53 protein-coding genes and 1 tRNA gene are annotated in these 55396 nt (G+C 74.2%); 17 read left to right on the forward strand and 37 right to left on the reverse strand.

The features are described from left to right. Positions 1-231: 231 nt before the first annotated feature. Positions 232-879: a GNAT family N-acetyltransferase gene (locus tag IF06_RS0118480; protein WP_013286518.1), complete on the forward strand. Its 648-nt coding sequence runs from the start codon at positions 232-234 to the stop codon at positions 877-879. Between the two features lie 69 nt (positions 880-948). On the opposite strand, the gene IF06_RS0118485 is transcribed toward IF06_RS0118480, so the two are convergent. Beyond that, entirely contained in the window at positions 949-6723 is a 5775-nt protein-coding gene (locus IF06_RS0118485; protein WP_030272488.1) for a TIR domain-containing protein, read from the reverse strand. Between the two features lie 106 nt (positions 6724-6829). Between IF06_RS0118485 and IF06_RS0118490 the strand changes: the two genes are divergently transcribed. Together IF06_RS0118490 and IF06_RS0118495 are read left to right on the forward strand one after the other, a co-directional pair. Beyond that, positions 6830-8062, forward strand: coding sequence for an SLC13 family permease (locus tag IF06_RS0118490; RefSeq protein WP_030272491.1), 1233 nt, complete (start codon positions 6830-6832; stop codon positions 8060-8062). A 76-nt stretch (positions 8063-8138) separates the two neighbouring features. Then, positions 8139-9038, forward strand: a complete 900-nt coding sequence (locus IF06_RS0118495) for a GNAT family N-acetyltransferase (RefSeq protein ID WP_030272493.1) — start codon at positions 8139-8141, stop codon at positions 9036-9038. A gap of 17 nt (positions 9039-9055) precedes the next feature. Here the strand turns inward: IF06_RS0118495 and sigJ are convergent, their stop codons facing one another. Beyond that, positions 9056-9916 carry an RNA polymerase sigma factor SigJ gene (gene sigJ / locus IF06_RS0118500; protein WP_030272495.1) on the reverse strand — a complete coding sequence of 287 codons (861 nt, stop codon included), beginning with the start codon at positions 9914-9916 and terminating at the stop codon, positions 9056-9058. A 138-nt stretch (positions 9917-10054) separates the two neighbouring features. Here sigJ and IF06_RS0118505 point away from each other — a divergent pair, with 138 nt between their 5' ends. Continuing rightward, positions 10055-10831, forward strand: coding sequence for an SDR family oxidoreductase (locus IF06_RS0118505; protein WP_030272496.1), 777 nt, complete (start codon positions 10055-10057; stop codon positions 10829-10831). A gap of 16 nt (positions 10832-10847) precedes the next feature. Here the strand turns inward: IF06_RS0118505 and IF06_RS0118510 are convergent, their stop codons facing one another. From IF06_RS0118510 to IF06_RS0118550, 9 genes are all read right to left on the reverse strand, one after another. Then, complete coding sequence (locus IF06_RS0118510; protein ID WP_013286524.1) at positions 10848-11231, reverse strand: hypothetical protein; 384 nt, start codon at positions 11229-11231, stop codon at positions 10848-10850. Next, positions 11231-11674 carry a hypothetical protein gene (locus IF06_RS0118515; RefSeq protein WP_013286525.1) on the reverse strand — a complete coding sequence of 148 codons (444 nt, stop codon included), beginning with the start codon at positions 11672-11674 and terminating at the stop codon, positions 11231-11233. Before IF06_RS0118515 ends, IF06_RS0118510 begins: the two co-directional genes overlap by 1 nt. Then, complete coding sequence (locus IF06_RS0118520) at positions 11658-12701, reverse strand: hypothetical protein (protein WP_030272498.1); 1044 nt, start codon at positions 12699-12701, stop codon at positions 11658-11660. The genes IF06_RS0118515 and IF06_RS0118520 overlap by 17 nt, the downstream gene beginning before the upstream one ends. 127 nt (positions 12702-12828) lie before the next feature. Further along, entirely contained in the window at positions 12829-13230 is a 402-nt protein-coding gene (locus IF06_RS0118525) for a VOC family protein (protein WP_030272500.1), read from the reverse strand. Positions 13231-13254: 24 nt separating this feature from the next. Beyond that, entirely contained in the window at positions 13255-14157 is a 903-nt protein-coding gene (locus IF06_RS0118530; protein ID WP_013286528.1) for an inositol monophosphatase family protein, read from the reverse strand. 15 nt (positions 14158-14172) lie between these two features. Next, on the reverse strand, positions 14173-14826 hold the full coding sequence (locus IF06_RS0118535) for a hypothetical protein (protein WP_013286529.1): 654 nt from the start codon (positions 14824-14826) through the stop codon (positions 14173-14175). Next, the gene (locus IF06_RS0118540) at positions 14823-15824 is read right to left on the reverse strand and encodes a hypothetical protein (protein WP_013286530.1); all 1002 of its coding nucleotides are present in this window, start codon (positions 15822-15824) and stop codon (positions 14823-14825) included. The genes IF06_RS0118535 and IF06_RS0118540 overlap by 4 nt, the downstream gene beginning before the upstream one ends. A 55-nt stretch (positions 15825-15879) precedes the next feature. Beyond that, positions 15880-16656, reverse strand: a complete 777-nt coding sequence (locus IF06_RS0118545; RefSeq protein WP_013286531.1) for a methyltransferase domain-containing protein — start codon at positions 16654-16656, stop codon at positions 15880-15882. Between the two features lie 112 nt (positions 16657-16768). After that, on the reverse strand, positions 16769-17722 hold the full coding sequence (locus IF06_RS0118550) for a TolB family protein (protein ID WP_230649811.1): 954 nt from the start codon (positions 17720-17722) through the stop codon (positions 16769-16771). A 148-nt stretch (positions 17723-17870) separates the two neighbouring features. Here IF06_RS0118550 and IF06_RS0118555 point away from each other — a divergent pair, with 148 nt between their 5' ends. From IF06_RS0118555 to IF06_RS33970, 5 genes are all read left to right on the forward strand, one after another. Further along, entirely contained in the window at positions 17871-18464 is a 594-nt protein-coding gene (locus IF06_RS0118555) for an HD domain-containing protein (protein ID WP_013286533.1), read from the forward strand. Positions 18465-18546: 82 nt separating this feature from the next. Continuing rightward, positions 18547-19188 (forward strand): dihydrofolate reductase family protein, encoded by a 642-nt coding sequence (locus tag IF06_RS0118560; RefSeq protein WP_030272503.1) that lies wholly within the window; start codon positions 18547-18549, stop codon positions 19186-19188. A gap of 31 nt (positions 19189-19219) precedes the next feature. Further along, the gene (locus IF06_RS0118565) at positions 19220-19699 is read left to right on the forward strand and encodes a DUF2975 domain-containing protein (RefSeq protein WP_013476640.1); all 480 of its coding nucleotides are present in this window, start codon (positions 19220-19222) and stop codon (positions 19697-19699) included. Next, entirely contained in the window at positions 19699-19917 is a 219-nt protein-coding gene (locus tag IF06_RS0118570) for a helix-turn-helix domain-containing protein (protein ID WP_013286536.1), read from the forward strand. The genes IF06_RS0118565 and IF06_RS0118570 overlap by 1 nt, the downstream gene beginning before the upstream one ends. Next, complete coding sequence (locus tag IF06_RS33970) at positions 19914-20078, forward strand: hypothetical protein (protein ID WP_162881534.1); 165 nt, start codon at positions 19914-19916, stop codon at positions 20076-20078. The genes IF06_RS0118570 and IF06_RS33970 overlap by 4 nt, the downstream gene beginning before the upstream one ends. Positions 20079-20110: 32 nt before the next feature. On the opposite strand, the gene IF06_RS0118580 is transcribed toward IF06_RS33970, so the two are convergent. The 4 genes from IF06_RS0118580 to IF06_RS0118595 all read right to left on the reverse strand — a co-directional run bounded on the left by IF06_RS0118580 (position 20111) and on the right by IF06_RS0118595 (position 22931). After that, positions 20111-21310 (reverse strand): RtcB family protein, encoded by a 1200-nt coding sequence (locus IF06_RS0118580; protein ID WP_013286538.1) that lies wholly within the window; start codon positions 21308-21310, stop codon positions 20111-20113. 30 nt (positions 21311-21340) lie between these two features. Next, a tRNA-Glu gene (locus tag IF06_RS0118585) sits at positions 21341-21413 on the reverse strand. Positions 21414-21787: 374 nt separating this feature from the next. Further along, positions 21788-22462 carry an HAD family hydrolase gene (locus IF06_RS0118590; RefSeq protein WP_030272505.1) on the reverse strand — a complete coding sequence of 225 codons (675 nt, stop codon included), beginning with the start codon at positions 22460-22462 and terminating at the stop codon, positions 21788-21790. 76 nt (positions 22463-22538) lie between these two features. Continuing rightward, a complete protein-coding gene (locus tag IF06_RS0118595) occupies positions 22539-22931 on the reverse strand; it encodes a hypothetical protein (RefSeq protein WP_013286540.1) in 393 nt (130 codons plus the stop codon). A gap of 147 nt (positions 22932-23078) precedes the next feature. Here IF06_RS0118595 and IF06_RS0118600 point away from each other — a divergent pair, with 147 nt between their 5' ends. Further along, positions 23079-23852, forward strand: coding sequence for an alpha/beta hydrolase (locus tag IF06_RS0118600; protein ID WP_013286541.1), 774 nt, complete (start codon positions 23079-23081; stop codon positions 23850-23852). 24 nt (positions 23853-23876) lie between these two features. On the opposite strand, the gene IF06_RS0118605 is transcribed toward IF06_RS0118600, so the two are convergent. From IF06_RS0118605 to IF06_RS0118615, 3 genes are read right to left on the reverse strand one after another with little or no spacing between them, the layout of a single operon-like run. Continuing rightward, positions 23877-24383 (reverse strand): DinB family protein, encoded by a 507-nt coding sequence (locus IF06_RS0118605; protein ID WP_013286542.1) that lies wholly within the window; start codon positions 24381-24383, stop codon positions 23877-23879. Between the two features lie 44 nt (positions 24384-24427). After that, the gene (locus IF06_RS0118610) at positions 24428-25237 is read right to left on the reverse strand and encodes a M15 family metallopeptidase (RefSeq protein ID WP_013286543.1); all 810 of its coding nucleotides are present in this window, start codon (positions 25235-25237) and stop codon (positions 24428-24430) included. 60 nt (positions 25238-25297) lie between these two features. Next, entirely contained in the window at positions 25298-26263 is a 966-nt protein-coding gene (locus tag IF06_RS0118615; protein WP_013286544.1) for an acetylxylan esterase, read from the reverse strand. A 199-nt stretch (positions 26264-26462) separates the two neighbouring features. Here IF06_RS0118615 and IF06_RS0118620 point away from each other — a divergent pair, with 199 nt between their 5' ends. Beyond that, on the forward strand, positions 26463-27488 hold the full coding sequence (locus IF06_RS0118620; RefSeq protein WP_013286545.1) for a LacI family DNA-binding transcriptional regulator: 1026 nt from the start codon (positions 26463-26465) through the stop codon (positions 27486-27488). Positions 27489-27503: 15 nt separating this feature from the next. Here IF06_RS0118620 and IF06_RS0118625 read toward each other — a convergent pair whose 3' ends face one another. The 8 genes from IF06_RS0118625 to IF06_RS0118660 form a co-directional block, all read right to left on the reverse strand. Continuing rightward, positions 27504-28784, reverse strand: a complete 1281-nt coding sequence (locus tag IF06_RS0118625) for a D-alanyl-D-alanine carboxypeptidase family protein (RefSeq protein WP_013286546.1) — start codon at positions 28782-28784, stop codon at positions 27504-27506. A 100-nt stretch (positions 28785-28884) separates the two neighbouring features. Then, positions 28885-29607, reverse strand: a complete 723-nt coding sequence (locus IF06_RS0118630) for a polysaccharide deacetylase family protein (RefSeq protein WP_013286547.1) — start codon at positions 29605-29607, stop codon at positions 28885-28887. Further along, positions 29604-30764: an MGDG synthase family glycosyltransferase gene (locus IF06_RS0118635; RefSeq protein WP_030272510.1), complete on the reverse strand. Its 1161-nt coding sequence runs from the start codon at positions 30762-30764 to the stop codon at positions 29604-29606. The genes IF06_RS0118630 and IF06_RS0118635 overlap by 4 nt, the downstream gene beginning before the upstream one ends. A 62-nt stretch (positions 30765-30826) precedes the next feature. Further along, positions 30827-32113, reverse strand: a complete 1287-nt coding sequence (locus IF06_RS0118640; protein ID WP_030272512.1) for a D-alanyl-D-alanine carboxypeptidase family protein — start codon at positions 32111-32113, stop codon at positions 30827-30829. 101 nt (positions 32114-32214) lie between these two features. Next, positions 32215-32631 carry a protein-tyrosine phosphatase family protein gene (locus tag IF06_RS0118645; protein WP_030272514.1) on the reverse strand — a complete coding sequence of 139 codons (417 nt, stop codon included), beginning with the start codon at positions 32629-32631 and terminating at the stop codon, positions 32215-32217. 98 nt (positions 32632-32729) lie between these two features. Beyond that, a complete protein-coding gene (locus IF06_RS0118650; RefSeq protein WP_013286551.1) occupies positions 32730-33350 on the reverse strand; it encodes a hypothetical protein in 621 nt (206 codons plus the stop codon). A 13-nt stretch (positions 33351-33363) separates the two neighbouring features. Next, positions 33364-35148: a DUF4012 domain-containing protein gene (locus tag IF06_RS0118655; RefSeq protein WP_013286552.1), complete on the reverse strand. Its 1785-nt coding sequence runs from the start codon at positions 35146-35148 to the stop codon at positions 33364-33366. Between the two features lie 103 nt (positions 35149-35251). Beyond that, complete coding sequence (locus IF06_RS0118660) at positions 35252-36493, reverse strand: glycosyltransferase family 4 protein (protein ID WP_030272517.1); 1242 nt, start codon at positions 36491-36493, stop codon at positions 35252-35254. A gap of 144 nt (positions 36494-36637) precedes the next feature. On the opposite strand from IF06_RS0118660, the gene IF06_RS0118665 reads away from it, so the two are divergent. After that, complete coding sequence (locus IF06_RS0118665; protein ID WP_030272519.1) at positions 36638-37192, forward strand: low molecular weight phosphatase family protein; 555 nt, start codon at positions 36638-36640, stop codon at positions 37190-37192. Here the strand turns inward: IF06_RS0118665 and IF06_RS0118670 are convergent. Beyond that, positions 37173-38621: a polysaccharide biosynthesis tyrosine autokinase gene (locus IF06_RS0118670; protein WP_013286555.1), complete on the reverse strand. Its 1449-nt coding sequence runs from the start codon at positions 38619-38621 to the stop codon at positions 37173-37175. The genes IF06_RS0118665 and IF06_RS0118670 overlap by 20 nt on opposite strands. 185 nt (positions 38622-38806) lie before the next feature. Here IF06_RS0118670 and IF06_RS0118675 point away from each other — a divergent pair, with 185 nt between their 5' ends. Further along, positions 38807-40654 (forward strand): nucleoside-diphosphate sugar epimerase/dehydratase, encoded by a 1848-nt coding sequence (locus IF06_RS0118675; protein WP_013286556.1) that lies wholly within the window; start codon positions 38807-38809, stop codon positions 40652-40654. Positions 40655-40815: 161 nt separating this feature from the next. Then, on the forward strand, positions 40816-42117 hold the full coding sequence (gene nhaA, locus IF06_RS0118680; RefSeq protein ID WP_030272521.1) for a Na+/H+ antiporter NhaA: 1302 nt from the start codon (positions 40816-40818) through the stop codon (positions 42115-42117). A 60-nt stretch (positions 42118-42177) separates the two neighbouring features. On the opposite strand, the gene IF06_RS0118685 is transcribed toward nhaA, so the two are convergent. From IF06_RS0118685 to IF06_RS0118720, 8 genes are all read right to left on the reverse strand, one after another. Next, the gene (locus IF06_RS0118685) at positions 42178-42381 is read right to left on the reverse strand and encodes a hypothetical protein (protein WP_013286558.1); all 204 of its coding nucleotides are present in this window, start codon (positions 42379-42381) and stop codon (positions 42178-42180) included. 132 nt (positions 42382-42513) lie between these two features. Then, a complete protein-coding gene (locus IF06_RS0118690) occupies positions 42514-43101 on the reverse strand; it encodes a TMEM165/GDT1 family protein (protein WP_013286559.1) in 588 nt (195 codons plus the stop codon). 227 nt (positions 43102-43328) lie between these two features. Beyond that, entirely contained in the window at positions 43329-44294 is a 966-nt protein-coding gene (egtD, locus tag IF06_RS0118695) for an L-histidine N(alpha)-methyltransferase (RefSeq protein WP_013286560.1), read from the reverse strand. Beyond that, entirely contained in the window at positions 44291-45073 is a 783-nt protein-coding gene (gene egtC / locus IF06_RS0118700; protein ID WP_013286561.1) for an ergothioneine biosynthesis protein EgtC, read from the reverse strand. The genes egtD and egtC overlap by 4 nt, the downstream gene beginning before the upstream one ends. 9 nt (positions 45074-45082) lie before the next feature. After that, positions 45083-46390 (reverse strand): ergothioneine biosynthesis protein EgtB, encoded by a 1308-nt coding sequence (egtB, locus tag IF06_RS0118705; RefSeq protein WP_013286562.1) that lies wholly within the window; start codon positions 46388-46390, stop codon positions 45083-45085. Then, positions 46387-47622, reverse strand: a complete 1236-nt coding sequence (gene egtA / locus IF06_RS0118710; RefSeq protein ID WP_013286563.1) for an ergothioneine biosynthesis glutamate--cysteine ligase EgtA — start codon at positions 47620-47622, stop codon at positions 46387-46389. The genes egtB and egtA overlap by 4 nt, the downstream gene beginning before the upstream one ends. 156 nt (positions 47623-47778) lie before the next feature. Beyond that, positions 47779-48573: a hypothetical protein gene (locus IF06_RS0118715; protein WP_145755141.1), complete on the reverse strand. Its 795-nt coding sequence runs from the start codon at positions 48571-48573 to the stop codon at positions 47779-47781. Between the two features lie 19 nt (positions 48574-48592). After that, a complete protein-coding gene (locus IF06_RS0118720; RefSeq protein WP_013286565.1) occupies positions 48593-49228 on the reverse strand; it encodes an RNA polymerase sigma factor in 636 nt (211 codons plus the stop codon). 502 nt (positions 49229-49730) lie between these two features. Here IF06_RS0118720 and IF06_RS0118725 point away from each other — a divergent pair. Continuing rightward, positions 49731-51119 (forward strand): serine/threonine-protein kinase, encoded by a 1389-nt coding sequence (locus IF06_RS0118725; protein WP_013286566.1) that lies wholly within the window; start codon positions 49731-49733, stop codon positions 51117-51119. Between the two features lie 243 nt (positions 51120-51362). Here the strand turns inward: IF06_RS0118725 and IF06_RS0118730 are convergent, their stop codons facing one another. Then, positions 51363-52058, reverse strand: coding sequence for a DUF305 domain-containing protein (locus tag IF06_RS0118730; protein ID WP_013286567.1), 696 nt, complete (start codon positions 52056-52058; stop codon positions 51363-51365). A 138-nt stretch (positions 52059-52196) separates the two neighbouring features. On the opposite strand from IF06_RS0118730, the gene IF06_RS0118735 reads away from it, so the two are divergent. Together IF06_RS0118735 and IF06_RS0118740 are read left to right on the forward strand one after the other, a co-directional pair. Then, on the forward strand, positions 52197-53648 hold the full coding sequence (locus IF06_RS0118735; RefSeq protein ID WP_013286568.1) for an LVIVD repeat-containing protein: 1452 nt from the start codon (positions 52197-52199) through the stop codon (positions 53646-53648). A 79-nt stretch (positions 53649-53727) separates the two neighbouring features. Further along, positions 53728-54348, forward strand: a complete 621-nt coding sequence (locus IF06_RS0118740; protein WP_013286569.1) for an HD domain-containing protein — start codon at positions 53728-53730, stop codon at positions 54346-54348. A 24-nt stretch (positions 54349-54372) separates the two neighbouring features. On the opposite strand, the gene IF06_RS0118745 is transcribed toward IF06_RS0118740, so the two are convergent. Beyond that, on the reverse strand, positions 54373-55368 hold the full coding sequence (locus IF06_RS0118745) for a carcinine hydrolase/isopenicillin-N N-acyltransferase family protein (protein WP_013286570.1): 996 nt from the start codon (positions 55366-55368) through the stop codon (positions 54373-54375). Positions 55369-55396 lie beyond the last annotated feature (28 nt).

Raw genomic sequence — 55396 nt, forward strand, 5'->3', positions numbered from 1 at the left:
CCCCCGCCCTCCCTCCCCCTCTCCCCCGCGATCTTGCACTTTCGGCCCGAGCGGTGACGTGAATGTCCCATTCGCCCGGGCACAAACTGCAAGATCAGCGAGGGCTGCCGGCCCGGGGCTGCCCGCCCTGAGGGTCGCGGACGGCGTTGCGTTTCTCTGGGCGGTCTGGGATACCGTGAGGTCCGTTTCGCTCCCGCGAGACCAGGTCATCGCTCTACTGGAAGCGCGATCATGGATGAGTCGACCGGCGCGCTGACGTCGATGAGCGGGTTCACGCCGGAACCGATCCCCACCGCCCGGCTGGTCCTGCTGCCGCTGGGCGTCGAGCATGCCGAGGAGATGGCAGCCGTCCTCGCCGACCCGGCGCTGCACACCTTCATCGGCGGCGAACCCGCCACCCCGGCGGCGTTGCGGGCCCGCTACGAACGGCTTGTCGCCGGCTCGCCCGACCCGGCCGAGTCGTGGTGCAACTGGGTCATCCGGCTCCGGGACGGCGGCCGGCTGACCGGCTTCGTCCAGGCCACAGTCACCGAGGCACACGGGACGGTGACGGACGCCGCCACGGCGGGCGCGCGGGCGGTAGGACACCGGCACCTCGACGAGGCGACACCGGCCACCGCGGGACCGGTCGCGGAGATCGCCTGGGTGGTGGGAACACGGTGGCAGGGGCGCGGGATCGCCACCGAGGCCGCCCGTGGCATGGTCGGCTGGATGGGGCGGCGCGGTGTGCGTACCCTCGTGGCCCACATCCATCCCGACCACCGCGCGTCGGCCGCGGTGGCCACGGCCTGCGGCCTGGCCCCGACCGACGTGTGGCAAGACGGCGAGGTCCGCTGGACCGGACCTGCCGCCCTGTCTCCCCCGCCTGCCCGGAGTTGACCAAGGAGTTCGTGTCGGAGACGACGTCCGAGCCGGACACGAACTCCTTGATCACCGGGGCCGGGGGGGTCAGAAGGGGGCGTCTACTGAGAGGCGGCGGACCTGGGTCAGGTAGGGGTCCAGCTCGCCCACCTCGAAGCGGCACGTGCCGATGACGTGCCAGAACTGGCCGCCCGGGTCGCCGTCCAGCTTGTACCGGCCGTCCGGGCTGACCGCCGCCCACCCGTCCGGCAGGCCGATGAGCGTGGTCCGCAACTGGGCGTGCTCGGGGTCGGCCACGTCCCACAGCCGTACCGTGCCGTCGTCACCGGCGCTGGCGAGCAGGCTGCTGTCCGGGCTGAAGTGCACCGACCAGACGCGCCGGGTGTGCGCCGCAAGGGTGCCGTGCAGCCGGCCGGTGACCGGATCCCACAGCCGGATCACCAGGTCGTCGCCGGCGGTGGCGAGCAGGTTGCCGTCCGGGCTGAACGCGCAGGACCAGAGCCGGCCGTCGTGCTCGGTGAGCACCAGGCGCCGCTCGCCGGTGACCGCGTCCCAGACCACCGCCGTGCCGTCGTTACCGGCGCTGGCGAGCAGCGTGCCCTCGCTGTTGAAGCCGACCGAGTAGACCCGGTCGGTGTGGTGTTCGAGCGTGAGCCGGCAGGTGGCGGTGGCGGCGTCCCAGAGCCGTACCGCCTGGTCGTCGCAGCCGGTGGCGATGGTCTCGCCGTCGGGGCTGAACGCGACGGTGCGCACGCGCCCCCGGTGCGGGGTGAGCGTGGCGAAGTGCCGGCCGGTACGGCGGTACCACAGGCGTACCGTGTCGTCGTCGTTGGCGGTGGCGAGTGCGTCGCCGTCGGGGCTGAACGCGACCGCCCAGACGTGGTCGGTGTCCACGTTGAGTTCACGCTCGTCGGCGCCCGTGTCGGTGTTCCACAGGTGCACGCCGCCGTCGCCGCTGGGCGTGGCCACCAGCGGTTCCTCCGGGCAGAACACCACGGACAGCAGCCGGTCGGCCGGGCTGGCGAGCTGCCGCACCAGGCGGCCGGTGCGCGGCTCCCAGAGCCGGATCACGCCGTCGTTGCCGCAGGCGGCGAGCACCTCGCCGTCGTCGCGGAAGGACAGCGCGGTGACCTTGCGGCCGTGCCCGCGCAGCGTGTGCTGGAGCTGCCCGCTGCGGACGTCCCACAGCCGGGTGGTGCCGTCGTTGCTGCTGGTCGCCACCTGGTTCTGGTCCGGCCGCCAGACCACCGGCCACACCGAGCCGCGGTGCCGGGTCAGCTCGTGCCGCACCTGCCCGTCGTCGGTGTCCCAGAGCTGGATCGCGCCGTCGCTGGCGGCGGTGGCGAGCAGGCTGCCGTCGCCGTTGAACCGGACGCTGTAGATCGCGCCGCGCTGCCGGCCGAGCACCCGGACCGGCCGGCCCGTCTCGGTCTCCCACAGCCGCAGCGCGCCGTGCGTGTCGCCGGTGGCCATCAGCGTGCCGTCGGGGTGGATGTCGAGGGCGTACACGTCGGCCTCGTGGCCGCGCGGCGCGCGCAGCAGCTCGCCGTCGGTGGCCCGGCGGATCCAGATGCGGCCGTGCTGCCCGACGGCGGCCAGCAGCCGGCCGTCCGGTGAGTGCACGACCCGGTAGACCACCTCGGGCTCCTGCACCTCGAACGCCAGCTTGCCGGTGGGGATGTCCCAGCCGCGGACCGTGCCGGCGCTGTCGGCCACCACCACGCGCCGCCCGTCCGGGCTGAACGAGGTGCCCCAGATCGGCGCGGAGTGGCCGGGCCACTCGTGACGCAGCCGGGCGCCACGGGTGTCGTAGAGCCGCACCACGCCGGCCGCGTCGCCGACCACCAGGCGGCCGCGGCGGCCGTCGGTGAGCATCGGCCACACCCAGCCGGTGAAGACGTCCTCGATGACGTGCCGCACGTCGCCGTGGTCGGCGTCCCACAGCCGTACGGTGAGGTCGGCCGAGCCGGTGACGAGCTGGTGGGACGCGGCGTCGTAGCGGACCGCGTACACCCGGGACCGGTGTCCCTGGAGCGTGCGCACCGGCAGCCCGGTGGCGGTGTCGCAGAGCAGCACACCGCCGTCGTCGCTGCCGACGGCGAGCACCGCGCCGTCCGGGCTGTACGCCACCGGCACCGGCAGCCGGCCCACCTCGAAGCCGTATCCGACGCCCACGGCGGGCGGGGCCAGGCCCGGCGCGACCGGACGGCCCGGCGCGACGACGGCGCCGCGCAGTTCCGGGGCGCGCAGCAGCGCCGGGTCGGCGCTGACATCGATCAGCGCGGTGCGGTGCCAGCTGCTGCCGGCCACGCGCGCACCCCGCAGGTCGGTACGGAACAGGCGGGCGCCGGCCATCTCCGCGTCGCGCAGGTCGGCCCCGGCGAGGCGGGCCTGGTCCAGGCGGGCGCCGCGCAGCCGGGCGTGCTCCAGCCGCGCCTCGGTCAGGTTCGTGGCGACCAGCCGCGCGTCGGTCAGGTCGGCCCCGGTCAGGTCGGCCCCGGCGAGCTCGCGGTGCGACAGGTCCTCGCCGCGCAGCACCGCGCCGCGCAGATCGGCCCGGTCGGGCAGGCGCAGCCGGGCGGACAGCCGCAGCGCGTTGGCGCGCAGCGTCTCGCCCGCGGACTCGTCACCGAGCACCCGGGCGGTCCACGCGGTGCAGCGGGCCGGGTCGGCGAGGTCGCCGAGGAACTCCACCGCGAGCGCGGACAGCGACCGGACCGCCAGCGCGCCCGGCTCCTCGCCCCGGTTGATCTGCTCGGCCACCCCCTCGGCCACGAGCCACTCCATCACCGAGGTGTGGATGAACCCGAACAACCCGTCGTCGGTACGGACCAGCAGGCTGCCCGCGCCGACCGCGTGCGCAGCCTGCGGGCCGGACAGCCGCGAGTCGGCCCGCCCGGCGAGCTGACCGGTGGACTCGGCCAGCTCGGCCAGGCGCAGGTATGCCTCGCCGCTCTCCCAGAGCTGGAACGCCAGCCGGCTCACCGCCTGCCACAGCTCGGGCCGGCGCAGGCTGACCGGTGCGCCCGGGATGCCCTGGGTGCGGCGCTCCTCGAAGTCCAGCCAGGACTCCAGGATCTCCCGATACAGCGCGGCGGCGCTGAACGTGCCGCCCGCCCCGGCCACGGCGGCGAGCCGCCCCTCGTCCAGGTTGGCGATGAAGCCGAGCATGCGCGGGTTACGGGAGAGCCCCAGCAGGTCCTTGACGCCGGCGAGCAGGTCCATCCGCTCGCGGGCGGCCCGCTCGTCGCCGCCGTACCGGTTGCGCAGGAACGCCTCGATCTGCCCGGGGGTGAAGTCCTCCACGGCCAGCACGCGCCGGTGCGGCAGCAGGCCGACCCGCTCGCCGAGCGCGGTCAGCACCTGCGAGTTGGTCTTGAAGTGCTGGGTACGGCTGCTCACCACGATCTTCGCGTTGCCCTCGGCGGCCTGGAGCAGCGTCTCCAGGTGGTCGGCCGCCCGGTCGTACGTCACCCGGGCGACCAGCTCGTCGAACCCGTCGAACAGCAGCACGATGCGACCCTGGCGCAGCATGTAGCGGAACGCCTTGAGGTCGATCACCTGCTCGCCGTGGTTGGCCAGATGCGCGGCGACCAGGCCGTCCACGGAGTGCGCCTTGTCGAGCGCCCGCAGCTCCACCAGGATCGGGATCAGGTCGGGCGCGGCGGTGGGCAGCCGCCGGGCCACCTCCCGCAACGCGAACGTCTTGCCCCGGCCGAAGTCGCCGAGCACCAGCACGAACCGGCCGTCCGGCGCGGAGACGGTCTCCAGCAGCTCGTCCACCACGTCGTCGCGGACGCGCTGGTCGGCGCCGACGAGGTGGCGGTAGCGCTGCGGCACGTACTGCCCGGGTGGGTAGAGCCGGTCCGCCTGGAGCCGGGCGGTCTGCGCGGCGACGTACTCGCGCAGGTCGAGCAGGCCCTGGAACTCGGTCAGGTGCAGCACGCGTACGCCCCGCCGCTGTGCCTCCTCGGCGAGCCCGCGCGGCACCCGGTCGCCGTCGTAGACCAGCTCGGAGGCGATGTCCGGGTCGGTGGCGTGCACCCGCCGGGCGAAGACGTCCACATCGGCGGCGGTGGGGGTGCCCACGTGCGCGCCGACGCGTTGCTGACGGACCACCCCGTCGGAGCGGTAGCTGATGTAGAGGTGCGGCGGGTCGGTGCCGACGCGGCGCACCACCACCCGGTCGTAGCGGGCCTCGCAGACCTCGGCGAGCCGGTCCAGCAGCCGCTGCACCGGTGCGACCGGCGCGGCGGCCACCGCGGCGCCCTGGGTGGCCCCCTCGACGGCGACCGGACGGCGCGGGTCGGGTACCTGGGCCGGGCCGGACGCGCCGAAGGTGGCCTCGGCGTGCGGCCAGGACACGGCGGTCACCGCGCCGCCGTCCAGCCGGTCGTCGCGGCCGAGCACCCAGCGGGTCATCCCGTCCGCGCCCAGCCGCAGCACCTGCGCCCGGCCGTCGCGGGGCGCGGCGGCCAGCGGCACCACCGGGTCCACCCGGGCCGACGGCGCGGCGTCGGAGAGCAGCAGGTCGAGCATCGGGCCGACCAGCCGGTTGACCGAGCCCCGGTCGCGCAGCGACACCGGGTCCGGCGGCACCTCGTCGGCGTACGGGCTGCGCGCCCCCGGCGCGTGCGCCATCGCGCCCAGCCGCAGCCAGCCGGACTGCTGGTAGTGGCGCAGCCGCTGGGCGAACCAGCTGGACTGCGCCTCGCCGAGGAAGCCGTACCGGTCCTCCTCGCGGTGGGTGATGGCGATGGTGGAGTTCAGCCCGGCCACCACCACCCGCAGGTCGGGCACCGGGAACAGCGTCCAGGGCTGCTCGCTGTCGAAGATCCGGTCGTCGAGGCCCTGGTAGAGGTCGTCGAACAGGCGCGCGTAGTGCCGCCACTTCGGCCAGTACGGCGGCTGCGGGTCGACGTCGTCGGCCTCACAGGTGGCGAAGTACGCGCGGCAGGCGGCCATCGTCACGTCGCGCGGGCCGGGCACCACGACGAGCCGGTGCGGCTCCAGCCCGAGCAGCACCCGCAGGCCGGTGAGGAAGCTCAGCGCGTCGGAGAACTCGCGCGGGCTGCCCGACTCGGTGAGGTTGCCGGCGACGACGAGCAGGTCCGGCCGGGGCACGCCGTCGTTCATCAGCAGCGTGAGGTCGCCCATCAGGTGTTCCTGCACCTCGCCCGGGGTGACCGGCGCGCCGGGGGTGATCACGCCCCGGCCGAAGCGCGGCCCGGCGACCTGGAGCACGGTGACGGTGTCCCGGGCGGTCGGTGGCGCCGCCGCGGCGGGCGGGAACGGCGGCGGGTTGATCGGGGTACGCCGGGCGCGGCGGGGCGCGGGCGCTCCGGCGGCCGGTGCGGCGAGCACCCCGTGCGGGTCGGCCGGGTGGTGCGGGAACGCCGGCTGCCGCATCGGCTTGGCGCGCCCGTCGAGCGCCTCCCGGATGCGGTCGAGCACCCGGTTGCGGGCCTGCACCGGGTCGTCCACGCCGACCAGGTCCACATAGGTGATGGTGGCGAGCAGGCCGTCGATCGGGCAGTCCTCGACGCGTACCGTGACGAGCTTGTTGCCGGTGCCGTCCGGGTCGGCGCGCAGCGCGGCCTGCCACTCCAGCTTGCCGTACGTGGAGTGCAGGTAGCGTTCGGACAGCACCGCCACCACCACCTCGGCCTCGCGGACGCCACGGTCCATGAAGTCGATGAAGTTGGTGCCTGCCACGAAGTCCCACGCCTGCAACAACGTGCGATAGCCGGCCGCCTCGAACTCCCACGCCAGCCACGTGGCCCAGCGTTCGTCGGCCGGCGAGTAGCTGATGAAGAAATCGATGGGGCGGTCGGACCGGGTGGGGTGCGCGCCTACAACCACATGGTCATTATGGCCACCGACGGTCAACAGATCGACACCCTCGGCAGCTCGGATCGTCCCGCGTCGGCTCCTGCGCCCGCGCCGGCATGTGCGAGGATCATCCCTCGTGGAGACCCCCGGCGATCCGCCGAACGCCGTGCCTGACCGTTCCCGCTGGGGCCGCCTGCACGTGCTGGACTGGATCGCGATCGGGCTGGCCGTGCTCGGCGCGGTGTTCGTGCTCACCGGGCTGCTCCCCCGCGCCGACGCCGAGGCGACGATGCGGCGGATCATCCCCATCCTGATCTTCCTCGGCACGGTGGTGGTGCTGGCCGAGCTGACCGCCGTGGCCGGGGTGTTCGACGCGCTCGCGACCCGGGTGGCGGTGACCGCGCGGGGCAGTTTCCGGGCCCTGTTCTGGCTGTGCGTCGGCTTCGCCTCGGTGACCACGATCGCGCTCAACCTGGACACCACGGCGGTGCTGCTCACGCCGGTGATGATCGCGCTGGCCCGGGCGCTGAACGTGCCGCCGACGCCGCTGGCCATGACCACCGTGTGGCTGGCGAACACGGCGAGCCTGCTGCTGCCGGTGTCCAACCTGACGAACATCCTGGCCAGCGACCGGGTCGACCTGGACCCGGTGCCGTGGGCGGCCCGGATGTGGTGGCCGCAACTGGGCGCCGTCGCGGTGACCGCGCTGCTGCTGTGGTGGTGGTACTGGCGGCCGGCGCGCGCCGGGGCCGACCCGTTCGTCCCGCCGCCGCCGTACGTGCCGCCGGACCGGGTGCTCTACCGCACCGCGCTGGCGGCCTGCCTGCTGTTCGTCGCCGGGATCCTGGCCGGGGTGGAGATCGGCATCGCCTCCGGGGCGGCCGCCGCGATCCTGGTCGCCGGCTTCGCGGTCCGGGCCCGGCACCGGCTGCGTCCGGCGCTGGTGCCGTGGCGGCTGCTGGTGTTCGTGACCGGGCTGTTCCTCGTGGTGCAGACCATCGGCCGGCACGGCCTGGACACGGTGATGGGCACGCTCATCGGCACCGACCCGGGCGCGGAGGGGGCGCTGCGGGCGGGCGCGGTCGGCGCGCTGTTCAGCAACGCGGTGAACAACCTGCCCGCGTACCTGGCCGGCGAGGCGGTGATCGCGGCCGACCGGCACACCCAGTTGCTGGCGCTGCTGATCGGCACGAACGTGGGTCCGCTGGCCACGCCGTGGGCGTCGCTGGCGACACTGATCTGGTACGAGCGCTGCCGGGCCGCCGGGGTCGCCGTGCCGCTGGGCCGGTTCGTGGCCACCAGTGCCGCGCTCGCCGTGCTCGCCACGGCCGCCACCGTGACGGCGCTTCTTGTCGGTCCCGGCGCCTAGCATCGCGGCATCGCCCACCTTCGCCGGGGCGAAAAACCGGTACGGCCCGATCCCGGGCGGTGGCTACCGTGCCCGCATGACCGCCGCACCCACGCTGCACTTCTGCACCGACCCGGGCGAGTTCCTCGCCGCCGCCGGGGCGTACCTGGCCGCCGACCCGGTGGTCGGCACGGTCGTCGCCACCGTCGCGCAGCGGATGGCGGCCCGCCGCGCCGAGGGCGTCGCGCTGCCCGAGGACGACTGGTGGCTGGTGGTGCGGGACGCCTCCGGGGCGGTGGTGGGCGCCGCGATGCGTACCGCGCCGTTCCCGCCGCGACCGCCGTTCCTGCTGCCGATGCCGCAAGAGGCCGCGGTGGCGCTGGCCCGGGCGTGGCAGAGGCGCGGCGAGCGGATCCGCGCGGTGAACGGCGCGCTGCCCGCCGCGCGCGCCTGCGCCGACGAGGTGGCCCGCCTGAACGGCGGCCGGGTCGCTGTGGCCCAGCACACCCGGCTGCACGTGCTCGACCAACTGGCACCACCGGCTCCGGTGCCCGGCGCGCTGCGGGCCGCCGGGCCGGACGAGGTCGACTTGGTCGCCACCTGGTTCGGCGCGTTCACGGCCGACGCCGACGAGCAGGCGGGCCGCCCGCCCGGCACCAGCGCACACGAGACGCCCGACCGCGCCGAGTTGCTGCGCCGCATCCGGGACGGGCGGGTCTGGTTCTGGACCGACGAGTCGGGGGCTCCGGTGCACCTGACCGCCGCGAATCCGCCGTCGTTCGGCGTGGCCCGCGTCGGACCGGTCTACACGCCACCCGGGCAGCGCGGACGCGGCTGGGCCGGCAACGCGGTCGCCGAGGTGTGCCGGCTGCTCACCGCCGAGGGCGCGCGGGTGTGCCTGTTCACCGACCAGGCCAACCCGGTGTCGAACCGGCTCTACGCCCGGCTCGGATTCCGGCCGGTGGTCGACATGGCCAATCTGGTTCTGGTCGACTGACGGTCCGCGACTCCGGGTCAGCCGGCGAGGCCGAGCGCGGCCAGCCGGCGCGGGTCGGCGATCACGTCCACGGCGGCGATCCGTCCGCCGGTGACGGTGAACGCCATCACCGACAGCCGGCGGTCGCCGGCGGTCACCAGCACCCCGGCGGCGCCGTTGACGAGCACCGGCCGGGCGTGCGGGAACAGCCGGCCGAACGTGGTGGCCTGCGCCGCCACGGTCGTCGCGCCGGTGAGCACGACCGTGTGGCGGGCGCGGGCGGTCCCGGCGTCGGAGCGCAGCACCACGTCCGGGTGCAGCACCGCGATCAGCGCGTCGAGGTCACCGTCGCGGGCGGCGGCGAGGAAGGCGTCGACCACCGCCCGCTGCCGGGTCAGGTCGGGATCGGGCGTGGGCGCCTGTCCGCGTACCCGGCGGCGGGCCCGGCTGGCGAGCTGCCGGGCCGCCGCCGGTGAGCGGTCGACGAGCGGGCCGATCTCGTCGAACGGCACGCCGAACATGTCGTGCAGCACGAACGCGAGCCGCTCGGCCGGGGTCAGCGTGTCCAGCACCACGAGCAGCGCCAGCCCCACCGAGTCGGCGAGCACCGCGGCGTGCGCCGGATCGTCGGCGCCGGTGTCCACCACCGGATCGGGCAGGCGTACGTCCAGCGGGTCCTCCCGGCGGGCGGCGCGGGACCGCAGCGTGTTGAGGCTGACCCGGGCGACCACAGTGGTGAGCCAGGCGTCGAGGTTCTCCACGGTGTCCGCGTCGGTGCGGGACAGCCGCAGCCAGGTCTCCTGCACCGCGTCCTCGGCGTCGGTGAGCGACCCGAGCAGCCGGTACGCCACCGCGCGCAGCCGTGGCCGCTCCCGCTCGAACCGCTCCGCCAGGTCCATCACCTGAGCCTCCCCTCCCGCACATCGACTCGACCCGCGCCGGGTCACCGATGTGACCACAGGTGACAGCCGTCACACCTGTCACGTCGGCAGGCCGGCGCGGGTCGAGGTGGCAGCACCGACAACGGGAGGACGACGATGAACGCACCCATTCTGGTCACCGGCGGCACCGGCACGATCGGCCGGCACGTCGTGCCGCTGCTGCGCGCCGCCGGGCACCCGGTGCGCGTGCTCAGCCGGCGCGGCGGGCGGCCCGGCGACGGTGTCACCCACGTGGCCGCCGACCTGCTCAGCGGCGCGGACCTCGGCCCCGCCCTGCGCGGGGTGTCCACTGTGCTGCACCTGGCCGGCGGCGCGAAGGGCGACGACCGTGCCACCGCCCACCTGGCCCGCGCCGCGCACCGGGCCGCTGTGGCCCACCTGGTGCACATCTCGGTGACCGGCGCCGACCGGGTGCCGCTGGCCTGGATCCGGTCCAAGCTCGACGCCGAGCGCGCGGTGGTGGACTCCGGCGTCCCGTGGACGGTGCTGCGCGCCGCGCAGGTGCACGACCTGGTGTTCACCATGCTGACGGCGATGACGAGACTGCCGGTGGTGCCGGTTCCGGGTGGGCTGCGGTTGCAGCCGGTCGACGCGGCCGAGGTGGCGGCCCGGCTGGCCGAACTCACGCTCGGCGCACCGGCCGGGCTGGTGCCGGACCTGGCCGGGCCGGACACGTACGGCATCGGCGAGATGCTGACCGACTACCTGACCGCCGCCGGGAAGCGCCGGGCACGCCTGCCGGTATACATCCCCGGGCGGGCCGGCCGGGCGTACCGGGAAGGCGCGAACCTCGCCCGGCCGGGCGCCGCGAGAGGTGTGCGGACCTGGACCGATTTCCTGGCTGACCGAGTGCCGTCGCGGCCGGTCGCCTGAGCCGCCGGAGCGCCGCTCAGCGAAGGGTCAACCAGGCCGCCCCGGTGGCGGCGAGGATCACCGCGCCGAGCCCGGCCAGGCTCCAGCCGCCACGGTCGATGCGCCGGCGCACGGCCTGCCGGTCCGGGCGGAAGTCGTCGAACGGGCTCGACCGGAACCAGAAGCGGGCGTACAGCACCATCACCGCTCCGAACACCAGAGCGAAGCCTCCGGTCAGCGCCGCGCTGCCGAGCACCCACCCGTCGGTGAGCACGCCACGGATTCCCACCCGCCCGGCGACGACGGTTCGGACGACCTGCACGATCCCGTTGACCACGCCGAGCGCGACACCGACACGTCCGGCGACGAGCCAGATGCCGGCCTCGCGCCGACCGCCTGCCGCGTTCTCCGTCCGCGCCATCACAGGCCCCGTGGCTCGATGGGGAAGCGGCCGAGACGCAGGCGGCTTCGATCCTGCCTCACCTCGCTCCACCGCTCGTCGTGGCTCAGCAGCGGCAGCAGCTCGCGCAGCATGTTCACGGTGGCGACCATCAGCTTCTCGTCGCGGTAGATCTGGCTCAGCAGCGGCTTGACGACGCTTCGGCGGAAGGTCCCGGCGAACCACGCGACGACCACCGTGGCACCTGCCGCGACGCCCGCCCCGGTCCACCAGTCGGACGCCGACACGGCCGCGACCAGGCCCACGAGGACCAGTACGGCCAGGACGACCGCCCGCAGTGCCTCGTACCAGCGCAGCCGCTCCCGCGCCGCGTCCACCCGGGTCAGCAGGTGCTCCGCGCCACCGAGGAGCCGCTCGAACTCCGGGCCGGACAGGTCACCGCCCCGCTCAGGATCCCAGCCCACAGAACTCTCCCACGGTCGTCCGGAGGCTCCGCTGCACCGCGGCGAACTTCATGTCGTCGAACATCGCCTGTTTCTCACCGACTCCAGGGATGAAGCGGTAGTCCTGCCGGCGGCCGGCGACCGGCAGCACAGCCAGCCGGGGGCGATTGCGGTGGCCGAAGGCACGGATGAGAGTGACCAACTGTCGCTGAAAGTCCGATGTGGGCTCACCGTCGGCGCCCGGCAGGTAGTACTCCTCGACCTGGCCCAGTTGGTCGGTCCAGTAGAGGTCGGCCTTGGTGACCGCCAGGACGAACCAGAGGTCCTTGGCGGCCGGATTGTCGACCCAGCAGGGCAGCAGGTTCTGGCAGAACCGGGAGAAGTGCTCGAGTTCGACGTTCCGGTTCTGCGCCCAGAGCTGCTCGGACGGCGACGGGATCGCCGCCTCGACCTCGCGGGCGATCTGCTCGGCCCGGTCCCGCCGCTCCTCCTCGGTGGGCGTCGCGTCGAGGGATGCCTGCCACTGCTCCCAGAGCCGGGCCTCGACCTGCCGACGGAGTTCGTCCTCACGCCGTTGCCGCCGCTCCTCGAGGACGTTGACCTCGCGGGGATCCCACGGCTCGTCGTACCCGGCGGCGGCGACGTAGATGACGCCCGTCGGGTGGTTCGGCGGCTTGAGCATGGCGTCCCACTTGTCCACCTCGCCGGAGGAGTAGTCGCCGCCCGCGGTCTGGCCGGGGCTCACCACCAGCGTCACATGGGCCTGGCGCCGGCCGGACGCGAGCGCGAGGCGGTGCGGCACATGGTCCTCGTCCCGCCGCCGGATGTAGCCGTTGTCGCCGAGCAACGCCTGGTACAGCGCGCTTTTCCCGACCCCGCGCTGGCCCGCCACCAACACCGGGATGATGTCACTCGTGGGTCGTCGCGTGGTCTCGGCGATCGACACCCGCCCGCCACCCGAGTGGCCGGCGCCGGAGTTGTCGACAGCGGACACGACCCGCGACCAACGGTCCCGCACGTCCGTCCAGTACTCGTCCGGCTCACCCATGGCGCGGCCCGATCGGCCGGCCGGTTTCCGTCTGATGTGGACTGCTCAGCGAGAACACGCGAGGAGCCTAGCCACGGCGGCGTGGCATCGAATCGTATGAACAGGCGGCAACATCCGGCACGTACGGTCAGGCGCCCGTGACGGGGTGGAACTGCTCGCACATGACCTCGTAGCCGTCCGGGTCGAGCCCGTAGAAGATCCGCGCCCATCCCACGTCCTCCGGCTCCAGCGTCACCGGCAGCCCTTCGTCGCGCCACAGCGCGTACGTGGCGTCCAGGTCGGCGGTGGGCACGGTGAGGACGACACCGAGCCCCGGCGGCCCGGCCTTGACCTCGCGTTCCCGCTCCGCGTTGTGGTGCCCGTGGCGGTGCAGGTCGGACAGGATCAGCCAGGTGTGGCCGAACGTGAGGTAACGCAGGTTCGTCTGGTCGGTCTGCGGGATCTCCTTGAAGCCGAGTCGCAGGTAGAGCCGGTGGGAACGGTCCAGGTCACGGACCCGGAGCCCGAGCTTGAGTTGTCTGGCGGCCATCCCGCCGAGGCTAGCCGACCCGGCTCACCAGCCGACCGAGCCGAGGCCGACCGGGGTGAGGCGGCGTACCTGCGGCTCGATCCACTGTGCCGCGGTGACCAGTTTGACCAGCCGGTCGATGGTCTCCGGTGGCCCGGCCACGAAGCTGCGCCGGTCGGCGGGGCAGCCGTACCGGTCGTCGAACGTGCCGCCGTCGAGCGCGCGGACCGCCATGCCGGCCTCGACGGCGAGCAGCATCCCGGCCGGCAGGTCGACCGCCTCGGGACGGTAGCCGACGATGCCGTCGATGTCGCCGCGGGCCAGCATCACCCAGGACAGCAACGGCGCCCACAGTTGCAGCACCCGGCGGGCGCTGGTGTCCAGCACCACCTTCAACGCCCGGGCGGTGCTGTCGTCGCGGCGTACCTCGTGCCCCTGGGTCCAGGCCAGCACCGGCGCGGACGGCACCGGGCGCTGCGCGGCGCGCAGCGGCCGCGCGGCCGGGCCGGACGCGTGCACGAACGCGCCCCGGCCGCGCACCGCCGACCAGGTCCGGCCCGCGACCGGGTCGTGCACCACGCCGAGCACCGGCGAGCCGTTGTCGCACAGGGCGATGCCGACCACGTACGCGGGCAGCCCGATCGCCACGTTGTTGGTGCCGTCCAGCGGGTCGACGAGCCACGCCCACGCGGTGTCCGGGGCGTACTCGCCGCCCTCCTCGGCGATCACGCCGTGCTCCGGCCAGCGGGCCCGGATCCGGTCGACGATCAGCCGCTCGGCGGCCAGGTCGAGGTCGGTCACCAGGTCACCGGTGTCGTTCTTGGCCCGGGCGTGCACCTCCCCCCGGGTGCCCCGGCGCAGCAGGCGGCCCGCCGCCTGCGCTGCCTCCACCGCGAACCGGTGCGCGTCGCGCAGGTCGGGCCCGCCTCTGCTCGGCTCCACGTCCATGGCTCCTCCAGCCAGTCAGCCCCGTGCCACCAGTCGCGCGATCTCCCGCGCCATCCGCGCGGTCTCCGCCGCGTCGCAGCGGTCCCGGCGTACCCGGTGGCTGCGCCCGTCCACCGCGCCGAGGCTCAGGTCGCACGCGCCGGGAGTGGTCCGGCCGAGCGCCACTGTCACCGCCGGCTCACCGGCGTCGACCTCCGAGGTGTGGAAGCCGCCGGCGCGCAGCGCGTACGAGTCGCCTGCGGAGTGCGTCTCCACCGTCGCGGTCATCGCGGTGACCAGCCGGTCGGTGGCGGCCATCTCGTCCACCTCGCCGAGGCTGTGCACCTCGTAGATCCGCCAGGCCGGATCGGCCGGCGCGTCGTCGACCTCGATCAGCTCGTTGCGGACGGTCCCGTGCAGCACGTGGCTGAGCAGATCCCAGCTGTGCGAGTGCATGGTGGAGGTGGTCGGGCGCACCGGCGGCGGGTCGGCCGGCCAGGCGTGCACGCAGATGCCGTCCGGGCCGTCGCGTTCCACGGGCAGGCAGGTGAAGCCGAGCGGGTGCCGGACCGCGCGCAGCGGCCGCCGCCCGTCCGCGACGTCGCCGAGCACGTCCAGCACCCAGCCGCGCAGCATCTCCGGCCGGGTGCCCCGGTCGATCTCCCGTTCGAGGTCGGCGTAACTGGTCATGAGTAGGGGTTCCTCGCCTGGACGGCCTTGCCGATGATGCCGGCGACCTCACGGTCGCCGAAGGACCGGGGCAGCGTCAGGCCGAGGGCGGTGAACAACCGCCGTACCTGCTCGACCGACGGCTCGTCGTCGAGCTTGACCTGGGCCGCCGCCTCGATCGGCACGCGCCGGCTCTGCCGGCGGCTGTAGTCCAGCTCGATGTTGAAACGGTTGTAGTAGACCTCGCCGCGGTCGATGCGCAGCGCGGGCGTCTGCGGGTTCTCCTGCGTGATGACGACGCAGGAGGAGGAGAGGTCGTAGCGGAACGTGGTCATCTGCGCGGAGAGCCGGACGTCGATGGTGAGCAGGCCGGAGCGTTGCAGGTGCCAGCAGGCGGCCAGCACGGTCGCGTACGACTCCTTGCGGGTGCGGTCGACGGTCCACGGCTCGCCGGGCGCGTCCGGGTCGAGGCTGCGCCGGAACCGCGCGTACCGCTCGCAGACCTCCTCGTCGGTCGGGTCGATGATCTCGATCGCGACGGTGAGCGTGGCGTTGCGCCGCCGGGCGTGTTCCAGACAGTCCGGCAGCGTGACCGCGCGCAGGTAGGTGCCGGTGCCGCCCTTGAAGCTCCACTGGTCGGTGTGCCGCCGCGCCTCGGCGAGCGCCTGCCCGACCTCGCTGCCGTGCAGCACGCGCACCATGGAGACGCTGTCGATGGCCTCGCGGGCCCGGTTCAGCGCGCCCTCCGGCCCGGTGATCTCCTGCATCTGCGGCACCAGGTCGGTCAGCCGGTCGCGGGTGTCCGAGATGACCTGGCGGACCTCCCGCTCGGTGGTGCGCCGGCGCAGCCGGTCCCGCAGCATCGCCTGCGCGAGCAGGCCCAGGACCAGCAGGATCGCGCTGTTGACGACCTCCTGGTCGACCGCGTTGGTGAGGCCGAGCACGGACACCGTGAGGGCCAGGACGAGGCCGATGAACGCGTCGAGATTGGTCACGACCCAGGCGAGCAGGCGCGTCATGACATCCCCCGGTCGACGACGGAACCTCCATGATAGCCCGCTGTCAATGTCGCCATCACGCCCTGTTCTGCTGTGGTGGCGGTGCGCCGTGCCGGCGGGCGGCGCAGATCAGCGAACCGCCGAGCCCCGGTGCGGCGCGGGCCAGCCGCCGCGAGGCCACCCACCGGCCGCCCGGCAGCCGCCAGCCGACCTCGTTGGACCGCAGCGCCACCGGCGTGAACCCGGCCCGGCGCAGCGTCCGGCGCAGCAGCGAGGCGGTGAACGGGCGGATGTGCAGCCACAGGTACGGGTGCAGCGGATCGACCTGACGTGGCGCCCGCCCGGCGAGGAACGCCAGCCGGTCCTGCACCGGCGCCAGGTTCGGCGTGGTGAGCACCAGCAGGCCGTCGGGCGCCAGCACCCGGTGGCACTCCCGCAGCAGCGCCAGCGGGTCGTACACGTGCTCGATCAGCTCGCCGGCGAGCAGCCCGGCGAAGCTGCCCGCCCGGAACGGCAGCCCGCGGGTGGCGTCCAGGCAGACCGGCAGCGCCCGCCCGCGGGCCGCGGCGCGGGCCGTGCGCAGCGCCGTCTCGGCCGTGTCGGCGAGCACCACCGGGCCGGGCAGCGCGGCCGGGTCGAGCATGCCGCGCGGTCCGCAGCCCAGTTCCAGCACCGGCCCGCGTCGGGTCACCCCCTCGGCCATCAGCCGGGCCGCGACCGCGCGGCGCACCCGGTGGTACGGGTCGTCGACGTACCCGTCGACCTCGGCGCCGTCGTGGTAGCGGCGGTGGTTGGCGTGCCTGCCGTGCGCCTGCGCGCGGTGCGACGACGTCCCGGTCGGCGGCTCGGCCATCACCCCTCCACAGCGGACGCCGGCCCCTTCGGCGGCGTCCGCACCAAGCCTCGCACCGGTTACGCCCGGCGGCGCGCACATCCGGCCCACCGGATGTGCGCGCGGCGCTACGTCAGATCGCCCGCGCCCAGTCCAGCCGGGTGCTGTCGTCGTACTCGTCGCCGGGGATCCACCACTGCTCGCCGAAGCCACTGGTGGACACGATGATGTTGCCGCCGTCCGGGTACTCGTTCTCCGGCGGGATCGACAGCGCGGCGCAGTAGCGGCCGTCCGGGGAGAACACCGGCGACAGGTAGAACCGGGGCTCGTCGGTGAGCTTCTTCAGCCCGGTGCCGCCGATGCGCACCGACGCCAGCGACTGGTTGTAGACCTCCCGGTCCAGGTGCCAGCGGTTGGTGCAGAAGACGACGCGCCCGGAGTCGGGCATGAAGACCGGCGAGATGAACATCTCGCCCGCCACCGGCGTGTAGATCGGCCGCACCGTGCCGGTCGCGAGTTCCAGCACCCGCAGTTGCCAGCCCTGCGAACGGCTGCGCCACCGTACGACGATCATCGAGCCGTCCCGGGACCAGTCCGGGTCCCTCATGGAGTGCCCCTCGACCAGCACGCGGGTGGCGCCGGTGACCACGTCCACAGCGATCAGCCGGTCGTTGCCCTGCCCGGTGACCAGCGCGATCTCGGTGCCGTCCGGCGACCACGTCGGCGCGCCGTAGCGGACACCGAACGGGTCGGCGAGCAGTGTGCGCTTCTGGCCGGTGACCCGGTCGTACACGGCCACGTACGGCTCCAGCGTGCCGTCGCCCGAGCGGGCCGTGTTGACCCAGGCCACGTACCGGCCGTCCGGCGAGGCCTTCGCGTGGTCCCCGTTCGGCAGCAGCTCCCGCGGCGTGGTGCGGCCCGGGTCGACCTGGAGCACACCCCAGCCGACGCTGACCAGCCACGACCCGTTCACCACGTCGGCGGCGGACGCGGGTGCGGCGGACGCGGCGTGGGGCCCGACGGCCAGCCCGGTCGCGGCGGCGACTCCGGTCAGCGCGGCGGTACGCAGCAGGGCACGACGATTCATTGCGGTCATTCGACAACCCCCGTGTGAGACGTGGCCCCCACACTCGCGAGTGGATCGACGCACCGGAATCGGACGAGTGGCCGCTTCACGCTCGGCTGCTCGTCCATCACCAGAGGTGAGCCCGTGGCGGCCCGGTACGCTCGCCCCGATGACCTCCGACGCGCTGCGCCGCGCCCTCACCGAACCGGGCGACCCGCCGCTGCTCCCGCTTCCCGGCGTGGCGGTCGAGCTGCTGGACGCCCTCGCCGCCCCGCCGCGCCTCGGCGCGCACCTGCGGCTGGTGCACGACGTCGCCTGGCACCTGACCGCCGCGTTCGCCGACCGGTTCGGCGCGGTGCCGTTCGACAGGCAGGCGGTGCTGTTCGGCGCCGCAGTGCACGACCTCGGCAAGGTCGAGCACCCCGGCGAGCTGACCGGCCCCGGGTCGGCGCACGAGGAGGCGGGCTACCAGCTGCTGTTGCGCTTCGGCGTACCGGAGGAGCGGGCCCGTTTCGCCGTCACCCACGCCGCCTGGCACTCCCCCGGCGTACAGCTGGAGGACCTGCTGGTCAGCCTCGCCGACAAGGTGTGGAAGGGCCGCCGGGTCACCGACCTGGAGCAGCTCGTGGTCGACCGGCTCGCCGCCATCACCGGCCAGGAGCGCTGGCAGACGTTCCTGGACCTCGACGACGTCCTCGCCGAGCTGGCCGCCGGCGCGGACCGGCGGCTGGCGTTCCAGGCGGAACATCCGGTGTACGGCTGACGCCGGACCGGCGGCGCCGATGAGTCCGCCGCGCGCGGGCGGTCTGCCCCGGGTCGGTGTTCTCCGATCTCCGGGAGGAAGCATGAGCACCAGCGAAGCGCGGGGCCGGGTGCGGGCGTTCGTCACCGTGTCCCTGGACGGCTACGTCACCGGTCCGGACGACCACGCGGGCCAGGGGCTGGGCGTCGGCGGCGAGCGGCTGCACCACTGGGTGATGGGCGGGCCGTGGACGTACGACACGCCACGCGAACCCGGCACTGGCATGACCGGCGAGGACCGCGCGTACTTCGACGAGCTGCTGACGGGCGTCGGCGCCGCGCTGTGCGGCCGGGGGATGTACGACAGCGCCGGCGCCTGGGGCGGCCGCAACCCGTTCGAGGCGCCCCTGGTCGTGCTCACCCACCGCACCGCCGACCAGCCCGACCCGGACGCCGGTTTCCTCATGGTCGACGGGTTCGACGCGGCGCTGGCCGCGGCCCGGCGTACGGCCGGTGACGGCGCGGTGGTCATCGGCGGGGGCGCCGACGTGATCCGGCAGGCGCTCGCGGCCGGCGTGGTCGACGAGCTGGGCCTGTCCACCGCGCCGGTGATCCTCGGTCGCGGGAAGAGGCTCTTCGAGGGCTTCGACCGAGACGTCGACCTGGAGATCCGCGCCGTGCACCACTCGCGCCACGCGGTGCACGTCAGGTACGCCGTTGGCCGTCGCGCGAGTGATACCGATTGACTTTCGATAGGTTCCGCGCGATAGTCGATGCATGTTGACGGCGCAACGCGCGGTGACACCACTCCGCGCCTTCCTGGTCCTGCTGTTCGCGATCCTGGTGCTGTTCCAGACCATGTCGCTGCCCGGGCAGTTCGCGCACATGGCGCGCGAGAACCCGGACATGGCGTACCTGCGGTGGCCCGCCACCGCGGTGACGATCTTCTGGGTGCTGTGCGTGCAGGTGGTGATCGTCTGCACCTGGCACCTGCTCACCCTGGTCAAGAACGACCGCATCTTCACCGAGGCGTCCCTGGGCTGGGTCGACGGGATCGTCTGGGCGGTCGCCGCCGCCTGGGTGGTGCTCGTCGGTGTGTTCCTCTACGTCGGCTTCAACGCCGACGACCCGGGGTTGCCGCTGCTGCTGTTCCTGCTGGTCACCGGCGTCAGCGTGCTCGGGCTGCTGATGGTCGTCCTGCGCGCACTGCTGCGCCAGGCCACCACGCTGCGCACCGACATGGAAGCGGTGATCTGATGCCGATCGTCGTGCGCATCGACGTCGAACTGGCCAAGCGCAAGATGAGCGTCGGCGAGTTCGCCGAGCGCGTCGGGCTCACCCCGGCCAACGTCGCCGTACTCAAGAACGGCCGCGCCAAGGCCGTCCGTTTCAGCACCCTGGAGGCCATGTGCCGGGTGCTCGACTGCCAGCCCGGCGACCTGCTCGAATGGGTCGCCGACGAGGAGGACCGATGAGACACCTGGCCGTCGTCGTCGCCCTGCTCGCCGTCGTGCTCGGCGTCACCGGCTTCGTGTACGGCGAGGCCGACGACTCCCCCGGCCTCCAGTTCCTGTCCGCACTGCTCGTCATCGGCGCGGTCGCCATCGGCGTACGCGTCGCCCGGCGTACCCGGTAGGGCCGGCGCCCCCTCGACGCCGGCCCTGCCGGTCAACCCTTCACGCAGACGACCTGCTTGAGGTGGGCGACCACCTCGACCAGGTCCTCCTGCTGGGCCATCACCTCGGTGATGTCCTTGTACGCGCCGGGGATCTCGTCGACCACACCGGCGTCCTTGCGGCACTCCACCCCGGCGGTCTGCGCGGCCAGATCCGCGGTGCTGTACGTCCGCTTCGCCTGCCCCCGCGACATCCGCCGCCCGGCGCCGTGCGACGCCGAGCAGTACGCGTCGAGGTTCCCCTTCCCGCGCACGATGTACGAGCCGGTGCCCATCGAGCCCGGGATGATGCCCAGGTCACCCCGGCCGGCCCGGATCGCGCCCTTGCGGGTCACCAGCACGTCCACCCCGTCGTAGCTCTCCTCCGCCACGTAGTTGTGGTGGCAGGAGATCGGCTCGTCGTAGCCGGCGTGCGGGAACGCCTCCCGGACCACCTGGCAGAGCAGGGCGAGCATGACCGCCCGGTTACGCCGGGCGTACTCCTGCGCCCACCACAGGTCCCGCCGGTACGCCTCCATCTCGGGCGTGCCGGCGAGGAACACCGCGAGGTCCCGGTCCGGCAGGTCGGTGTTGTGCGGCAGGCCGCGCGCCACCGCCATGTGCCGCTCGGCCAGCTCCTTGCCGATGTTGCGGGAACCGGAGTGCAGCATCAGCCAGACCCGGCCGTCGTCCGCGCCACCCTGCTCCAGGCAGACCTCGATGAAGTGGTTCCCGCCGCCGAGCGTCCCGAGCTGCCGCTGCGCCCGCGTCTGGAGCTGCGCCACCTTCCGGTCCAGCGTCCCGAACCGCCGCCAGAACTCGTCCCAGCCCGCCTGCTCCAGCCCCCGGACCCGGCGCGGATCGACGGCGTCGTCACGCATCGCGAAGCCGACCGGGATCGCCGCCTCGATCGCCGACCGCAGCGGCGCGAGGTCGTCGGGCAGGTCGGCGGCGGTCAGCGAGGTCCGCACCGCCGACATGCCGCAGCCGATGTCCACGCCGACCGCGGCCGGCGACACGGCCTGCCGCATCGCGATCACCGAGCCGACAGTGGCGCCCTTGCCGAAGTGCACGTCCGGCATCACCGCGACGCCCTGCACCCACGGCAGCGCGCCGATGTTGCGCAGCTGCCGGGCCGCCTGCGCCTCGATCGCGTACGGGTCGGTCCAGACCCGGACCGGTGCCCGGGTACCGGCCAGCGGGGTGAAACCCATCGTCGTCTCCTTGCTCATGTCCGTCTGACGTAGGCCGTACGGGACTCGAACCCGTAGCCTCCCGGGTGAGAACCGGGTGAGCTGCCAATTGCTCCAACGGCCCTCCGGCGGCGTGACGCCGTCGGCGGATTCACCCCGGACACGGAGAACCGCCCGGCTCCGGTCTGGGGCGGGCGGTTCGCGCGGATCGTCGCGCCGGCGCTAGACGCGCCACCACCCTGGTTGCCACTGCCGTCGCCGGCCCGTGCCCGATTCGGGCAGCAGGACACCGGCGCGCGGCGCTTGCCGCTCGGCGCGGGTGCGGTTCTGCTGCGACACGGTGGACTCCCCTGGTGGACCAGAACGTTGCCGCTCACGGTACGGCCGCCGCGCACCGGCGGCAACGTGAATTTGCGAGTGAAGCCCTCGCATGAAGGAGGTCTCTGCCGAGAGATCAACTTCACGAGGGGCTTCACGTGAGTGCCAGCGGCAGACCCGTCAGGACGGGACCTGGGCAAGCCTGAGCACGTATTCGAATCCGCGTTTCTGCGCGGGCGAATCCACCATTGGCAGGATCAGCGCTGGTATGCCGGCGGAAACCGATCCGCCGTCGCCAGCGGGATGATCACCGACCATCAGGGTCTGGCCCGGTGCCGTATGGAGGGCTGCGAGGGCGGCGCCCCAGATCCGAGGGTCCGGTTTGACGAAGCCGACCTCGTAGGACAGTACGAACGCATCGACATGGCCGTCGAGTCCGTGCCGCACAAAGCACTTGCGGATGTCCCAGCCGACGTTGCTGACGACGCCGATGCGAACACCGCTGTCACGCAATGCGGACAGCGTGGCGACGGTGTCGGCGTACGGCTCGATTGCTTCGGCGTGTGTTTCGTGCATGACCGATGCCAGCGCCTGGTCAACCCCAGGAATCTGTTCCAGCACGGTGAGGATCGCCCGATCCCAGACTCGCGGATCCAGATCTCGGGCGATGTGGGCCGGATCCGTGGCCGTCCCCCGCAACAGTGCCGCGAAGTCGCCAGCAATACGGTGCGCCTCGCCAGCAGCCAATGCCCGGTCGATCGATGCCGCCGCGTTGCCCACCCAACGCTCCGAGTCTCTGGCGAACAGAGTCCAGGCGAAGTCGAACAGTACTGTCGTCACGCGCCTGGCGGTCATCGCATCACCCTAGATCGACACGACGCGTCCGGGAGCGGCGGTCGACCTGGATCGGGCAGGGCTGGGGTGCCCGGTCTCAGCCGGCGTGCGCCACCGGGTGGCGCCGCATCTCCTCCATGAACGGGTAGCGCGCGGTCAGCTCGGCGAGCGTGATGCCGGCCCGCCACGCGGCCGCCACCTGCGCGACCTGGAGCAGGTCGGTGGCGTCGCCCCGGGCCTGGACGTCGCCGTCCACCCGCAGGTCGATCATGAAGTAGCGGGCCTGAGAGCCGAGGCTGACGCAGACCACGCCCCGGGCGGAGGTCATCTCGGCGCAGGTGAACCGGCTGCGCCCCTGCTCGGGCGCGGTCACCTCGCCCACGTCGAGCTGGTGCGCGGCGGCGGTCGCCACGAGCGCGGGGGCGAGACCGCCGGGCTCGACCAGGTCCGGGTAGAGGCGCACACCCAGTGCGGCCGACACGTCGCTCATGACTGACTCCCACTTCCTCGTGACAGAGACCAGCAGCGCGCAGGTTACGAGTGTGTTTCCGGCACGCACGGCCATCTTTTCCCGTGCGACGGTCCCGGGGCAATAGGAACGCCCTCATCGAACCCCTCCGAGGTACGCTGCCGCCTCATGGCGCTGATCCGGTGTGACTTCTTCTCCGAGGCGTTGGGCATGGGCACGTCGATGACGGTGCTGCTGCCCGATCGCGGCGCGGCCGGGATCGGCGTGCCGGGCGCCGCCTCCGACGGCGACCCGCCGGTGCTCTACCTGTTGCACGGCCTGACCGACGACGACACGGTGTGGACCCGGCGCACCTCGATCGAGCGGTACGTGGCGCCGCTCGGGCTGGCCGTGGTGATGCCGCAGGTGCAGCGGAGCTTCTACTGCGACGAGGCGCACGGCAACCGGTACTGGACGTTCCTCAGCGAGGAGCTGCCCGAGGTGTGCCGGTCGTTCTTCCGGCTGTCCACGCGGCGGGAGGACACGTTCGTCGCGGGCCTGTCGATGGGCGGCTACGGGGCGATGAAGTGGGCGCTGCGCCACCCGGAGCGGTTCGCGGCGGCGGCCAGCCTGTCCGGCGCGCTGGACGTGACGCGCCGCCGCCACCATGCGACCCGTCCGGTCGACCCGGCGGTGTGGCGCACCGTCTGGGGTGACGGCCCGGTGCCCGCCGACGACGACACGGTGGGGCTGCTGGAGCGCTCCGGCGACGACCGGCCGGCGCTCTACGTCGCCTGCGGCACCGAGGACTTCCTGTACGAGGACAGCATGCGGTTCCTCGACGTGGCCCGGAAGCGCGACCTGCCGGTCACCGTCGACTTCGGCCCGGGTGACCACGACTGGGCGTACTGGGACGCGCGGATCTCCGACGTGCTGGCCTGGCTGCCGCTGCGCACGCGCTGACCGGTGCGCGGGCGCTGAGCGGGCTCAGACGCCCACGGTGCCGTCGACCGCCTCGCGGATCAGGTCGGCGTGCCCGTTGTGGCGGGCGTACTCGTGCAGCATGTGCAGCATGACCAGGCGCAGCGAGACGTCCTCGCCCCAGCGTGCCTGGTGGCCGGTGACGTCGAGCGACTCGGCCTCCCGCTCGATGCGCCGGGCGTGCTCGATCTCCCGCTGCCACGCCTCGAACGCCTCCGCCGCATCGGCGTCGCGGGCGTCGTACGCCTGCTGGAAGTCGCCGCTGTCCGACCACACCAGCGGTACGTCCTCGGCGGCGATGACCCGGCGGAACCAGGTGCGCTCCACCTCCGCCATGTGGCGGACCAGGCCGAGCAGGGACAGCGTGGACGGCGGCGACGCCTGCCGGCGCAACTGCTCGTCGGTCAGCCCCTCGCACTTGAGGGCCAGCGTGGCCCGGTGGAAGTCGAGGAAGGCGCGCAACGACTCCCGTTCGTCCGCGAGCAGCGGCGGGCCGATCCGTTCGGTCTCCATGAGCGTCGAGCCTAGCCGCAATCGATCATGGTGGAACGACCGCGTCACCGCAGTGACGAACCGGCCACCGGGAAGTCGAACCAGGTGTCCGGGTACGGCTCGTCCACGTACCGGTAGTGCCACCACTCCAGCGGATAGTTCTCGAAGCCCTGCTCGGACATCAGCCGGCGCAGCAGGTCCCTGTTGTTCCGGGCGGTGTCGCTGATCCGCGCGTCGGCGGTGTGGGCGCGCGGGTCGAAGCAGTCGAACCCGGTGCCCATGTCGATCGAGTCGTCGGCGAAGCGGCGCCCGGCCGGGTCGGTGCAGGGCACGAGCGGCTGGCCGGGCGTGTACGCGGCCTGCGGGGGCCCGGAGACCGGAACCAGGGTCAGGTCGACCGTGCTGCCCCGGCTGTGCGCGGTGGGCGCGCCGATGTAGCCGTCGGCGAACAGCCGGTCCTTGGCTACGCCGGGATAGAACTCCCCCTTCATCCGCTGCTCGCCGGGAAGTTTCGCCCAGGCGACGAAGTCGTCAGCGGCGCGCTGCGGGCGGTAGCAGTCGTACACCTTGAGGCTGTGCCCGCCGGCGAGCGCGGCGGTCTGCACCCGGTGCAGCGCCTGCGCCGCCGGGCGGGTGAGCAGGCAGCGCGGCTCGGCGTACCCGTCGACGGGACGGCCGACGAAGTTGTGCGGGCCCGCGTACCGGATGTCGGTCCGGACGGTGGGGTCGACGGTGGTGAGGTCCACGACGTCCGCCGGGGCCCGGGGGCCGGTCGGGGTGGGTGAGGGCGGCGCGGACGGCGACGGGGACGGCGCGGGCCGCTGGCAGGCGGCGAGCAGCGCGGCCGCGACGGCCAGGACCGCCGTCGCGCGCATGCCGGTGCCCATCCGCCGTGTCTACCAGCCCGGGCGGGCCGGCATCGGCGGAACCGGTGGTCAGCCGCCCAGCACGGTACGCAGGAAGTCGACGGCGGCGGCGTCGTCGTCGATGCCGCCCGCCTCGTGGCCGTTGAACCGCCACACCGTCAGATCCTTGTCGCCCCGGTAGTCGTGGTAGGCGGCGTAGACGGTGGACGGCGGCGTGATCTCGTCCATCAGCGCGACGGAGAACCGGGCCGGCACTGTGGCGCGGCGGGCGAACGCGACGGCGTCGACGTAGCCGAGCGTGCGCAGCGCCTGCTCCTCGCGGTCGCGGTGCACGGCGAGGTAGTCGCGGATCTCCCGGTACGGCGTGGCGTCGGTGATCGTGATCGCGCGTGGGATGTCGCAGAGGAACGGCACGTGCGCGACAGCCGCGCGGACCCGCGGGGCCAGCGCGGCGGCGGCGAGCGCGGCGGCGCCGCCCTGACTGTGACCGAGTACGGCGAGCCGGTCCGGGTCGACAGCGGGCAGCTCGCACGCGGCGTCCACGGCGCGGACCGCGTCGGTGAGGAAGCGCCGGTAGTAGTACTTGTTCGGGTCCTCGATGCCCCGGGTGGCCATGCCCGGCGCCTGCGGTCCGGCGGCGGCGACGTCGGGTGTGTCGCCCCGGCTCCACCCCGAGCCCTGGCCGCGCGTGTCCATCTGGAGGTGCGCGAAGCCGGCCGCGGACCAGAGCAGGTTCTCCAGCGCGTGGCCGCGCCCGCCGCCGTACCCGACGTACTGCACGATCGTGGGCAGCGGCTCCGTCGCGCCGCGCGGCACCCGCAGCCAGGCGCGGATCGGCTGTCCGGCGAAGCCGGGGAAGGTGACGTCGAAGACGTCGACAGCGGTCAGCGGCGTGGGCAGCGGCGTCGCCGTCACGGGGTCGCCGCAGGAGCGCGCCTGTGCCAGAGTGTCAGCCCAGAAGGCGTCGAAGTCCGGAGGCTCGTGCAGGTCGCTGCGGTAGGTGCGGAGTTCGGCCTCGGTCAGGTCGGTGAACACGCCTCGGTTTTCCTCGTCGTTCGTCGGGGGTGGACGGCGAGCCGTCGGAAGATGACGGGCGCATTTCCGGAACGTTTCCGCAACTCGTGCGAACGCTAGGGCCGGTCCGGCCTGTCGTCAAGCCCTCGGCGTACGGCAAGATGTGCGTGGGGCGGGACGGTCTACCGGTCGGTTCCGGCAGCCGGCGAAGGGAACACGGGTGAGCGCGGACGACGAGCGCAGGGTGACCATCACCGCGATCGCACGGGAGGCCGGCGTCTCGGTCCCGACCGTGTCGCGCGTGCTCAACGGGCGGTCCGACGTCGCGCCGGACACCCGGGAACGGGTCGAGGAGCTGCTGCGCCACCACGGCTACCGCCGCCGCGGCAGCCGTACCGTGCGCCGGGCGGACCTGGTCGACCTGGTCTTCAACGACCTGGACAGCCCGTGGGCGGTGGAGATCATCCGCGGCGTGGAGGACGTCAGCCACGCCGCCGGGGTGGGCACCGTCGTCTCGGCGATCCACCGCGAGTCCAGCTCCACCCGGCAGTGGCTGCACAACCTGCGCGCCCGCGCGTCCGACGGCGTGATCGTGGTGACCTCGCACCTGAGCCCGGCCGTGCAGGCCCAGTTGCGGCGCCTCAACGTGCCGGTGGTGGTGGTCGACCCGGCGGCCGGCGTGGCCGCCACGGACGTGCCGGCGATCGGCGCCACCAACTGGACCGGCGGCCTGGCCGCCACCGAGCACCTGCTCAAGCTCGGCCACCGCCGGATCGGTTTCGTGGCCGGCCCGCCGCACCTGCTGTGCAGCCGGGCCCGGCTGGACGGCTACCGGGCCGCGCTGGCCGCCGCCGGAGTCGCCGCCGACGACCGGCTGGTGCAGCCCGGCGACTTCTACCACGCCTCCGGGTTCACCGCCGGTGGCGCGCTGCTCGACCTGGACGACCCGCCGACGGCCATCTTCGCCGCCAGCGACCAGATGGCCTTCGGCGTGTACGAGGCGGTGCGCCGCCGCGGGCTGCGGGTCTGCGACGACGTGAGCGTGGTGGGCTTCGACGACCTGCCCGAGGCGCGGTGGGCCTCACCGCCGCTGACCACGGTGCGCCAGCCGCTGGTGGAGATGGGCCGGCTCGCCGCGCGTACGGTGCTGCGGCTGGCCCAGGGCGAGGAGATCGACTCGCCCCGGGTCGAGCTGGCCACCGAACTCGTGGTGCGGGACAGCACAGCGGGGCCCGCCTACCGCTGATCCGGGCCGCTCCTTTCAGTCCTGTTCCGGAATTTCCGGCTCCCGTAGAGCCGACCCGGCCGACAAGGCGACGGCGGCGGCGTTACGGCGACGCCGGGCCAGCAGCAGCGCTCCCCCGGCCGTCAGCACCGCGCCCACCGCCACAGTCACGCCCGTACCGGGACGCGGCCCGGGTGCCGCCCCGCCGCCCCGCAGACCGGCCTGCCCGGCCAGCGCCGAGGCCGCCCCGCCCGCCGGTGGCGCCGGCCGGTCCAGCTCCCCCGGCTCGACCAGCCGTCCCACCGCGGCGTCGCGGGGCTGCGCGAACCCCCAGTCCAGCAGCGCCGCGCCCTGCTGCCAGCCCCGCTGCGTGGTCACCTCGGCGCCGAGCAGCGTGACCACGAGACGCCGCCCGCCGCGCTCGGCCGCGCCGACGTACGTGTGCCGGGCCAGGTCGGTGAAGCCGGTCTTGCCGCCGAGCGCGCCCGGATAGTGGTCCAGCAGCATGTTGTCGTTGGAGATCGCGAACCCCTTCGCCCGCTGCGCCGGCTGGGCCGGGATCTGCGCGATCCGGGTGGCGGCGTACCTGCGGAACGCCGGGTCGGCGAAGCACGCCCGCGCGATCAGCGCCAGGTCGTACGCGCTGGTGAACTGCCCCGGTCCGTCCAGCCCGGACGGGGTGACCGCGTGCGTCTGCCGGGCGCCCAGGCGGTGCGCCTCCTCGTTCATCGCCCGCACCCCGCCGGCCAGCCCGTCCGGGCCGCCGCCGAGGCGGGCGAGCGCGTTGGCCGCCTCGTTGCCGGAACGCAGCAGCAGGCCGAGCCAGATCGTCTCGATCTGGTAGCGCCCGCCCTCCACCAGCCCGACCGCCGAGCTGCCCGGTTCGACAGCCAGGTCCCCGGCGGTCACCGTCACCTCCCGGTGCGGGTCCAGCCGGGGCAGCATGGTGGCGGCCAGCAGCAGCTTCTGCACGCTCGCCGGTACGCCGTACTCGTGCGGGCCGCAGCCGCCGAGCACCGCGCCGCTGTCCAGGTCGGCGACCACCCAGGAGGTGGCTGTCACCGCAGGCGGCGCGCTCGACGCGGGCGGGACGACCAGGCCGGCGGTGTCGAGCGCGGCGCCGCCGACGGCCCGCGCGGCCGGGTCGGGCGCCGGCGGCGGCTGCGGCGGCCGGGTCGACGGGGCCGGCACGTTCGGGCAGGGCGGCGCGGCGGGCAGCCGGCGTACGGGCGAGCGGACGGCGGCCACGGCCGGTGTCGCCGGCACCGGCAGCAGCAGGGCGGCGGCCAGCGCCACGAAGGGTCCCCAGGTCCTCATGACCCGGACGCTAGCCACGCCGACCCGAACGGGTCACCGGCTCCGGGATTCGCGTTCCGGCGCCGCGGGCGCGCGGTAGGCTCCGCCGCCCGCTCGCGGATCAGCGCGCGCGGAGCCCGTGGCCGGCGAGCGGGCCGACGTGCCATCCGCGCCGGCGACACTCGGCCAGCACGCGCGGAAGCGCGGCGAGACCGGCCCGCCAGGCGCCCGGTGCGGCGGTACGGGAGGAGTCGTGCAGCAGGATCGTGCCGCCCCCGTCCAGCCCGGCCAGGACGGTGCGTGCGACGGTGCCGGCGGTGGCCGTGGCGGTCCAGTCCCGGCCCCAGCAGCTCCACAGCACCGGCCGCAGGCGCAGCCGCCGGGCGGCCACGAGCGCGGCGGTGGTGAGCACGCCGTACGGCGGTCGCAGGAACCGGGGCGGACGACCGGTCACGTCGGTGACCAGGTCGTACGCGCGGGTCAGATCGCGAACCGTGCGAGCCGGGCCGCGCAGCAGCAGGTTGTCGTGCGTCCAGCCGTGCACGGCCATCTCGTGGCCGTCGCCGACCACCCGGCGACCCAGCGCCGGGTGGCGCCGCAGCATCGCGCCGAGCACGAAGAACGTGGCGCGGACCCGGTGCGCCGCCAGCACGTCCAGGACGTGGCCGGTGGACTCCGGGTCCGGGCCGTCGTCGAAGGTCAGCGCGACCCGGTCGGGCGCCCCGAGCCCGTGCAGGCCGGGCAGCAGCAGCCGCCGTACGGCGGGCAGGGCCGTCACCACCGGCGCCGCCTGCACCGCCGGCAGCGCGAGCGCGGCGGCCCGGGCGAGGGTGGCGGCTCTCATCGCAGCCCGCCGGTGGACTGGAGCAGCGCGGCGAGGACGGCGACCGCGTCGCCGACCGGGTCCAGCAGGGGGCGACGTGTACCGGCCGGGCCCGCGGGCGGTGCCCGGCGTGCCGCCTCGGCGACCAGGCCGGCCGGGTCCTGGGACACGTCGTCGCGGGACGGGGCCACCGGTCCGGTCCCGATCACCGCCGCGAGCACCGGCCCGAGTTGCTGCGGTGTGGCAGCCCACCGGCTCAGGCCGGCGCGGGCCAGGATCGCGGCGTTCGCGCGTCCGTGCCCGGCGATGGGCCGGTACGTGACCACCGGCAGCCCGGCCGCCAGCGCCTCCTGGCAGGTCAGCCCACCGGCGTTCTCCACCATGACGTCGACGGCGCGCATCAGCGCCGGCATGTCGTCGACCCAGCCCAGCACGTGCCGGCCGGCGCCGCGCAGCCGGTGGCGCAGCGCCGCGTTGTGCCCGCACACCACGACCGGCCGGACGCCCGCGGCGGCGACCTCGGCCACCGTGGCCGCCACCTCGCCGGTGCCCCAGGAGCCCGCGACGACGGCGAGCACACCCTCGGCCGGGAGACCGAACCGCTGCCGGGCCCGCCGCCGGTCCTCCGGGCCGGTGCGGGTGAAGGCGCGGGACACCAGCGGCTGCACCGCGGTGACGTCGGCGGCGGAGGCCTGGTGCGTCTCGGCGTGGCGGACCGCGCAGTACACGTCGACGCCCGGCGCGAGCCAGGTCGGGTGCACCACGAAATCGGTCACATAGGTGATCACCGGGACACGGAGCCGCCCGCGGCGCCGCAGCGGGCCGAGGAGCTGGTTGGCGAACGGATACGTGGTGACCACGGCCCGCGTGTCGGGCGGGATGCAGCGGCGCAGGTGACGTCGGAACGGCCGCAGCAGTGCGCGGATCGCGCGTACGGCGGTCTGCGAGCTGCCGGTCAGCCGGAACAGCGCGTGGTAGCCCCAGGGAAGCCGGTGCAGCACGCCCCGGTACGTCTCGCGTACCGCCCGGTGGACCGGGTGGGGCAGCAGGTGCAGGAGGTTCAGCCGGTCCACCGCGAAGCCCCGCGCACGCAGCCGGTGCGCCAGCTCGTCGGCAGCCCGGTCGTGTCCGGCGCCGATGTCCGCCGAGACCACCACGATCCGGCCCGGGTGCTCCATGCCGGGCGCATACCCACGGAACCGGTGTCCACGCGACCCCGCCCGGGGCGCCGGTGACCGGGTCAGGCGCGGCGGCGTCCGCGGCGGCGGGATCGGCCGCGGCGGGCGGCGAGCACCGCCGCCACCCCGCCGACGGTGAGGGCCAGCAGACCGGCGACCGGCACGATCACCCGCCAGTCCCCGTCGCCGATGCGGTGCAGCGCCGTCCCGGCCGGTCCCCGCCACGGCGGGGAGGCGGTACGTCTCGGTTCGGCGGCCGCCGCCTGCCGGGGCTCCGCCGCCTCGGCGTCCCGCTCACCCGGCTCGACCAGCCGGCCGACCGAGGCGTCCCGGGGCAGCCGGAAGGCCCAGTCGAGCAGCTGGGCGCCCTGCTGCCAGCCGCGTACCGGGCGGGCCTCGGCGCCGAGCAGCGTCACCACGAGGCGGCGTCCGTCCCGCTGCGCGGCGCCGACGTAGCTGTGCCGGGCCAGCTCGGTGAAGCCGGTCTTGCCGCCGAGCGCGCCGGGATAGCGGTAGATGAGCTGGTTCTCGTTCTGGATCTGGAACCCGCCCTTCTTCAGCGCGGGCTGGGCCGGGATCTGCGTGCGCTCGGTGAGCGCGTACCGGCGGAACGCGGCGTCGGCGAAGCAGGCCCGCGCGATGAGCGCCAGGTCGTACGCGCTGGTGAACTGGCCGGGACCGTCCAGGCCGGACGGCGTGACCGCGTGCGTCTGCCCGGCGCCGAGCCGGCGGGCCTGCTCGTTCATCTCGGCTACGCCTGCCTGCGCGCTGCCGGCGCCGAGGCGGGCCAGCATGTTCGCGGCGTCGTTGCCGGACTGGAGCAGCAGGCCCAGCCACAGCGTCTCCACGCTGTAGCGGCCGCCGACGAGCAGGCCGACGGCCGAGCTGCCCGGCTCGATGTCCAGGTCGGCGCGGGTGGCGACGGCGACGTGCTTCGGGTCCAGCCGGCTCAGCATGGTGGCTGCCAGCAGCAGTTTCTGGGTGCTGGCCGGGGTGCCGGGGACGTGTGCGCCGCACGCGCCGAGGACCTCGCCGGTGTCCAGGTCCGCCACGAGCCAGGTGGTGGCGGTGACCGCCGGGGGCGCGGGGCTGCCCGGTGGCACGACCAGCCCGGCGCCGGCCAGCGCCTCGCCGCCCACCGCCGCCTGTTCGGGCGTCGTGGCCGGCGGTGCCGGGCGGGGCGGCCGGCTGACCTTCGGGGCGGGCAGGCGCGGGCAGGGCACGGGAGCGGCGCCAGGGGCGGCTACCGGGGCGGCGGGTGTGGTGGCCGGGGCGGCGGCGGCCGGGGCGGCCGTCCCGGCGGCGAGCAGGGTGACGGCGGTGGCGGCGGCCAGGGCCCGGGCTCTCATGAGAAGGCACCCTACCGAGCCCGATGATCAGGTCGGGACGGCTCACCGGTGTCGTGACGCCGCGCCGACCGGACGCTCCCGGTGGGTGACCGGCCGGGATGTCAGCGCACGCCGCGCAGCCACCACCGCTGCCACGGCGTCTCCACCGCGCGCCGGTGGTAGTGGGAGCGGACCCAGGCCACTGCCCGCGCGGGCGGCAGCCCGTCCAGCACGGCGAGCGCGGCGAGTGCGGTGCCGGTGCGCCCGACGCCGCCGTGACAGGCCACCTCGACCCGCTCCCCCGCGTATGCGCGCCGCCACGCCTCCCGCAGCGCGTCGAGGGCGTCGGCGCGGTCGGCCGGGATCCAGAAGTCGGGCCAGCGGACCCGCCGGACCGGCCATTCCGGCTCGGGACCGGGCGCCAGCAGCAGGGCGAAGTCGGCGGGCGAACCGGACTCGGCGACCCGGCGTCCGCGCACGGTGGCGCCCCCGGGCAGCGTGAGCAGGCCGGCCTGGTCGGTCCACGGTGTCGCGTCCATGGCTCATTGTGTCGTGTCGGCCGGACACGTGAGTGCCCGCCGGACCGGGTCCGGCGGGCACTCACGATCGAGCCGGGTCGTCCCCGGCGCGCCTCGGATCAGCCGAGGCGACGGCGGCGCCAGGCCATGGAGGCCAGGAGCAGCACCGCACCGGCGGCGGCGAGGCCACCACCGAGCTTCAGCGGCGTGCCGATGCTGTCACCGGTGACCGGCAGTCCACCCTTGTGCGGCGGCCGGGTCGGCCGCGGCGGCAGGACGGTGCCGGTGGCGCTGGCGATCCGTCCGGACGTCAGACCGGTGGCGGTGAACGTGTACCGGCCCGGCCGGGTCGGCCGGTAGGTGACGGTGAAGTTGCCGCTGGCGTCGGCCGTCACGGTGAACGTGGTCGGCGCCGGCTGCGGCTGGGCACGGTTGGGCGTGTAGGCGACAGGCGCCATCGCCACCGTGCTGCCGTCGCTGCGCCGCGCGGTCCCCTCGGCCGGGGCGGCCGCGGGCAGGCCCGAGATCGCCACGTCGATCCGCACCGACTCGTTCGGCGCGAAGTTCGAACCCCGCAGGGTGAACGTCTCGCCGAGCCGGATGGTGGTCGGTGAGACGGTCAGCGACGCGACCTCGGGCGGGTAGACCGGGGGCTGCGGCTGCGCCGCCCCGGCCGCGGTCGGCACGGCCGCTACGGCCAGGCCCACCGTGAGCGCCATGATGATGCGGGATAGCCGCATGATGGTTTCCCTCCTACTGTTCACAGCTTGGTGCGTTGACTACTTGGGTGGTCCATGGGGTGACGGTGGGCGTGTGCACCAGCTCGGCCGTCCCGGCGCCGGTCTTGCCGGTGAGCACCGTGACGTCGAGCGTCCGGGTCTGCCCCGGGCGCGTCTCCACGTTCGCCACCGCAACCTGGCGGCGGCCGTGGGTGCCACTGCCCATCGCGGTGTCCCGCCCGTCCAGCCGGCCGGTGAGCACGGCGCCGCCGGTGGGCGTGTGGACGGAGACGAAGGTGCGTGCGGTGTACTTGTCGCCGGCCAGAGCAAGCCCGGTGACCGACTTGCTCAGGCCCGACTTCGGGGCGGTGGAGTGCACCGTGACCCGCAGCCGCAGCTCACGGCGCCCGTCCGGGTGGCATTCGCCGACCGTCACGGTGGCCGAGAACCTGAGGTAGTAGCCGAGCTTCGCGCCGCTGCCGTCGTTGAGGAACACGCCGACGGTCGGCACGGAGTCCTTCTCCGGGAGCTGACCGGCCAGTCGGCTGCCGGCCAGTGCGCGTTGCTCCTCAGATCGGACACTCCAGAACAATATCCGACGTTCATTGATTGAACGGGTAAAAACGGTCAAAAGTGCGCGCGGGTCGACCGTCTTGGTGAACAGGGTGTCGAAGACGCCCGAGGCGGCCTTGGTGAAGTACTCGTCCTGGTCCTTCGTGTCCAGGTCCCGGTACGAGTCACTGAGGAGCGTCCGTACGGCGGTGGCGGCGCCCAGCGACGGCCCGTCCGGCACGTTCACCGGACCCACGACGCCGAGCAGGTACGACAGGACCACCGGGTCGACCGCCAGGACCCCGTCCACAGTGGTGCCGGTCCGGCGGCGCACCATGTCCCGGTAGAGCGCGGCGGCGGCCGGGAAGTCCGGGTTGAGGTTCACGTCCGCCGGATAGATGCCCGGCAGCTCGCCCCAGAGCCGCTTCGCCTCCGCGTCGACCTTGAGTGGCGGGTCGAAGAAGCGCAGGTCCGACGAGCTGCCCTGCTTCACGAGGCGGATCCGCCCACCCTCGGCGCGCAGGACGGCGTACGCGCCGAACATGCCACCGGTGGCGCGCAGCTCGGCCGGGTTCTGCGAGACCAGCAGATAACTGCGCGGTCCGTCCGCGCCGAGCAGCGGCGGCAGCAGCCGGGCGCCGCGGTCAGCCGCCGAGGTCAGCTCGCCGAGCTGGTCCAGCTCGGCGCGCAGCGCGGTGACCGCGTCGCGTACCTGCGTCACGAGGTCACCGGTGGGCACCTGCCGCAGCCGGTCGGCGGTCCGGCGTACCGCCTGGTCGGCGGCGGAGACCTCGGCCGAGACGGCGCGCAGGCGGGCCAGATCCAGCTTGCCCTGCTTCGGTACCAGCGAGGCGAGGTCGACGCGCAGCAGCGTGGGGAACGCCAGCCGGGCCAGATCGTCCACCGCCACCGAGATCTGCCGCACCGCGGCGAGGTTGTCCCCCGCGTACGGCGTCTGCTGGCCGACCCACCACACCGGATCCCCGGTCTCGCCGCGCGCGGCGGCGGCCTGCTCCTGCAATGCGGCGAGCGTGCGCTGGGCCCGGGCCACGTCGCCGTCGAGCACCTGGGCGCTGAGTTCCCGGGCCAGCCCGGCGGCGTTCACCAGGTGAGCGCGGGCCTGCCAGCCCCGGAACGCGACCCAGCCGCCGGCGCTGAGCAGCACCGACACGACGACCAGCCCGGTCAGCAGGATCCGGCGGACCCTGGTGCGCCGGCGCCGTCGCGAGCGGCGCCGCCGGACGGGCGTGGCACCAGGTCCGCTCACGGATTCCCCCTATGCGTCGGTCGAATCAGACACAATTCGCGATCGAGTGCTTTTTAGCATGAAAAAGTGCCCGTTCGAGGCATTATTCGACACTCTGAACGATTTAACTGCTGTGTGCGAACTTTGTTCGGTTCGACGGTCGCTCGGCCGCCTCGTGCAGCAGCGCCTCGATCCGGTCCACACCGGCCCGCATCGACATGTCCCGCAGGTACGCGTCACGTCCCCGCCTGCCCATGTCGAGCCGGGCAGCCGGCGGGATGGCGGCGGCCAGCCAGAAGCGGTCGGCCAGCGCCGCCCAGTCCTCCGGCGGGCAGGACAGACCGGCGCGGGCCCGCTCCACCACCTCCGCCGTCTCCCCCGCCGCGGAGGCGACCACCGGCGCGGCGCAGGAGAGCGCGGCCTGGAGCTTGCCGGGCACCCGGCCACGCAGCTCCGGCAGGTCGCGCTGGGCCACGAGCTGGTAGTCGGCGGCGGCGTAGAGCTGCGGCATGTCCACCGCGGACCGTCGCTCCAGGAACCGGACGTTGTCCGCGCCGAGGTCGGCGGCGAGCCCTCGCACCCGCCGCTCCTGCGGACCCGAACCCACGAGCACCAGATCCATCCGGTCGCCGAGCGCCGCCGCCGCGCGGACCGCCGTCTCCAGATCCTGGCGCGCGCCGATCGTCCCGGCGTGCATCACCAGGCAGCGGTCGTCCCGGCGGACCAGCCGCCGCACGGCCGGACCGGCCTGGGTGGGCCGGAAGATCCGCTCGTCGGTCCAGTTCGGCGCGGCGCGCACCCGGCCCGGGTCGGCCCCGCCGGCGCGGACCAGATCCGCCATGAACGGCGAACCGACAGCCACCACCGCCGACTCCCGGTAGAGGCGGCGGGTGGCGGCCTCCAGCCGCGCCGGCCACCCGCTGTCCTGCGCCGAGCGCCCGTCCCGCTCCGTCCACACGTCCTGCACGTGCAGCACGGTCGGCGTACGGCCAAGCAGCCGCAGCAGCCCGGTGGCCGCGAACGTGACCGCCGGATGGCCGTAGACGTAGAGCACGTCGACGTCGCGCAGCAGGCCCCGGCCGGCGAGCGCGGCGCTGCCGGCGAAGGAGAGCCAGGTCGCGGCGCGGGCACGGGCGGAACCGTCGCCCGCGGCGTACCGGGGCACCCGGCGCACGGTCAGCCGCTCGCTGTGCGTCTGGTGCCGCCAGCGCTGCCGCCAGCCGGGATAGACGTGGCCGCCCGGGTAGTCCGGGAAGCCGGTGAGCACCCGTACCTCGTGGCCCCGGGCCACCAGCTCCTCGGCCAGGCTGCCCGGGACGAACGCCGGCTCCGGCGGGAAGTGGTAGGTGAGGATGCCGACCCTCATGACCGCGCTCCCGGCGCGGCTTTCCGGACGGCCGGGCACCGCAGCGCGTACCATTCCCGCATCCCCTCTGCGTCCGGCCGCGACCGCCGGAAGAACGCCGTCGCGGCATCCTCCGTCGCGACCGTGCCGACGAGAGGGGTGCAGATGGTCGACGAGGTGCTCTTCGTCTGCCACGCGAACATGTGCCGGTCACCGATGGCGGAGTTCATCGCCCGCCGGATGCTGGCCGGCCTGCCGCTGGCGGTGGCCAGCGCGGGGACCGACGCGATCGACGGTGCTGCCATGCACCCGTACGCGGTCGAGGTGACCGCGGCCACCGGCGCGGACCCGGCGGCCTTCCGCACCCGCCGGCTGCGCCCGGAGCACCTGACCGGGGCGGCGCTGGTGCTGACCGCGACCCGCCGGCAACGCTCGGCCTGCACCTCGCTGGCGCCGGCCGCGCTGACCCGGACGTTCACGCTGCGGCAGTTCGCCCGGCTGGCGGCCGAGGCCCGCCCCGCCGAGGCGGAGGCGGGCACGCCGTTGCGGGCAGCGGTGTCGGCCGCGGTCCGCGCCCGGGGGCGGCTGCAACCCGCCGCCCCCGACGCGGAGGACCTGCGCGACCCGATCGGCGGTTCGCCCGCCGACTTCCGGCGCTGTGCCGAGGAGATCGAGCGGTCGATCCGGCCCGTGCTCGCACTCATCGCGACAGCCGGGTGAGTTCCTGCGTCCGGTCGCCCACGGCCTTCGCGCCCCGCCGGGTGCCGGCCCGGTCGGCCGGTACGGAGGGCGCCGCTGGCGGCACGACCACCTTGTACGCCTCGTACTGGTAGGCGTCCGACTTGGCCACCTTGGCCATGTTCAGCACGCAGCCGAGCAGGCGCACCGAGACCGAGCTGAGCGCGTGCGCCGCCGCCGCGACCTGGCTGCGGGAGGTACGCCCCTGCTGGGTGACCAGGAGCGCGCCGTCGGCCTGCACGGCCACCACCACGCCGTCGGTGACCGCCAGCAGCGGCGCGGTGTCGATGACCACGATGTCCGCCGAGTCCCGCAGCGCGACCAGCAGGTCCGCCATGGACTTGGAGCCGAGCAGCTCGCTCGGGTTGGGCGGGGTGGCGCCGCTGGGCAGCACCAGCAGGGACTTCTCCCCCCAGCGCTGCACCACGTCACCGACCTGGACGTCGCCGACCAGCACGTCGGTGAGGCCGACGCCGCCGTCGAGCCCGAGGTAGTCGGCGACCTTGGGGCGGCGCAGGTCGGCGTCGATCAGCAGCACCCGCCAGCCCGCCTCGGCCAGCGCGATGGCGGTGTTGCAGGCCATCGTGGTCTTGCCCTCGCCCTGCAACGCGCTGGTGACCGCGATAACCCGGGCCGGCTCGTGCACGTCCACGAAGCGCAGGTTGGTACGCAGCTTGCGGACCGCCTCGGCCCGGGCGGAGGTGGCCGCGTCGCCGACGATCAGCGGCGCCGACCGCGCGCCGGTCTCGTACGGGATCTCGCCGAGCAGCGGACTGCCGGTCACCCGTTGCAGCCCGGCGCCGTCGCGCATCCGGACGTCGGCCACCCCGCGCAGCACTGCGAGGCCGACGCCGAGCAGCAGGCCGAGCAGACCGCCCAGGACCAGGTTGCGGGTGGGCTGCGGCGAGACCGGGTTGGAGGTGACGCGGGGACCGCTGACCACCTCGATCTTGATCGGCGGGGCCTTGCCGTCCGGCGGCGTCTCGACCTTGCGGACCAGATCGGTGAACTTCGTCGCGAGCGTCTCGGTGGTCTTCAACGCCCGGGTCTGGTCGGTGTCGGTGATCGTCGCCTGGAGCAGGACCGTGCCGGCCGTGGCGGTGGTGTGGATCCGGCTGCGCACCTGGTCGGCGGTGAGGCCGAGCGGCGCGTCGGCGACCACGCTCTGCGCCAGCCGGTCGCTGGTGAGCAGGTCACCGTAGGACTTCACCCGCTGCTGGAGGAAGAGGCTGCCCTGGTAGGCGTCGGTGACCCCCTGGCTGGGCGTGGTGACGAAGAACGTCACCGAGGCCTCGTACCGAGGCGCCGTCCGGACCGTCACCAGCGCGGCGGTGCCCAGACCGAGCATCACCGTCACCAGCACGATCCACCAGTGGCGTCGGACCAGGCGCAGGTAGCCGAGAACGTCCATCACGCTCCCCCTCGCGACACGCCGGTCTGCCGATGAAACTGCACGAAAGCCCCCTAAAAACACCAGTCGCCGTGCCAGGATCGAATCGCCTATTCACGACGTTACGTGACTGGACGACAGTAAACGACCGAACAGGCACAGACGGTCTAATCCTTTCAATACGGATAGGACGTAGAGGGCAGCCCATGGATCGTGACGCGATCACAGCCGTTCGACCCGCCGGCCGGATCACCCACCGCGCCGCCACCCTTTCCCTGTTAACGCTGGACACGGCCGCGTGGTGCGGAGGTTTTCTCGGCGCCGCCTGGACGCGGTACGAATTCGACCTCACCGCCGCCGCCAGCGCCCGTACGCTCGGCATGGCGCTGGCCTGCGCCGCGCTGTACGCCGTGCTCACGCTGCTGCGGTCCCGGCTCTACGGCCGGTATCCGATCGGCAGCGCCGGCGACGCGCAGGGCCTGGCCACCACCGTCGCGCTCGTCGCGGCCGTCGGTTTCGTCGCCCTGCTGCCGTGGACGCAGCACCCGGTGCCGGCCAGCACGCCGCTGATCGGCGGCTCGGTCGCACTCGTGGTGATGGCGACCGCCCGGGGAGTCTGGCGGGCCCACGCCGACCGCCGGCCGCCCGCCGCACGACACGCCGAGCGCTGCCTGATCTACGGGGTGGACGCGGCGAGCGAGCGGCTCGTCCGGGTGCTGCTGCACGACCCGGACAGCAGCTACCGGCCGGTGGGCCTGCTCGACGACGCGCCCGACAGCCGCGGACTGCGGCTGGAGCGGCTGCGCGTGCTCGGCGGCCGGGAACAGATCGCCGCCGCCGTCCGTGCCACCCGGGCGAGCACAGTCATCTTCTCGATGAGCGGCTCGGATCCGCAGCTGCTGCGCGACGTCCGGACCCGCACGCTGGAGGCCGGCGCGGCGTTCAAGGTCCTGCCGCCGGTACGCGAGGTCCTCGACCGCCCGGTGGCCGCCACCGACGTACGCGACCTCCAGCTCACCGACCTGCTGGGCCGCGCGCACCGGGTGGCCGAGCTGAGCGTGGAGCGCGGCGGGCTGGCCGGGCGCCGGGTGCTCGTCACCGGCGCCGGCGGCTCGATCGGCTCGGAACTGTGCCGGCAGATCGCCCGCTGCGAGCCGGACGAGCTGATGATGCTCGACCGGGACGAGTCCGCGCTGCACGCCTTGCAGATGTCCCTGCACGGGCGCGCGCTGCTGGACGGGCCGGAGCTGATCCTCGCCGACATCCGCGACGCCGAGGGCATCGCCCGGGTGATCGCCGACCGGCAGCCCGACGTGGTGTTCCACGCCGCGGCGCTCAAGCACCTCACGCTGCTCCAGCGCCATCCCGGCGAGGCGATCAAGACCAACATCCTGGGTACGCTGAACGTGCTGGAGGCGTGCCGGGACGTCGCCGAGTTCGTGAACATCTCCACCGACAAGGCGGCCAACCCGGCGAGCGTCCTCGGCTACTCCAAGCGGATCACCGAACGGCTCACCGCCTACCACGCGCAGCGGCTCAACGGTCGATACCTGAGCGTCCGGTTCGGCAACGTGCTCAGCAGCCGCGGCTCGGTGCTCACCGCGTTCCAGGCGCAGATCCGGGCCGGGGTGCCGATCACCGTCACCCACCCCGATGTGACCCGCTACTTCATGACCGTGCAGGAGGCGGTGCACCTGGTGCTCCAGGCCGCGACGATCGGCCGGGGCGGCGAGGCGCTGGTGCTCGACATGGGCGAGCCGGTCCGGATCGCCGACGTGGCGCGCCGGCTGGCCGCCGAGGCGGACCGCCCGACGGAGATCGTCTTCACCGGCCTGCGACCGGGCGAGAAGCTGCACGAGCACCTGTTCGGCGCCGACGAGGTGGACAGCCGGCCGCTGCACCCACTCATCTCCCACGTCCCCGTGCCCGAACTGGACCCGGACGAGGTGCGCGGGCTCGACCCGTACGCCGACCCGGACGAGCTGATCAAGCGGATGGCCGCGTTCTGCGACCCGGTCGGGGCGTCCCTGCCGGCCCTGCCCGGACAGCGCTGACCCGCCGGCCGACGGGACGCCCCACCCAGGTGGTGAGACGGGCGTCCCATCGGCCGACTCGGCTCGCCGCCGGTGGCGGCGCCCGTTAGGGTTGGTCCAGGTGTGCCGGGAAGCCTGGTCGGCGATGGTTCCGCCGACCCCAGCTTCCGAACGGACGCCGCATGCCCCAGCACACCCCGCACCGCTCCCGCCTGCTGTCCCGCCGCTCCTGGCCGGAGGCCCGCTTCCTGGCCGACGTGCTGCGCACCGAGACCGTCGGCGGCGGCCTGCTGCTGCTCGGCGCGGTGCTCGCCCTGATCTGGGCCAACTCGCCGTGGCGCGCCGCGTACGCCGGACTGAGCCACTGGGTGCCCTGGCCCGGCGGCGCCGGCCTGCACCTCGACCTCGACCTGCGCACCTGGGCCGCCGACGGGCTGCTGGCGATCTTCTTCTTCGTGGTCGGCCTGGAACTCAAGCGCGAGTTCGTCGCCGGTGACCTGCGCGACCCCCGCCGGGCCGCGTTGCCGGTGGTCGCCGCGCTCGGCGGCATGATCGCGCCCGCGCTGGTCTACCTCGCGGTGACGCTCAGCGCCGGCGGTACCGGCCTGCGCGGATGGGCCATCCCCACCGCCACCGACATCGCCTTCGCGCTCGCCGTGCTCGCCGTCATCAGCTCCCACCTGCCGCAGGGGCTGCGCGCCTTCCTGCTGACCCTCGCCGTGGTCGACGACCTCTTCGCGATCACCATCATCGCGGTCTTCTACACCGACGGGTTCCACCCGCTGCCGCTGCTCGCCGCGCTGCTGCCGATCGCCGCGTTCGGGCTGCTCGTGCAGCGGCGGCGGACCTGGTGGTGGGCGCTGATCCCGCTCGCGGTGACCGCCTGGGCGCTGGTGCACGCCTCCGGTGTGCACGCCACGGTGGCGGGCGTGCTGCTCGGCTTCACCGTGCCGGTGCTGCGCGGACGCGACGGCGCACCCGGTCTCGCCGAGCGGCTGGAGCACCGCTGGCGGCCGGTCTCCGCGGGCCTGGCCGTACCGGTCTTCGCCTTCTTCGCCGCCGGGGTGACGCTGGTCGGGGTGGACCTGGGCGGCGTGCTCACCAGCCCCGTGGTGCTCGCGGTGGCCGCCGGGCTGGTGCTCGGCAAGGTGATCGGCGTGTTCGGCTCGACGTACCTGCTCGCCCGGTTCACCAGGGCCGAACTGGACGAGGAGATCACCTGGGCCGACCTGGCCGGGCTGGCGCTGCTGGCCGGAATCGGGTTCACCGTGTCGCTGCTCATCGGCGAGCTGGCGTTCGGCGCCGGCAGCCCGGAGGAGGACGGCGTCAAGGTGGCGGTACTGCTCGGCTCGCTCACCTCCGCGCTGCTGGCCTCGGTGGTGCTGGTCCGCCGCAACCGGGTCTACCGGCGGATCAGCGAACGGGAGAGCCGGGACGCCGACGGCGACGGCGTCCCGGACGTCTACCAGGAGGGCCCGGCCTGAACCGGCGCGGCGGGCGTGACCAGCCGGTCACGCCCGCCGCACGGGTCGGCGCGGTACGCCTCAGCGCCGGCGCTCGGCCGGGCGCGGCTCGCGCTTGCGCTCCGGTTCCTCGAGCGCCTCGGCGGCCGGGGCGGTGAGGTCGTCACCGGGCACGGCCACCTGCTCGGCGCGGTCCTGCTCGTCCTCGCGCCCGCCCGGCGGCGGCTCCGGCGCGGTGGCGCCCCCGGCGAAGCCGTACTCGTTGGGCTCGTCGTGCCTGCTCATGGGCGGAACCTCCCGGTCGTGCCGATTCGTCCTCCGCCGGGCGGTCACCGCCACGGCGCTCACCCGGGCTACTTACCCACCGAGGCGCTCTCCGATCATCGGGCGCCGCCGCACCACTCACGTCGGTTCCGCTCAGGTCAGCTCGGAGACCGCCTCGAAGATCAGCCAGAGGCCGCAGATGGCGAACAGCACCGCCGCGCCGTAGCGGATGGTCCGCTCCGGCAGGTGCCGGCCGAGCATCCGGCCCACCAGGATCGCCAGCGCGTCCGCTGCGACCATGCCGAGCGTCGACCCGAGCCAGGTGCCGAACCAGCCGTACTTGGTGGCCAGCGTGATGGTGGCGAGCATGGTCTTGTCGCCCAGCTCGGCCAGGAAGAACGCCACACCGACGGCGATGACGGCGGACCGGCCGCCGCGCTCGGCCTTGCGCTTCTCCTCCTCGGTCAGCCTGTCGCCGCGCAGCGTCCAGGCGCCGAAGCCGAGGAACGCCAGACCGGCGATGAGCGAGATCCAGTCGGTGGGCAGTGCGGCGTTCAGGCCGTACCCGATGGCCACCGAGGCCAGGTGGACGACGGCGGTGGCGATCGTGATGCCGATGAGCACCGGCACCGGCTTGAACCGCGTGGCGAACGTCAGTGCCATGAGCTGGGACTTGTCGCCCAGCTCGGCGACGAAGATGACGCCGAAGCTGACCACCAGCGCGACGAGGAAACCCTCCATGTGAACCTTCCCGATCAAGCCGGGAGGAGGAACGGGGGCGCCCTCGACCCGGCTGCGACAGCCTGAGTCGAAGGTCTCGCCCGCCCCGGAGACCGGGGCCGCGTGGCCGGATGCGGAACGCACCAGTGTGTCGACCACGACATTGGGGGCTACTCCCCTTCGCGCCGCCAGCCTAGCCGATCACCGGCCGCCCCGGTCACCGGGTGTGGGCGGGGCCACGGCGGCCCTCAGTCGGCCCGGGCCAGGCTCACCCCGAACAGCCCGTCCGGGTCGGTCCAGAACGCCCGCCGGTCGAACCCGGCGGCGGTCAGCTCGGCTGCGATCCCCTCCGGCCGGAACTTGGCCGACACCTCGGTCCGCAGCTCCTCGCCGGCGGCGAACACCACGTCGGTGTCCAGGACCCGCACCCGGGCCGGGTGCTCGGCGCGCAACCGCATCTCGATCCACTCCCGGTCGGGATCCCAGACCGCCACGTGCCGGAACGCGTCGACGTCGAAGTCCGCGCCCAGCTCACGGTTGATCACCCGGAGCACGTTGCGGTTGAACTCGGCGGTCACGCCCGCCGCGTCGTCGTACGCGGGCACGATCACGCCCGGGTCCTTGACCAGGTCGGTGCCGACCAGCAGCCAGTCGCCGGTCTCCAGCGCCGCGCGCATCGCGGTGAGGAACTCGGCCCGCTCCACCGGCAGCAGGTTGCCGATCGTGCCGCCGAGGAACGCCACCAGACGACGGCCGCCGGTGGGCAGCCGGTCCAGGTGACGGGTGAAGTCACCGACGATCCCCCGCACCCGCAGCCCCGGGTACGCGGCGGCGATCTGCTCGGTGGACGACCGCAACGCGCTCACCGAGACGTCCAGCGGCACGAACGTGCCCAGGTCGCCGTGGCGGGTGAACGCGTCGAGCAGCAGCCGGGTCTTCTCCGACGAGCCCGAACCCAGCTCGATCAGCGTCTTCGCCCCGGTCATGGTGGCGACGTCGTCGGCGTGCGCGGCCAGCACCGCCCGCTCGGCCCGCGTCGGGTAGTACTCCGGCAGGCGGGTGATCTCCTCGAACAGCTCGCTGCCCCGGGCGTCGTAGAACCACTTCGGCGGCAGCCACTTCGGCGTCGCGGCCAGCCCGACCCGCACGTCCTCCCGCAACCCACGGTCGAGGTCCTGCTGCTCCAGGTGGATCTCCAGCGGCTCCGCGCTCATCGAGTGTCCTCTCTTGCGGTGGGTACGGATCGTCGGACGGCGGTCGTCTCCCGCACGTCGAGCCCGCCCGTGGTCGCCACCACGAGCCGGCCGTCCGGCACGGCCCGCCAGGCCGGGTCGTCGTCGAACGGTTCGGACGCCAGCAGCACCGAGTCCGGGCCGCGGCGCACCGACAGCGCGTGCCCGGCCGTGCTCGCCACCACAGTCGTACCGTCGGTGAGCAGCAGGTTCAGCCGCGAGCCGGGAGCGGCGGCGGCGACCGCCGCGACGGTGTCCGCCACCGCCTCGTCGGGTGGCGCGCCGGCCCGCAGCCGGTGCCGGACCAGCGCCCACAGCAGCGCCGAGTCGGTCGGCACGTCGAGTGTGATCAGGTCGCGCACGGGCAGGCCGGCGGCGAGCGGGACCAGGCTGTCCGGCCAGCCCTTCACCACGCCGTTGTGGCTGAACAGCCACCGCCCCTCGGCGAAGGGCGCCGCGGCGGTCTCGTGCAGCGGCATGCCGACGGTGGCGGATCGGACCGCGGCCAGCACCGCCCGCACCCGCGTCACGGCGGCCAGCTCCGGCAGCGTGGTGTCGCTCCACATCGGCTGGGCCCGCCGGTAGCGGACCGGGTCGCCGTCGTCGGGATACCAGGCGACGCCGAAACCGTCGGCGTTTATCGTGCCGCCGCCACGCATGTCACGCGGTGCCCACGACTGGCGCAGCAGCCCGTACGGCGGGTCGGACAGCAGGCTGCGCAGGAGCACGGGTGGACCGAGGTACGCGAGGTGACGGCACATCGGGCCGGCTCACTCCTCGGGTCCGGCGTCACGGGCGCAGCGGAAACCGCTGAAGATCTGCCGCCGGATCGGGTAGTCCCAGTTGCGGAACGTGCCCCGGCAGGCGGACCGGTCGGTGCCGAACGAGCCGCCGCGCAGCACCCGGTGGTCGTCGCCGAAGAAGACCTCCGAGTACTCCCGGTACGGGAACGCGGTGAAGCCCGGGTGGCCCCGGAACGGCGAGGAGGTCCACTCCCACACGTCGCCGACGAGCTGGTGCACGCCCAGCGGCGAGGCGCCCGCCGGGTACGCGCCCACCGGCGCCGGCCACAGGTGCCGCTGGCCCAGGTTGGCGTGCTCGGTGGTCGGGTCCTCGTCGCCCCACGGGTAGCGGCGGGACCGGCCGGTCGCCGGATCCCAGCGGGCCGCCTTCTCCCACTCCGCCTCCGTGGGCAGCCGCTTGCCGGCCCACGCCGCGTACGCCTGCGCCTCGTACCAGCAGACGTGCACCACCGGCTCGTCGTCGCGTACCGGCGACCAGCGGCCGAACCGGCGGTACGCCCAGCCGTCCCCGTCGCGCCGCCAGTGCATCGGCGCGCTCAGGTCCGCCTCGATCCGGTGCCGCCAGCCGGCCTCGCTCCACCAGCGCGGCTCGTCGTACCCGCCGTCGGCGATGAACGCCCGGTACTGCCCGTTTGTCACCGGCGCGGCGTCGATGACGTACGCGGGCAGGTCGACGGTGTGCGCCGGGCGCTCGTTGTCCAGCGCCCACGGGTCGGTGGAGGTGCCCATGGTGAACGGCCCGGCCGGCACCCGCACCTCCCCGCCGACCCGGGCCCGGGGCTCCGGCGGGGGCGGCGCGTCCAGCACCGGGGCGCCGGCGCGCAGCTGGTGGGTGGCGAGCATGGTCTCGTCGTGCTGCTGCTCGTGCTGCACGATCATGCCGAACGCGAACCCGTCGGCGACGAGGGGACGCTCGGTGAAGCGGATGCCGTCGAGCAGGTCGAACACCTTGTCCCGTACCGTACGAACGTACGCGCGGGCCTCGGCCGGGGGCAGCAGCGGCAGCGCCGGCCGGTCCTTGCGGGGCTGCTTGAACGCGTCGTAGAGGTCGTCGATGTCGTGGCGCACCGGGTCGCGGCCGCCGACGTCGCGGACCAGCCACAGCTCCTCCTGGTTGCCGACGTGCGCCAGGTCCCAGACCAGCGGCGACATCAGCGTGGAGTGCTGCCGGACCAGGTCGTCGTCGTCCACCGCGTCGGTCAGCAGCGCGGTACGGGCCCGGGTCCGCTCCAGTTCCGCGGCGATCCGGTCGCGTAGTCGCTCGGTGGTGGTCACCGGTGTCCCCTCTCCGCGGCGGCGCGGTGCCGCCGGATCGCTCGCTGGGTCTCGTCGTGGATGCCGGCCGGCAGGTCGAGCCGGGGCAGGGCCGTCAGGGCCAGGTCGAACAGCGCCGCCGCGGCGGTGGCCAGCGGACGCTCGGCCAGCCCGCACCGGGCCGCCGCGCGCCACCGGTCGGCGACCGGGCCGGCCGCCGCCAGCGCGTCCCGGGTGGTGGCCGGGTCGGCGAAGAGCGCCGCCAGCACCGCCAGCGGCACGGTCCACTCCGGGCCGGGCTGGGTGTCCAGGTAGCGCAGCTCCAGGTAGCCGCGCGGGCGTACCGGCGGGAACAGCGTGCTGAGGTGGTATTCCAGGTCGTCGGTGGTCGGTGGGCGGGGCAGCGCCCCGGCCAGCCAGTCGGCGAACGTGACACCGGGCGGCGCGGTCCAGTCCGGGCCGTCGCCGCGTACGCACAGCAGCGGCGCGGCCAGCGCGTACCCGGTCCAGGCCGCCACCGGGTCCTCGTCGGCACGCTCGGGCGACCAGACCGGACGGGTCCGGGCCGGATCGATGGCCAGCCAGGTGGCCATCCGGGCGGAGGCCCAGCCGGTGCGGCGGCCGGCGTGCCGGTCGGCGGTGGCGAAGGCGGCGAGCAGCGGCGGGCCGACGGCGTGCGCGGCGGCCCACCGCTGCGCCACGTGCTCCGGTTCGCCCGCGTCCAGGCAGACCTGGAGGCCGGCGGTGCTGTACATCATCGCCCGTCCCGCCGGGCCGCGCCGGTCGAAGGCGCACCGCATGGCCTGGTAGCGCGGGGTCTCCACGACAGGCCGGGGAAGGCGCCAGGGGTCGATGCCGCTGCGGCCGAGCACCAGGCCGGCGGCGTCCAGCCGGGCCCGCAGCTCGGCGACGTCGGCCTCGGTGGCCAGGATGAGCGCGGCGACCGACGATCGCGGTGTCGCGGAGATCTCCACCTGCCCGCCGGGCTCCACGGTCACGGCGCCGCCGCGCCGGAGCTCGTCGGCCGGGCTGGTGGGGTCGAGGGTCACGGGGCTGTGCCGCCCCAGCGCCTCGCGTAGTCGCTCGCGGTCGACCGGCCGGGCCGGGTCCGCGGCGTCGTGCACGGTCCATTCCAGTTCGACGCCGACGAGTGCGGGTGGCCCGGTCTTGAAGCAGATCCGGGCGAGGTGGCCCCGGGCCGCCTCCTCGTCCCCCAGGACGACTGCCCGGTCCAGATCCGGCGACATCACCATGGGACGGCTCCTCCTCGGCGATGGGCGACGACGTCGTGGCGACGCGCCCGGCCGGGACGGCACGGGACGCCGCCCCACCATCCTCTGTCTAGCAGACGAGATCCGCTTGCCCGGGGAGATGAAATTTTGTCCGGAATCTGATTGCGCCGCGGCGGCTCAGCCGTCCGCTGCCGGGCCCGGGGGCGCCGGCTCCGGCGCGTCGGCCGGGTCGTCCGCCGGCACGCCCAGCAGGTTCCGGCAGTAGCTCTCCACCTGCTCGGGGCCGCCGGCGGCAGCCACCAGTTCGGCGTAGCCCGGCTTGGTGAGCGCCTTCTCCCGCTGCCGCTCCGACTTGGCCAGGTAGGCACGGCAGTGGCCGGCCGTCTGCGGCCCGCCGGGCGGGGGTGCGGATTTCCCGGCCGCGGCGCTCGGCGTTCCGGACGGCGCCGGCGTCGGCGACGGAGCCGGTGGCGACGCCGCACCGGACGCGTCACCGGCTGGGGTGCTCGGCGCCGGCCGCGACGGCCCGGTGACGGCCGGGCCGGTGCCGGTCGGGCCGGTGCCGCTCGGTCCGGCGCTGCTGGGCCCGGCCGTCGTCGCGGGCGGGGCCACCGGCTCCGGCTCGCGGTCCAGGCGCACCGCGGCGAACGCCACCCCGGCGACAGCGGTGGCGGCGAGCCCGGACAACGCGGCGGCGATGCGCAGGCGCCGCCGCGCGCGCGGTGCGGCCACCGGTGCGGGCACCGATCCGGCCGCCGGCTGCGTTCCCCGCGCCGCGCGGGCCGCCCGGAAGGCGGCGAGCGCCCGCTCCTCCCCGGCTACCTCGCCGGGGGCCGCCGGTCCGGCGGCGGCGGACAGCAGCCGGGTCAGCGGGTCGGCGTCGGCCTCCGGCGACGTGCCGGCGCGCGCGGCGTCGAGCACGCGGTCGGACTCCGCCCGGTCGGCGGGCCCGCCGGACCGGCGAGCGTGCATGCCGTCGTCTCCCCTCACGTCAGCCCTCCGCCGGCTCGGCCTCGGGCGCGTGCGGCACCTGGCGGTCGGTACGGGGACGCGACGCGACGGCGTCCCGGGTGTCGTCCGGCGCGGCCTGCGCCGCCGAGCGCTCCAGCATCGCGGCCAGCCGGCGCAGGCCCCGGTGCGCGGCGGTACGGACCGCGCCGGCCCGCCGGCCCAGCACCCGCCCGGCGGTCTCCGCGTCCAGGCCGATGACGGCCCGCAGCATCACCGCCTCGGCCTCGGCCGGTGGCAGCGTACGGATCAGCGCCAGCGCGCTCTCGGTGGCGATGGCCTCACCGGCCCGGTCGGCGGTGTCGACGTCGGCGGCCAGGTCGTTGAGCGCCTGCACGGGCACCGGCACGGAGGGACGCCGCCGCTGCCGGCGCAGGTGGTCCATGGCCCGGTTGCGGGCGATCGTGACCACCCAGGCGCGGAACTCGCCACCGGTGAACGACGGCAGGTCGCGCGAGATCTGGAGCCACGCCTCCGAGGCCACGTCCTCGGCGTCCGCGCCGACGAGCGCGGTCAGGTAACGCAGCAGCGCGGGCTGCAGGCTGCGGTAGAGGAACCGGAACGCCTCCTCGTCGCCCGCCTGCGCCCCGGCGACCGCCTCGTTCAGTTCGGCCGTCACGCGCGCCGCCCCACCCGGATGACGGCCCGGAGCCGGGCGTCAACGGGTGCCAGTGACCACACCGCCATCCGCACTCGGCCCCCCCGGTGAGCTGATCGGGCACCCGCACGAGGGTGCGGTGCGCCGTGGAAACTGCCGCGCGCGGCACGGGCGTCGGCGGGACATACCGTACCGGCGTCCGGGGGCGGCCGGGAGTCGGGCCGACGCCGGGGCGGGCGGGATGCGTCGGCAAGCCTCCGCACGGCGGAGAAACAGAGAGAAATGTCTACCTGCGCCACCGGCGTGTCGGGGTAACACCGACGGCGGGCGTGACGCTCCCCGGATCGGACCCCCGCCGGTACGGCGGGCCGGGAGCGCGGGGGCGCGTCACTTTCTGGCCGATCGTACCGGGTCGATCACGATCAGCCGATCGGCGTCCCGGGTGCCGGACACCCGGCCGAACGGCCGGCCGGACCGGCCGCCGATATCGCGGGAAATACTTCAGGCCTGCTGTGGGTACGGTATGGGGGTGCTGTCCTCAGACGTCGTACTCAGCGGTCGGTACCGCCTTGATGACCGTGTCGCCACCGGCGGCATGGGCGACGTCTGGCGTGCCACAGACCTTGTCCTCGGTCGCCCGGTCGCGGTGAAGGTACTCCTTCCCGCCCTGGTGTCCGACCCCGACTTCATCGCCCGGTTCCGTTCCGAGGCCCGGATCATGGCCTCCCTGCGCCACCCCGGCGTGGTCCAGGTCTTCGACTGCGGTGAGGACGACCTGCCCAGCGGCGGCCGGGCCGACTACCTGGTGATGGAGTTCGTCGCCGGTGAGCCGCTGTCGCGGCGGATCGAGACCGCCGGGTGCCTCGAGGTCGCCGAGACCATGTCGATCGTGGCCCAGGTGGCGCAGGCCCTGCACGCGGCGCACGGCCGGGGCATCGTCCACCGGGACGTGAAGCCGAGCAACCTGCTCGTGCAGGACGACGGCACCGTGGTCCTGGTCGACTTCGGGGTGGCCCGCTCGACCAACGTCACGAGCATCACCAGCACGAACGCGGTGCCCGGCACCGCCCTCTACATGGCGCCGGAGCAGGCCGCCGGGCGGCCCGTCTCGGGCGCCACCGACGTGTACGCGCTCGGCGCCGTCGCGTACTGCTGCCTCACCGGCAGCCCGCCGTTCACCGGCGACAACCCGCTCCAGGTGGCCGTACGCCATCTCGACGACGAGCCGCCGGAGCTGCCGGCGGAGATCCCGGCGTCGGTGCGGGAGCTGGTCTCCCGGGCCCTGGCCAAGGATCCGGCCGACCGCTACCCGAGCGCGGCGGCGATGGCCGACGCGGCGCGGGCCGCGCGTACCGACTCGCCGACCGCGACGGTGGCGCTGCGCGGCGCGGCGGGCCAGGCGCGGTCGCGGGACGACCAGCCGGCGGTCCGCCCGGGTGCCGCGGTGGCGACGTCGCGGCGGCGGGGCCGGCGCGGCACGCTCGTCGGTGCGCTGGGCGCGGTGCTGGTGGCGATGGGCGCGCTGGGCGCGCTCGTGGCCGCCGCGAACGACACGGCCGAACCGGCCACGAAGATCGACAAGACGGCGCCCGCGGTGGCGCCGAGCGATCCGGCCGCGGAGCCGGTCGCCGACGAGCCGTCGGCGGACGACGAGTACACCTACCGCCCGGTCGGTCCGGGCGGCCGGCCGTCGGCCACACCCTCGGTGACGCCGAGTTCCTCCCCGACCCCGTCGGCGCAGCCGAGCGTGACGGACGAGCCGGCCCCGTCGGCCGAGCCGAGCAGCACGCCGTCCAGCGCGCCCACGACGACGGCACCCACCACGCCGCCCGCGCCGGACCCGACCACCGCCGACCCGGGCACCGGCACCGGCGGCGGTGACACCGGCGGACAGCCGGCCACGCAGCCCTGACCCACGCACCCACGAGCCGGCCCCGCCCACGGCGGAGCCGGCTCGTCCGTGTCCGGGCGGCGGTGCTCAGTCCGCGCCGAGCGCCCGGTCTGCCCGGCGAGGTACCCGGACAGCGCGAAGAACACGACGAGCCCGCAGACGGCCGCGTCGAACGCGACACCCCGCAGCGGAGGACCGAGGATCAGGCGGTTCACGATCCCCCAGCCTAGGCCCGCCCTTGTGCCCTCCCCCGTTCGCTCCAGGTCAGGGGGTCAGGAGGGCCTGCATACGGGTGATCTCGGCGGACTGCTCGACCGCCACCGAGGTGGCGAACTCCTGCATCGGCTGGTCGACGCCGACCTTCAGCAGGTCGGTGGACATGACGATCGCGCCCCGGTGGTGGTCGGACATCATCTGCACGAACAGCCTGTCGAACGCCGCGCCGCGGGCGTCGGCGAGCCGCCGCATCGCCTCGGCGGACTGCATCCCGCGCATGCTGCCGTGGTCGTGCCCGGGCACGTCGGCGGGCAGGTCGCGGGTGCTGAGCCAGGCGCGCAGCAGGCCGACCTCCGGGCCCTGTGCGGCGCGGATCCGCTCGGCCACGGCACGGATCCGCGCGTCGGCGGCGCGCTCGGGCGCGAGCGATGCCATCTCCAGGGCCTGCTCGTGGTGCGGGATCATCATCCGGACGTACCAGACGTCGAGGCTGTTCCACCGCGGCGTGGTGGCGCCCCGGACCTGCTCGGCGGGGCGGGTCGCGGCGGGCTCCCCCGGGCGTCCCGGGACCACCACCGGCGGCGCCGACGCGGCGGCGCTCGCGCTCGGCGCGGCCGCCGCGGCGGTTCCGGCAGCCTCCGGGGTACGGGCGTCCTCGCGCCCGGTCAGCGCGAGCGCCCCGACCACGACGAGGGTCACCAGTGCTGTGACGCCCACCCACACGCGCGCCTGCCGGCTGGTCATACGACGCCTCCTCCGGTCAAGGTGACAGCGATCCTATCCATAGACGAAAGTTCCCCAGTGTGACCCAGGTCACATTGATGGCCGTCTCCAATAGGTAAGGTGTGGCGAATCATGACCCCCTTTCGAAGGGTGTTGCCGATGATCAACATCCGCACGTCTCGTATCCGGATCGTCAGCCTGGCCGCCGCCGGCCTGCTGCTCGCCGGCGTCGTCACCGCGCCGCCGAGCAGCGCCCAGGAGATCCCCCGCGCCCAGGCCGCGCCGGCCACCGTGGACAACGCCGTCCCCGGTGTCGACGAGATCTCCAGCAGCCCCAACCTGCGCCAGGTGGCGAACCTGCCGAAGCAGGCGCCGTTCGACACCACGGCCGCCCTCGGCACCGACATCGCCTTCCAGGGGCGGTACGCGTTCGTCGGCAACTACGACGGGTTCGTCGTCTACGACGTCTCCCGCCCGAGCCGCCCGGCGATCGTGTCCCAGGTGCTCTGCCCCGGCTCACAGAACGACATCTCGGTCCACGGCAACCTGCTGTTCCTGTCGACCGACTCCTCCCGCAGCGACGACTCCTGCGCCAGCACCAGCCAGCCGGCGTCGGTGAAGGAGTCCTGGGAGGGCATCAAGATCTTCGACATCCGGGACAAGCGCAACCCGCGCTACATCAAGTCGGTGGAGACGGCGTGCGGCTCGCACACCCACACGCTGGTGCCCGGCAAGGACAAGCGGAACGTCTACCTGTACGTCTCCTCGTACAGCCCGCGGGCCGAGTTCCCGGACTGCCAGCCGCCGCACGACTCCATCTCCATCGTCAAGGTGCCGGTGAAGAACCCCACCACGGCCTCCGTGGTCGCCACGCCGAACCTCTTCCCGGACGGCGGCTACCCGGGCATCCCGGGCCAGTCGTCGGCCACCACCGGCTGCCACGACATCACCGCGTACCCGTCGAAGGACCTGGCCGCGGGCGCCTGCATGGGTGACGGCGTCCTGCTGGACATCAAGAACCGCGAGGCGCCCCGGGTGATCGAGCGGGTCACCGACGCGGAGAACTTCGCGTTCTGGCACTCGGCCACGTTCAACAACGCCGGCACCAAGGTCGTCTTCACCGACGAGCTGGGCGGCGGTGGCGCGGCCACCTGCAACGAGGTGGTCGGCCCGAACCGCGGCGCGGACGCCATCTACGACATCACCGGCCGCGGTGACGCCCGCAAGCTGGAGTTCCGCAGCTACTACAAGATCCCCCGCGTCAACGCGGACACGGAGAACTGCGTGGCCCACAACGGCTCGCTGATCCCGGTGCCCGGCCGCGACATCATGGTCCAGGCGTGGTACCAGGGCGGCATCTCGGTGTGGGACTTCACCGACTCGCGCAAGCCCAAGGAGATCGCCTACTGGGAGCGCGGGCCGCTGGACGCCTCGCAGCTGCGTACCGGCGGGTCCTGGTCGGCCTACTGGTACAACGGCCACATCTACTCCAGCGACATCCAGAAGGGACTGGACGTGCTGGAGCTGCGTGACCCGCGCACCTGGCTGGCGCAGTTCCTGCTGGTGCCCGAGCTGAACGTGCAGACGCAGGCCGGTTACCTGAGCTGGTGACCCGCTGACCGTGGCCGGGCCCGGCGTTCCCCTCACGGGGGCGCCGGGCCCGGTGCTGTCCCGGGAGGGAAACGGACACATGCCGGTGACGATCGACGACCGGACGGCGGTGCCGAGCGACGCCCGGATCCGGGCTCTGCACGAACGGCTCGCGCCGTCCCGGGAGGCGTTGCACCTCGTCTGGACGCACTGCCGGATCGTGTGCGACATCGCCGGACAACTGCTCGACAGCAGCGGTGCGGACGCGGACGCCGCCCTCGTGCGGGCCGGCAGCCTGCTCCACGACATCGGGGTCTACCGCCTCTACGACGAGGCCGGGCGGCTCGACGAGCGGAACTACGTACGGCACGGCGTGCTGGGCCACGCGCTGGCACGGGAGGCAGGGCTGCCCGAGGTGATCGCCCGGTTCTGCTCCCGTCACACCGGCGTCGGCATCACCCGGGCGGACGTGCGCCGGCAGGGCCTGCCGATCCCGGCCGCCGACTACACGGCCGTCACCGCCGAGGAACACCTCGTGATGTACGCCGACAAGTTCCACAGCAAGACCACGCCACCGGCGTTCGTCTCCGCCGCCTCCTACGCGGTCGCCGTGCGGCGCTTCGGCCCGGACAAGGTCGACCGGTTCGCGGCACTCGTCGAGCGGTTCGGCGAGCCGGACCTGCCCACGCTCGCCGCCAGGTATCGACAGCCGATCGTCTGAGGGGGCGCGGCGCCGCAGCCGTGGTCAGTCGCTCATCGGCAGCCGGTAGTCGCGGGTGCCGCCGCCCGCCGTGACCACCCGCACCTCGCCGCTGCGCAGCCCGTACGTCACCGACCAGCGGGTGTGCGACTGGCGTACCGCGTTCAGCAGCCGCAGCGCACCGGCCGCGTCCACCACCCCGCCGGTACGGTCGAGTTCCTTCGCCAGCACCCCGTACCTGTGGTCCTGGCGCAGTTCCCGGTCCGGCACGCCGACGGCGGGCACGTTCGTCAGCGCCTGCCACGGGCCCTGCCGCCGGTCCACGGTGAGCTTCCCGTCGACGAACTCCACCACGGCGGACGCGCCCGTCGCGTCGGCCAGCAGGTAGTGCAGCGGCGGCCCGCCGTCGAAGTCGAGGTTGTAACGCCGGAACACGGCGACCGCATCGTCCACAGTGGCGGCCGAGTCGAGCACCAGGCGCAGGATGCGCACCGAGCCGACCTTCGGCAGGCCGGGCACCGGCTCGGCGCGGGCCCCGTCGTCGGCGGCCAGCCCGACCGCGAGACCCCGCTCGTTCATGCCGTCGAACGGCAGCAGCGGCGCGTCCAGCAGCCGCCGGTCCCCGGTCGGGTCGGCGGACACGCCCAGGTAGGAGATGTCGACGAGGGAGATCGAGGCGTACCCGTCCGGCGGGTCGGTGCGCAGCACCAGCGCGGGATTGGGCTCCCAGTCGAAGTTGCGGGCGAACAGCGGCCGGTCCCGGTCGGCCAGCGCGGCGAACAGCGAGCAGCCGAACGGGCTCGGCGGCGTGGACCCGGCCAGCCCGGCGGTCGGGTCGTAGTCGCCGTCGTACGTCATCTCGTACATCGGCAGGTCGTCGATCTTGCGGAGGCTGGCCAGGGTCCGCTCGACCTGCGCCGGGTCCTGCCGGGACGCGGTCGGTGAGCCGGCCGCGGCCGGTGGGCCGGACCGGCGGCTCTCCCCGCAGGCCGTGGCGAGCAGGAGCAGCGCGAGCCCGCCGGCGATGAGGGTCCTCCGCATGACTGCGACGCTAGAAGAGGCGTCCGCC

The organism is Micromonospora globosa (assembly GCF_000717585.1).
Lineage (GTDB): Bacteria > Actinomycetota > Actinomycetes > Mycobacteriales > Micromonosporaceae > Micromonospora > Micromonospora aurantiaca.

Bases quoted from the DNA above. Each gene is read 5' to 3' on its own strand.
- IF06_RS0118480 (WP_013286518.1), top strand. From the start codon at position 232: ATGGATGAGTCGACCGGCGCGCTGACGTCGATGAGCGGGTTCACGCCG.
- IF06_RS0118495 (WP_030272493.1), top strand. From the start codon at position 8,139: ATGACCGCCGCACCCACGCTGCACTTCTGCACCGACCCGGGCGAGTTC.
- sigJ (WP_030272495.1), bottom strand. From the start codon at position 9,916: ATGGACCTGGCGGAGCGGTTCGAGCGGGAGCGGCCACGGCTGCGCGCG.
- IF06_RS0118505 (WP_030272496.1), top strand. From the start codon at position 10,055: ATGAACGCACCCATTCTGGTCACCGGCGGCACCGGCACGATCGGCCGG.
- IF06_RS0118510 (WP_013286524.1), bottom strand. From the start codon at position 11,231: ATGGCGCGGACGGAGAACGCGGCAGGCGGTCGGCGCGAGGCCGGCATC.
- IF06_RS0118520 (WP_030272498.1), bottom strand. From the start codon at position 12,701: ATGGGTGAGCCGGACGAGTACTGGACGGACGTGCGGGACCGTTGGTCG.
- IF06_RS0118525 (WP_030272500.1), bottom strand. From the start codon at position 13,230: ATGGCCGCCAGACAACTCAAGCTCGGGCTCCGGGTCCGTGACCTGGAC.
- IF06_RS0118530 (WP_013286528.1), bottom strand. From the start codon at position 14,157: ATGGACGTGGAGCCGAGCAGAGGCGGGCCCGACCTGCGCGACGCGCAC.
- IF06_RS0118535 (WP_013286529.1), bottom strand. From the start codon at position 14,826: ATGACCAGTTACGCCGACCTCGAACGGGAGATCGACCGGGGCACCCGG.
- IF06_RS0118540 (WP_013286530.1), bottom strand. From the start codon at position 15,824: ATGACGCGCCTGCTCGCCTGGGTCGTGACCAATCTCGACGCGTTCATC.
- IF06_RS0118545 (WP_013286531.1), bottom strand. From the start codon at position 16,656: ATGGCCGAGCCGCCGACCGGGACGTCGTCGCACCGCGCGCAGGCGCAC.
- IF06_RS0118550 (WP_230649811.1), bottom strand. From the start codon at position 17,722: ATGAATCGTCGTGCCCTGCTGCGTACCGCCGCGCTGACCGGAGTCGCC.
- IF06_RS0118555 (WP_013286533.1), top strand. From the start codon at position 17,871: ATGACCTCCGACGCGCTGCGCCGCGCCCTCACCGAACCGGGCGACCCG.
- IF06_RS0118560 (WP_030272503.1), top strand. From the start codon at position 18,547: ATGAGCACCAGCGAAGCGCGGGGCCGGGTGCGGGCGTTCGTCACCGTG.
- IF06_RS0118565 (WP_013476640.1), top strand. From the start codon at position 19,220: ATGTTGACGGCGCAACGCGCGGTGACACCACTCCGCGCCTTCCTGGTC.
- IF06_RS0118570 (WP_013286536.1), top strand. From the start codon at position 19,699: ATGCCGATCGTCGTGCGCATCGACGTCGAACTGGCCAAGCGCAAGATG.
- IF06_RS33970 (WP_162881534.1), top strand. From the start codon at position 19,914: ATGAGACACCTGGCCGTCGTCGTCGCCCTGCTCGCCGTCGTGCTCGGC.
- IF06_RS0118580 (WP_013286538.1), bottom strand. From the start codon at position 21,310: ATGGGTTTCACCCCGCTGGCCGGTACCCGGGCACCGGTCCGGGTCTGG.
- IF06_RS0118590 (WP_030272505.1), bottom strand. From the start codon at position 22,462: ATGACCGCCAGGCGCGTGACGACAGTACTGTTCGACTTCGCCTGGACT.
- IF06_RS0118595 (WP_013286540.1), bottom strand. From the start codon at position 22,931: ATGAGCGACGTGTCGGCCGCACTGGGTGTGCGCCTCTACCCGGACCTG.
- IF06_RS0118600 (WP_013286541.1), top strand. From the start codon at position 23,079: ATGGCGCTGATCCGGTGTGACTTCTTCTCCGAGGCGTTGGGCATGGGC.
- IF06_RS0118605 (WP_013286542.1), bottom strand. From the start codon at position 24,383: ATGGAGACCGAACGGATCGGCCCGCCGCTGCTCGCGGACGAACGGGAG.
- IF06_RS0118610 (WP_013286543.1), bottom strand. From the start codon at position 25,237: ATGCGCGCGACGGCGGTCCTGGCCGTCGCGGCCGCGCTGCTCGCCGCC.
- IF06_RS0118625 (WP_013286546.1), bottom strand. From the start codon at position 28,784: ATGAGGACCTGGGGACCCTTCGTGGCGCTGGCCGCCGCCCTGCTGCTG.
- IF06_RS0118630 (WP_013286547.1), bottom strand. From the start codon at position 29,607: ATGAGAGCCGCCACCCTCGCCCGGGCCGCCGCGCTCGCGCTGCCGGCG.
- IF06_RS0118635 (WP_030272510.1), bottom strand. From the start codon at position 30,764: ATGGAGCACCCGGGCCGGATCGTGGTGGTCTCGGCGGACATCGGCGCC.
- IF06_RS0118640 (WP_030272512.1), bottom strand. From the start codon at position 32,113: ATGAGAGCCCGGGCCCTGGCCGCCGCCACCGCCGTCACCCTGCTCGCC.
- IF06_RS0118645 (WP_030272514.1), bottom strand. From the start codon at position 32,631: ATGGACGCGACACCGTGGACCGACCAGGCCGGCCTGCTCACGCTGCCC.
- IF06_RS0118650 (WP_013286551.1), bottom strand. From the start codon at position 33,350: ATGCGGCTATCCCGCATCATCATGGCGCTCACGGTGGGCCTGGCCGTA.
- IF06_RS0118660 (WP_030272517.1), bottom strand. From the start codon at position 36,493: ATGAGGGTCGGCATCCTCACCTACCACTTCCCGCCGGAGCCGGCGTTC.
- IF06_RS0118665 (WP_030272519.1), top strand. From the start codon at position 36,638: ATGGTCGACGAGGTGCTCTTCGTCTGCCACGCGAACATGTGCCGGTCA.
- IF06_RS0118670 (WP_013286555.1), bottom strand. From the start codon at position 38,621: ATGGACGTTCTCGGCTACCTGCGCCTGGTCCGACGCCACTGGTGGATC.
- IF06_RS0118675 (WP_013286556.1), top strand. From the start codon at position 38,807: ATGGATCGTGACGCGATCACAGCCGTTCGACCCGCCGGCCGGATCACC.
- nhaA (WP_030272521.1), top strand. From the start codon at position 40,816: ATGCCCCAGCACACCCCGCACCGCTCCCGCCTGCTGTCCCGCCGCTCC.
- IF06_RS0118685 (WP_013286558.1), bottom strand. From the start codon at position 42,381: ATGAGCAGGCACGACGAGCCCAACGAGTACGGCTTCGCCGGGGGCGCC.
- IF06_RS0118690 (WP_013286559.1), bottom strand. From the start codon at position 43,101: ATGGAGGGTTTCCTCGTCGCGCTGGTGGTCAGCTTCGGCGTCATCTTC.
- egtD (WP_013286560.1), bottom strand. From the start codon at position 44,294: ATGAGCGCGGAGCCGCTGGAGATCCACCTGGAGCAGCAGGACCTCGAC.
- egtC (WP_013286561.1), bottom strand. From the start codon at position 45,073: ATGTGCCGTCACCTCGCGTACCTCGGTCCACCCGTGCTCCTGCGCAGC.
- egtA (WP_013286563.1), bottom strand. From the start codon at position 47,622: ATGGTGATGTCGCCGGATCTGGACCGGGCAGTCGTCCTGGGGGACGAG.
- IF06_RS0118715 (WP_145755141.1), bottom strand. From the start codon at position 48,573: ATGCACGCTCGCCGGTCCGGCGGGCCCGCCGACCGGGCGGAGTCCGAC.
- IF06_RS0118725 (WP_013286566.1), top strand. From the start codon at position 49,731: ATGGGGGTGCTGTCCTCAGACGTCGTACTCAGCGGTCGGTACCGCCTT.
- IF06_RS0118730 (WP_013286567.1), bottom strand. From the start codon at position 52,058: ATGACCAGCCGGCAGGCGCGCGTGTGGGTGGGCGTCACAGCACTGGTG.
- IF06_RS0118735 (WP_013286568.1), top strand. From the start codon at position 52,197: ATGATCAACATCCGCACGTCTCGTATCCGGATCGTCAGCCTGGCCGCC.
- IF06_RS0118740 (WP_013286569.1), top strand. From the start codon at position 53,728: ATGCCGGTGACGATCGACGACCGGACGGCGGTGCCGAGCGACGCCCGG.
- IF06_RS0118745 (WP_013286570.1), bottom strand. From the start codon at position 55,368: ATGCGGAGGACCCTCATCGCCGGCGGGCTCGCGCTGCTCCTGCTCGCC.